Raw genomic sequence first — 57,671 nt, forward strand, 5'->3', positions numbered from 1 at the left:
ATGGTAGTGCAGGATCGGGAAGCACTCAATCGCGGAGAGTACACGTTAGTACTTGGACCGAATCCTGGATCGAGTGGCGCGGGGAAAACGTTCGGACGATTTATTGATTTAATGGGTGTCTCGTTTAAAAACATGTTCAATGAGATTCATGAGGAAGAGCAACGCCTATCACCAGGTAAACTGCTTGCAGAGATTTCGTATTTACCCAGTGCAGCCAGATCGACGAATGTCGTTCTCACGGAAAATTTTCGCACTTATGAAATCGGAATTGGCACGAATCACACTGTACCAGAGGATCAACAGATTCATGTGTCCGATCTGATGGTTGGGGTGCGAGACGATAAATTTTATTTGAAGTCACGCAAGCACAATTGCGAAGTGATCCCGACAGCTGGGCATATGCTGAACTACCAGGGTGCGCCGAATGTGTACCGATTTCTGGTGGAAGTTAGTCAGGAAGGGTATAGACAATGGTCGACATTAGAATGGGGAGTAATGGATCAATCCCCCTTTACTCCGCGTTTAAGATATGGGAACATCGTGCTAAGTCCAGCGACATGGCGTATACAATTGAGTGGCAAGACATCTGAGAGCGAGGAGAAATTGGAGCTTCTGGTTAGGGAATTCAGTATGCAGTGGAAAGTACCTCGGTATGTGTATATGACTCAATTCGATAATCGTATCTTGTTCGATATGGAGCATCCTCTGCATGTGGAGGAGATCTGCAAAGACTTGAAATCAAAAGGTCAAGTGACGCTGATCGAGCATATAGGGGGATTGGAGGATATGCCGATCCATCGGAGCGATGGGCACCTGACGGCGGAATTTGTCTTCCCGCTCGTTAGACGCACGGAAGAGATGGATCTGGCCCAAGCGGAAGTGGCGGTAAGTAAGGAGACAGAAATCTCTCGCCGGACTGTTGTTGATGCATCGCAGCGTGTGCAGTTGCCGGGTGGATCGTGGTTCTATGCCAAGTTCTATGGGATAGACAGTCGCCAAGATGAGTTCATTGGTCGTCAGTGGGGAGATTTTGTTCAGAAATGCCGTGAGGCAGGTGTAATTGAACAAGCGTATTTCATTCGTTACTCCGATCCAACTCGTCATATTCGAGTACGGTTCAACATGCCAAGCGGTAATGACATATCTTCGTTCATCCCAATCTTCCATGAATGGACGACTATGTTACTTCAAGATGGAATGATAAATAAGGTTGTTGTGGATACGTATGAACCAGAGATCGAACGATATGGTGGACCTGAGCTTATGCGATTAGCGGAACGTATGTTTGCTTGTGATAGCGATGTCACAGCGAATTTGGTTCGGTTGCTTCGATTTAAGCAGATCCAGCTAAGTCAGGAGGTCGTGGCGGTGTGTGGTGTGATACAATACATGACTCAGTTTGGTTACAACGAGCAGAAGGTTTACGAGCTCCTCAATGAGCGCTTCGATGTAAAAGAATATCTGGATGACTTCCGTAATGAACGACGTTTATTCCTGCAGTTGTTAGGGAGGGATTCATCCGAATTAGCACCATTGCATCAAGAAGGTAAGCTGATTCATCAGATTGGTCAGCACAGGGAAGAGGCTGTCAAGCGGTATCAGCAAGTACTTCTTGAGCATGAGCGGCAGGGCACTCTTATGAACAACAAAGACGATATCCTGTTCAGTGTGATTCATATGTACTTAAACCGCTTGATTGGGATTGATCGAGATAAAGAACGTAAGGTAATGATTATGGCTCGTCATGCCCTTAATAGCTTGTTGCAATATTGGAGGAAGAGCTAATGTACTTTATTTGGAAGGGATGTCAGCATGAATTAGCTTCACTCTGGAAGACGGTTCGACATGGGCTGCAACTCTTCCGATTGATTTTCCACATGAATAAGAAGTATATGATTCCAAGTATGATACTACACATCATTCAAGGCGCTGTGCCTGTGATGACATTAATGGTTACACAGAATTTGTTGAATAGTGTTTCCGTGGGATGGAAAGAAGGGGAATACCGGGTACTTTCTCAGTTTGTTTGGTTCATCGTCATCTATGTTTTGAAGAATTTCATCGACGTCGCTCAAAGTTATGTGGATGGTAACCTTCAGGCGGTCATTTCCAATTCGATGAATGTCATGATCTGCGAGAAATCAACCACGTTGGGATTGGCCGATTTTGAGAATGCTTCGATTAATGATCAATTAAAAAGGGTTTCACAAGAATCTACTCATCGCCCCTATCAATTGTATAGCCAGATGGCTGGCATAACTTCTGGAATCATTACACTTATTTCATCTGCTATCTTACTTGTTCTGTGGAAATGGTGGGTGGTGCTCGTGATTTTCATAATATCAACGGTTTCTATCTATTCGATTTTCAAAATCAATCGAGAACAGTTCCAAATCTACTTGGATCGTACTCCGCAGTATCGAGAATCGTGGTACATGACGTATCTCTTAACAAACGATAGCACATTTAAGGAAGTGAAAATATTCCAACTGGGTTCTTACTTGTTAAACCGATACCGCGATTTGTTGCATAGCTTCTTCCTTGTGGATCGTCGCATATTGCTGAAGCGAATTCGAGTTACTTTTCTGTACGATATGTTAGAAATGGTAGCTTTGTTCTGGTTAATTGGGCTTGCAATTCACGAGACATTTATAGGAGCGATGATGATCGGGAGTTTGTATGGGTATATCCAGGCGATTATGCTCACGCAGAACCAGATGAATGGGGTTATTCAGGGGCTTGTCCAGTTCTCACAGAACAATCTTTACATGGAGCAGTTGCTCTTGTTCTTGCAATTGCCTACGTCGGATCCTGTTAATCGACAGAAACAGTTTCCCAATGCAACAGAGCTATCGTGTCACGCAAATGCAAGTGTCCAGATTACACAGATTTCGTTCAATCAGGTATCTTTCGCTTATCCAGGACAAGCTTCGGATACGATTCGAGAAGTGGATGTGACATTCAAGAAGGGGCAGACTGTGGCTATTGTAGGGAAGAATGGTTCGGGTAAGTCCACACTCATGAAGCTGTTAATGCAATTGTACAAGGATTATCGTGGTACCATCCAAGTCAATGGCCGTAATGTTCTCGACTACGATCTGCAAAAAGTCCAAGAACGTATGGGGGTTGTGTTTCAAGATTTTGTTCACTATGAAATGTCGGCTCGCCATAATATTGGCTTCGGCTCATTAGCTGAACTCGAACAAGATGAGCGATTGATGGATGCAGCCAAAGTTGCAGCTATTGACCAAGTGATTGCGAATTTGCCAAACGGTCTCGATACACAACTTGGCAAATGGTTCGATGAAGGACATCAACTTTCGGGGGGACAGTGGCAACGTATTGCAATTGCAAGAGCCATTCTGCGAAGTGCGGATGTATATATTCTAGACGAGCCGAGCTCGTTCTTGGATCCATTGGCTGAACGAGACTTACTGCAATTGTTCATGCATTTAATGAGAGACACGATAGGGATTTTCATTACACATCGTATCTCGTCAGCGCGTCTAGCCGATCAGATTTTAGTCATGGAGGACGGCCGGATCATTGAGCAGGGATCGCATGCTGAATTGATACGTTTAGGTGGGGTATATGCGCAGATGTATCAAGTGCAAGCAAGTTCATTTGCAGAAGAAGTTGCGGTGAATTAGAAGGAGATGATTGAGGATGAAAGCGGCAAGTGCGGTATCGACACAATGGATCCCCTTAAGTGGGGAAGTTAGAAAGCAAGTAGCACAAGTGTTGCATGCGATTGTGCAGCGTTATAAGGATCCTGATCAAGTACGTGCCCAGATGAAACAGGTTCCTGGGCAAGTGATTGAAGGGAAACAGGTAGCACGATGGTCAGACACAAGCTTCTCGGGTGGATTTACGGGTATTTGTGTATTAATGGGACAACTGGATCAGTTATATCCTGATAACGGTTGGGATATGGTAGGGCATAGTTACCTGCAAAAGATTCAACAGGTAATCGAACAGCAAGGTATTCATACTCTATCTCTATACAGTGGGTTAGCGGGTATTTTGCTAGGCGTCCGTGCTTTGTCACGAAAGAATACGCGCTACCAAGGAATGCTAGATACACTGGCTAGTTGGTTCGAGGAAGCCGTGTTAAATTATGTAGAGATATGCAAAAACCAGTGGGAAGAAGGGCAATTGCGTATTAGTCAGTACGATACAATCGAAGGTTTGACAGGAATTGCACGAGTTGTGTTGGCTTTCTCAGATCGACCGCCGATGAAGATTATCTGGCAACGGATTGTTGAAGTATTCCATATCTTCTGTGGGGAAAAAGATTATCAAGGAGATCGGATCCCTGCTTGGCATATCCCGTCTGCGAATCAGTTCCTCGAACATGAAAAGGTGCAGTATCCAAATGGGAATTTTAACCTAGGCCTATCCCATGGTATCTCAGGACCGCTGGCTTTTCTGAGTCTATCGCAATTACAGGGCATGACAACAGAAGCGATGCGTGCAGATCTGCGGCGGCTCACCGAGTGGATATGTCGATGGCGAGTGAGCGGTGAAGCAGGAACGCTCTGGCCGGGGCGAGTCGCTGTTGAAGAGGTACTTCAGGGTGAATTGCATCCGAGAAGTATCCGAGACCCGTGGGACTCCTGGTGCTATGGGGTGCCTGGGATTGCACGATCCATCTGGCTAGCTGGGCAAGCGATGCATAATCAGGGATGGAGCGCAATTGGGTTGCAGGCGTATGTAGACATTGAGAATCGCATCCAGACCATGGGAGGACTCACCGCCTCTACCTTGTGTCACGGTATAGGAGGCCTGCTTCATATGGTTCAACGTATGTATTCGGATACGGGTCATGTGAAGCTTGGTGCGATTCGTGATGAGCTAGTTGTGGCTGTGCTGGATAAGTATGCGGCAGAGTCGAAGTTTGGTTATTATGATGAATATTTTGTAAATGGCAAGTATGAGCAAGTGGATGAAGCGGGCTTTTTGACGGGTGCCGCGGGCGTGGCACTTGTGCTAGCTTCTTTGCTTTGCGAGGAAAGCCCGGATTGGGATCAGGCTTTGTTGATACGATAGGTTAACACCACACCACCGGACACCGCCAGGGCTGATGACAAAAGGGTCCGTGAAAAAATCTTCAGACCCTTTATGCATGTTCACAAACGATATGATTCTTCATTGGTCTGGCTAGAGCTTTCAAGCATTCGTAGAATGTTGAGGGACAACGTCGAGAAAAGGCAGTACTCCTGTACATTACGGACATTCCTCTTATGGGTTTTCACGAGATTATGGGCTGGTATTATGGTCCCGAAAGCTCCTTCGCATTAAATACTGAGAAGGCGCATATGTGTCGCCCAAAAATACCAGTCATCCCAAAGCACTTTCGCTTTCTCAGGCGTTTCCTGCTTCCATAACTTCGAAAATGAGCTCAAGTGATACGCTTTCGCCGTTTTCAGATCTTCTTCCTTGAGAATCTCAGCTTGTTTTAGAAGACAAACCCTAGTTCGATGAGCGAAGAAAAATGTGGTAGTGAATAAGACGTTTAGACTACTAGAGAATAGTGCATATTTTATAGGTGCTGTAGGTACGTTTTCAAATCATAACCACCCGTCAGACGGGTGGTTGCTCTGAGGCTATAAGCCTCTGGTTTTCCTGCTCTTGAATATACTTTCTAATGGTTGCCTCAAACATCTACTTGGTATGCGCCATGCTATCTCTGCTTTGTGCCACAAAAACCACCTTCTCCTTTCGTTATACATAGTAGCTTGAACACTCCTATTATAACGACTGCATCAGGTGTTTTTTTGTTTCGCACGCTTTGCGTACTCAACTGGCTAAAGCCACTAAATAAAAACACGCCACTTTGGTATTATCCCCTTCTAGTAGACAAGAGAGAAAAGACATCTGTTAAGATGGACTTAATCTTGTTGAACGGAGGGGATTTTTCATGGCTAAAAAGGGACAATCATTCCGGCAATACTCCTTAGATGTAAAGATGGAGGCAATCCGGTTGGTGAACGAAGAACATATGAGTATTCGTGAAGTGACGAAACACTTAGACATTCGTAATAAATCCCAAGTACAAAGCTGGGTGATGAAACATCGAGCGGGGGAGAACCTCCAGCCAACGACCACAAGGCAGGGACGACCCAAAACGAAATTTTCCAGTATGGAAGAGGAGATGGCGTATCTACGGGCGGAGATTGAATATTTAAAAAAGCAGTATCCAAATCTACACAAGGAGTGACGAGGAAAGAAGCGAGGTTTGAAATTATTGAGGGAATGCGAACACGATATTCGTTGAAATGGTTACTTGAATTAGCCCATGTTTCTCGGGCAGGATATTATAAATGGAGAAAGAATCAGCAAACAACCCAGCAGCGTAAGCAAGAAGAAGAGCTTCTGGAATCGCATATGTTGTCGATCCACCGGATCCATCCCTATTTTGGTTATCTGCGGATGACCGTTGCTTTACGTAGAGAAGGTATCTTGGTCAATCACAAAAAGGTGTACTGCCTAATGAAGAAATTAGGGATCCGTTCCGTCATTCGAAAGAAGCGGCGCTTTTTTGGCAAACAGGCATCTGTGGTAAATGCCAACCGATTAGATCGACAATTTCAGGCAGATTCTCCTTTATCCAAGCTGGTTACCGATATTACATACATACGAGCTGGAGAGCGGTTTGTATATCTCTCTGTCATTCAAGATCTGTTTAACAATGAAATCGTGGCTTGGCGTCTTTCGGAACGAAATGACCTTGCTCTAGTTAGCGAGACGCTAGACGTTCTAAGTAAGAACGTGAACATGGAGGGTGTCATTCTCCATTCAGACCAGGGTTTTCAGTATACCTCCAAGCCGTTTAACCGCAAACTTAAGCGGCTTGGCATGCTTGGGAGCCACTCAAGGCGTGGAAATTGCCTAGACAATGCCTGTATAGAATCCTTCTTCTCCCATCTTAAAACAGAGAAGATTTATTTAACGAAACCCGGAACCCTAGCGGAGGTAGAACAACACGTACGGGAGTACATTTCTTTTTATAATGAAAATAGATTTCAGAAAAAATTAAACAACCGTTCCCCGATTGAATACCGAGAAACGGTTGCTGCTTAAAGATGTCTTTTTAGTTCTGTCTACTTGACAGGGGTATGACCACTTGGGGGCGTGTTTTAGTTTGAGAATCCGCTAAAATTGACCAAATTCCCTTATAGTTGCATTTCATCTTTAAGGACTTTTATTATAATAGCTAACGCTGTAATATCTTCTTAAAGGAACGCCAGATATTTTTTATTACAAGGGAAATATGGAGGGGAAATCAATGAATTACTTTTTATTAATTACTACACGAACAAACAAGTTCAATACTGATGATATCAAAGGGCACTATGACCATCTGGAAAAGTTAAAGAAAGAGGGAGCTCTTGAAAAGTATGGTCCATTTAGCGATGGAACGGGAGGAGCCTATTTAATAAAAGCAGCGTCACTTGAGGAGGCGACAAAGATTGGGAATTTAGATCCGCTCATTCAAAATGGTTCTTCTACATTGACAATAAAGGAATGGCTGTTGCGTTAAATTTCATCTGCAAAGAGTGATAATCCATCTAAGAAGGTCATGACAAATAACTAATGTGCCTTTTTGGTATTGAATAAAAAATGAGGACTATGATTTTCTGAAAATGAAAAGTATGGTCCTTTTTTTATTTCCCAAGAGATTGCTCTCACAATTTTTGAGAATCTTCTTAGTTGATAATCTCCCGTATCACATTCCTCGCCAAACGTACCTTCTCTGGACTCGTCTTTTGAAGTATATTTACGATTTCTTGTATACCATCTTCATGCTTCGTAACCTTAATATCCTCATTTACATAAGCGAAAAGCTGAATCAAATTAACATCCAGTGCATCAGCGATTTTAGCTATGTTTATTAAAGATACGTTTTTTTCTCCACGTTCAATCTGCCCTATATATGAAAAATGGAATCCGCCTTTTTCCCCAAGCGACTCCTGAGACAATCCTTTTTCTTTTCGCAAAGCACGTATTCTGGCACCCACTAATTTGAGGACTTCTTTGTCTTCCATCGTCTACACCTCACTATTCTAAAAGTGTAGACAAGAAATCTAAATGAAAACATTGAATATTAGATACAATAAATATTTTTGATATCTATAAGTATTATTTTGAGGTGTAATAAGACTATTCTTGAAATTCTCTGGAGGAATAGATATGAAAGAAGCTCCTTCTACCTATATTCCAAGTCCCACTCAACCATCCAGACCCGTGCAACACCTAGATCATTCAATAACCGATTTCCACACCTTAGCCCAATACCATATGAAACTAGCTCAAATACTGTACAAGCATAACCAACTCCAATGCTGTATTATCCTCTGTGACTGGGCGCTAACCTCCATGTTAAAAGCTCTATATATGAAAGAAACTAATAGCATTTTCCCTCCGAAACTCTTGTCGATGGCGGATTTGTTGCACTTATTACATACCGAAACCAACCCGGGATTGGATGTTGTCGTATTTATAGGCACCACTCAATTTCTTTCATCCCAGCTAGAAACCCCGCTCCTTCAGAAGATGAAGCAGAAGGATGTGAGCAGGCTGCTGCGCAGAACAGACGACATTCTTTGCCAGTTGTCATCCCGAGTCATTACCGACCCATCCGAAACATACCAGTCCATTTTCTAAGAGGCTCCTTCACACAAATAAACTTACCGATTCGCCCGGTCGTTATCCGCTTTTCTACATACAATAAGAGTAAGCTTTAACGCAAGGAGGGATTTAGACATGGGTGAAGTAGGTTACGGTGGAGCATGGACATCCACAGGCGCGATTTTGGTATTGTTCATTTTGTTGGTGATTATCACCAAATCTTTTCTGATCTAACGTTAGGTTAGCATCGCTCAAACTTACAAAGCGACCCTCTTTCACGACATCGTGAGGGAGGGCTTTTTTAATGCAGAATGGATGGTGGCTCTAGTATGTTGTCTGGTTCTACAAGCATTGTTATACTTTACATACAGGGATAATTTCCCTCAAATCTATAGCAATACGGATAGCGGAAGACGTGGGAAAACGGAAAATTCGCTGACTATTATCAGGAGGATTGTATGATGAACATGGCAATCAGTCCATTTCAATTTACGACAGACACGGCGACTCTTTGCCTATTTGATACGCAAGCTCTGAAGCATCGTTTGAACGATGAGCCGGATTGGTGGTCTATCGAAGCAGACGAGCTGGGGGAGTTAAATGCGGGAAACGCTGCTTTCTTGAACCTGGGAGCGGATGGGACGTATGAGGTTGTGATAACAGATCATATCGAGCAGCCGACGGTGCGGCTGTTTTTGAAGGTTCCTTCAGGGAACATATTTATTGGTGCAGGAGAGGAAGCCACAGGTGGTGAGTTAGAACCTGATTGTGTATGGGGAGGGTCATTCCTGTCTGTGCAACCCGGACTTTATGAATGCTTGGCAAGCAGAGGAGAAAACAACCGTATTTATCTTTCTTTAAAAAAAGGAAGCGAAGGCAGCAACAGTTTTACCAGTCTGGTTCGATTGTAGGTTGCAGGATCAACCCGTAACGGATCAGACAAACCGCTCGAACACAGGGGAGCCATAATAACCGGGACTGGGAAAAAGGAAAAAGCTATCCCCACGGCTTGCAGATCCGTGAAGACAGCCCTTTATTCGTCTATTGATACTTTACAATAATAGCGTTGCTGATCTGGCGGCCGGGTGTGGTGAGGTAAGAGCCGTTGTAGTACAGTCCGCTGGAAGCACCGCCATCCAGATTCATGGCCTGATAAGCGCCAGCCTGCTTCATCATTTGGGCGAGCTGTGGAATGGTCGCTCCGCTTGTGGTCAGGAGGATCAGCTTATGATCCCTAGTAATTCCAAGTGCGCTGCGGGCGCCGCCGCCTGTTAATATTTTAGGGTCTTTGAAGCCTTCGGCTTTGACATTTAGGGAAACCTGACCGTTCGTAACCAGACGAGGTCCAGCTTGAAGAGCACCTTCGACGCTGCCTTGACTTAACTGTTGTTCAAAGACAGAACCTGACACAAGCTTGGCTAAATGGTTAGCATCGTAGGTAAAGACGGTACGTTGGTCACCGGAGCTTTTTTTCAACAGCTTGCCATGGCTGACCAGATAGCCGTAAGGCGTCTTGTAGGAGCTTTTGGTATAGGCGTCAAAGAATGTGCCATTAATGGCTACAACCGCTTGATTGCGTTTGGCAAGACTGCTTAAGTCCTCCACTTTACCAAGGGTATCGCTTGCCAGTGCCACGTCCAAACTTATCTTGGGATGGAGCATGGAGATGGTGACCACCTTAGCGGAAAAGGTACGAGGTCCAACCTTGAAGCTCTTATGAGCTGTCGTGATCGGGGCAGTATTTCCGGGTAGCTTGCCGGTAAGTACCGGAAGCGTAACAGACTTCGTACTCTGCGTAATTCGCACAGCTGAGGTTTCTTTTTGCCATAAGACTTGCAGATTTAGATATTGGCTGATGAACTGCAAGGGGACATAGGTAGCGCCGTTATCGGTAAAAGGTGCATTTTGCAAACGAATCGTTTGATCATTTACTTTAGCAACAGTTTGTCCCGTAAATAAGGTAAGCCGGGTATTGCCTTGCGCTATTTCTATTTTTTTGTCCGCTGGGTTCAGGTTGAGCGTGATCCCTTCATAGCTGTTCAGGAGGCGAAGCGGGATGAAGGAGTGGTTATTCTGATCCACATAAACCAGCATAGGTGCTGGTGCAGCAGCGTAGATCGGGGTTACAAGTAAGAGCATGGACAGGATGATAAGTGCGGTGATTCTTTTCATGAATAGATCAATCTCCTTATGTAGTCTTAACTATGGACGAGGTGCTTGTACTTATATCGGGTTTTATGAGTTATAAGTGTATGTTACGCGAATTTTGAGTGTTTGGATGATACAGAAACGGGGTGGCTGGAGATGAGCAGGTATGAGACAAGACTTGAGGATTACCGTCGCAGGGAGCGCCCTTCTTATCGTGTTTTTGAAGGAATGCAGGAATTGGTGTGCAGTGTGGGGCAGCTGCATAATAACTGGTTATATGTGAATGTGGATCAATGGGATCAGGACCCTGTTCATACACCGATTTATTATTTGGATGAGCATTGGCTGGAGGAATGTGCAGAGGACGGTACAGTCGCAACCAACGAACAGGACGAGTATATTCCCCTATGGATATCAGATCGTCAGGTTCAAACCTGGTTTGAGCTGGCCACCTTTGAAAGTGTTGTAGAAGTTCTTAAGGCTGCTGGAAAGCCAGTGACACTTCAGATGGTGATTGTGGCGGTCAAATATTACGACAAGCGCGATGCCTATCTGGACTATGACGAGGTAAAGGCAGTGACAGACCTGTGGTTTGTGTTGACGAAGGTGAGGAACCACCTAACAGAATGAATAAAGCCTGTAGAACAAATAAGACATACATACACTGGATGGGGGAAGCAGGATGAGTTGGTTGGATCATGAAATGGCGGCACAGTGGCGACAGGAAGGAAAAAGGTATGCCGCAGACGTGAATGAATTTGTCAGAATCGGTATGGAAAGTCAGTGGCAGCAGGAGCAGCCAGAGCCAAAGCAAGACGAACGCTCCAAACTAGCCGAAGATATTTTTCGTATGATTCAGGAGGCAAATCAGGCCGGGGAAATAGAGCAGTTACGTCAGGAGATTCCGGCTGCATCCTGGCCGCTTACACCAGCGTTTGAGGAGGCTTTGCAAGCCGTTAGGCCGATGGCTTTTATAAATGGAGGCAATGAAGTCATTCTACATGCAGGCAATCCTCGGGAACGCGGACAGATCTATGTGGCGGGAAAAGATGGAATCAGGCAAATCCCCGGAATGCACCGAGTAGGTTGTTCGCCGGACGGGAGTTATTTTGCGTTGGTGGATGGAAATGGGATTCGGATTGTTCGTCAACCGGACCGAAATTTGCAAGGCGAAGAGACAGCGCATTTTCAATGGACGGATATACAAGTCCGCTTAAAAGCATCTATTCCTGACTTGGAATGCTTGGCGGATGAGGAGCATCCTGAGGATATATTAGATGAAGTGATTCCTTTTGGCGATGGACAGCGCCTGTTGCTGGTTTGCGGTTACGGTGTTTATTTGCTGGCTGGTGATCAGGTGGAATTGATTCATCCCACGGCGTCTGAACGAAGGGAATTGGGACTGGAAGACACGATTGTGGATATGGCGCATGGAGCTGTGTCGAAGGATGGACGCTGGCTCGCATATGGCAGCCAGATGAGTGAGCATTTGCTTATGGACTTAACCGATAAGACGGTGCATACATTGGAGCCAGGCTCCAGCTATCCGCATTATGCCCTATTTTCCAAAGATGATATGGATGTCTGGTACAATGCCTGTCATTTCTACAACGGTGCCACCATTCAGGTGCCAATTGCCGAAGTGGAGCAGGGAATTGCTCAGAATAAGGAAGAATGGCCGATAATAAATGAAGAAATGCGAGTATACGCTGCAGTAGCGCTGACACAAGGATCTATTCTAGGTGATGCCTACGGCTATCTCCGTCTTATTGATAGAGAGGGGCGTGAACTTTGGCGCTATTTTGTCGGCAGTACGATATCCGGGCTGGCAGTTACACCTGATGAAGGCATGCTGGCGGTTGGGACGTATGGCGGTATGCTTCATTTGATTGATTTGCAGAGTGGCTCAAAGGATGAATATAGCATTGGCACTGCTCCAATTCACGAGACAGAGCGTTGGTTGCTCTGGCGTAGTTATGAGCCATTGCGCTGGTAATACTAATATTCCGCAAATGGTGAAAAAAGCAAGTTCTGATAAGCTGAACATAAAAAGAGTAGTGGTATATGATTGCAATGCTATTTTCATATAAAGACGCATGAGGCATACACCTATGGTGCAAAATGGGAATAAAAAGGAAAGAGGTGTGAGAACATGGACAAGAAAGCGGATATTCGCACATCCATGAAGGAGTTATTTGCACAGATGAATGAAGCCTTTTTTATGGATGTGGAAGAAAATGTACCGTTCGAAATGCGTGATGGGAACGTCGATGAGGAGGGATGGATCAAGTGGAAACCTATTCCTTCACAGATTACAGAACAGGAAGTTCGGGATATGGAAGAAAAATACCATTTTGAATTGCCGCCTCTGCTGAGGAATTTTATCATGTCCTACCATTATGTATCTTTACAATTCGATAATGAATCTATTCCGGGAGTATACTGGAGCGATTGTACGTTTGTAGAGTTTCCACGTCTGCCGATAGGTCATGGCTTAAAGGCATTTTATGATTTGATCGATCAATGGTCACCTTTGCTGTCAGCAGGCTATATTCCATTTGCAATTGCAGAAGACAATCAGGGTCCTGTGTGTTTAAATGCAGGCAGCAGACATAAGGACGGAGATTATCCTATTGTCTGGTTCTTTCATGAGGATCTAAGGCATTTGGATGAGGATGAGCTACGGATCAGGAGTAATCTGCTTCCTCATGTGCAGGGGCTGTTTCCATCCACTGTCGAACTGTTTAACGTTATGTTTAAGCAGATCAGACACTAGCGATTTCCTGAAATGTAATTTTACTGTGCAGGTTAAGCAAGATATTGACATAAAAAATGAGGAATGTTATAAAAAAGGTAGGCTAGCACTCGAATGGTGGGAGTGCTAACAAAGTTGAATCGTTTGCATAGCTCTTATCCGCTGGCCTTACATAGGTTTATATTTGAAAGGAGATATCCGAATGGAGAAAAAACAGTTTCAGGCTGAATCCAAGCGTCTGCTCGAAATGATGATTAACTCGATTTACACTCAAAAGGAAATTTTCCTAAGAGAGCTGATCTCCAACGCAAGTGATGCGATTGACAAAATTTATTACAAAGCACTGACAGACGATCAATTGGTCTTTGACAAAGAAAATTATTATATTAAAGTAATTGCCGATAAGGATCATAGAACGCTAACGCTACGTGATACCGGGATTGGGATGACCAAGGAAGAACTGGAAAATAATCTGGGCGTCATTGCTAAAAGTGGTTCATTGGCATTCAAAAATGAAAATGAGTCCAAGGATGGTCATGACATCATCGGTCAATTCGGCGTTGGCTTCTATTCAGCTTTCATGGTAGCAGATGTAGTTACAGTAACTACCAAGGCTTTGGGAAGCGATACGGCTTATAAATGGGAATCAACAGGTGCTGACGGTTATACCATTGAGGCGGCTGAGAAGGACGAGGTCGGAACCGAGATTGTACTGAAAATCAAGGAAAACACCGAGGATGAGTCCTACGACGAATATTTGGACGAGTACCGTTTAAAAGCGCTTATTAAAAAATACTCCGACTTTATCCGCTACCCGATTAAAATGGATGTTACAGGCAAGCGTCTGAAAGAAGGAAGCGACAACGAGTTTGAGGATTACAAAGAAGAACAGCGTATTAACAGCATGGTGCCCATCTGGAGAAAAAATAAAAGCGAGCTAACCGACGAGGATTATCAAAACTTCTACGCGGAAAAACGCTATGGCTACGACAAGCCGCTCCAGCATATCCATGTCAGCGCGGACGGCGCGGTAGTGTACCAAGCTATTCTGTTTATTCCTGAGAACATACCGTTTGATTTTTACTCCAAGGAATATGAAAAAGGGCTGGAGTTGTATGCCAACGGTGTACTGATCATGGAAAAATCTCCTGACCTGCTGCCGGATTATTTTAGCTTTGTGAAAGGTATGGTTGACTCCGAAAGTCTGTCACTCAACATTTCGAGAGAAATGCTGCAGCATGACCGTCAGTTGAAGCTGATTGCCAAAAATATCGAAAGTAAAATTAAAGGCCAGCTATTGACACTACTCAAAAATGATCGGGAGAAATATGATCAATTCTACAAATCATTTGGCAGACAATTGAAATTTGGTGTCTACAACGATTACGGCAGACATAAAGAAACCCTTCAAGATCTGCTTATGTTCTACTCTTCTACAGAGAAAAAACAGGTTACTTTGGACGAATATGTATCTCGTATGCCAGAGGATCAAAAGTATATTTATTATGCTTCCGGGGAGTCCAACGAGCGTATTGAAAAGCTGCCGCAGACCGAATTAGTGGCCGATAAAGGCTATGAAATTTTGTACTTCACTGATGATATTGATGAGTTCGCTATTAAAATGCTCTTAAGCTATAAAGAGAAAGAATTCAAATCCGTATCGAGTGGCGATCTGGGGATTGAATCTGACGAAAATGAGAAAGAAACTGAAGCGGAACAAAACGACAACAAGGAGTTGTTCGAGTACATGAAGGGCTTGCTGGAAGGCAAAGTATCCAGTGTAAAAGCCTCCAAACGCTTGAAAACACATCCGGTATGTCTGTCCGCAGACGGCGAAGTGACTATTGAGATGGAGAAAATTTTGAACGCCATGCCGAATAACGCTGATGTCAAAGCGAATAAAGTGCTGGAAATCAACGTGAACCATGCGGTGTTCAACTCTTTGAAAGAAGCCTTTGCCGAGGATAAGGAGAAGGTAAACCTCTATACGGCATTACTGTATAATCAAGCTTTGCTGATCGAGGGCTTGCCGCTGCAAGATCCGGTTGAATTCACGAACGATATTTGCAAAATCATGGTTTAATATGCTTTATTACGATATAGAGCCGTTCCCGTACCGGGGGCGGCTTTATTTATTATGACACTTCTTAAAGCTCCATAATAGGTCGTATAGTGCTTACACTAGAAGTGTAAGGCTACAACACTATGTTGACTATAATCCATACCTAGGAGGGCGATTGTATGAGTCTGGACCGAAACCCATTGAAACTCCAAAAGTTAAACCGAAGTGAGCTTATACAGTTGGTGGACAAAATTATCAGAGGCGAGGGAACGGAGGAGGAACTTGACAGCATGCTGACTGAAGTCATGCAAAATACACCTCATCCGGGGATTAGTAATTTGATTTATTGGGATGACCGTGATTTGAGTGCGGCAGAGATTGTAGATGAAGCATTAGCCTATCAGCCCATTATTTTACCACCCCATGAATCTTCTTCATAGGACGCGGAGGGGTGGTCTTTTGTTCAAAAATAAGATAATATGATTTCTTTAAGACATGAGCATTATATTCAAGAAAACTTCCATTAAAGGTGTGTTGGATTCCTTGTAATGTATGGGGAAATGTTTGCTTTTGGCTCGCTTCACAAAGAATTTATGCATAATTTTGGGATTTGTAAAGTTTTTGTGACATGCTCCTGTGAATTTTGACACAGCAAATTGTCGTTTTTCTTGATTATTTGGTGGGATGTCTTTATAATCATTTTGTTTGCAAGAATGAATAGCGATTAGCGTATGGAATAAGGAGGTTATTTATTTTGGGAAAAGCATTGATTATTGGCGCCGGTGGCGTGGCCAGCGTTGTGGTGCATAAATGTTGCCAAAACCCAGATGTATTTGAAGAAATTTGTATCGCAAGCAGAACTGTTGAGAAATGCGATGCGCTTAAAGAGAAGCTGGGTGGAGGTCGTACGAAGATCCAAACGGCTCAGCTTGATGCTGACAACACCGACATGGTCATTGACTTGATTCGAAGCTTTCAACCGGATGTAGTTATCAATGTGGCTCTCCCTTATCAGGATTTGACGATAATGGATGCTTGCCTTGAGACAGGTGTTCATTACGTTGATACGGCGAACTATGAACCGCCGGATACGCCGAAGTTTGAATACAGCTGGCAATGGGCCTACAAAGAAAGATTCGAAAAAGCAGGAATTACAGCTCTGCTGGGCAGCGGTTTTGATCCAGGTGTGACTGGAGTATTTACGGCATATGCTCAAAAGCACTATTTTGATGAAATTCATACGATTGATATTGTGGATGCAAATGCAGGGGACCACGGATATCCTTTTGCAACTAACTTTAATCCGGAAATCAATATTCGTGAAATTACAGCGAAAGGCCGTTACTTTGAAAACGGAGAATGGATTGAAACTGAGCCACTTTCTGAGAAAAAAGTATACGACCTGCCTGAAATTGGACCGAAAAATATATATCTTTTGTATCATGAGGAACTGGAATCTCTTGCAGTGAATATTAAAGGCGTGAAAAAAATCCGCTTCTGGATGACGTTCTCGGACAATTATCTGAATCATTTGAACGTACTTCAAAACGTAGGCATGACTTCGATCGAGCCTATTGATTATGAAGGACAACAAATCATTCCACTGCAATTCCTGAAAGCTATTTTGCCGGACCCGGCTTCTCTGGGACCAAGAACAAAAGGCAAAACAAACATTGGCTGCATCATCCAAGGCGTGAAAGATGGAAAGCCAAAAACCTATTATGTTTACAACGTTTGTGATCATGAGGAATGTTATGCAGAGGTTGGCTCCCAAGCCATTTCTTATACAACAGGTGTTCCTGCCATGATCGGTGCAATGCTTATCATCAAAGGTCTCTGGAAAAAGCCAGGCGTTTACAACGTTGAGGAATTCGATCCAGATCCGTTCATGGAAGCACTAAATAAACACGGATTGCCATGGCAAGAGAACTTTTCGCCAACGTTGCTTGATTGAGGTCTGCGATGAATATTGATATTACCGGACTCCCATCACCTTGTTATCTTGTTGACGAAAGACTTCTTGTCAAAAACCTTGAGGTTTTGAATTCCGTACAAGAGCGGACAGGTTGCAGTATTCTGCTTGCTCTTAAGGGATTTTCGATGTTTTCGACCTTTCCTCTGGTTGGCAAATACTTAAAAGGCGTAACCTCCAGTTCGTTGTTCGAGGCAAGACTCGGTCGCGAAAAAATGGACAAGGAGGTTCACGTATACGCACCGGCTTATGTTGACAGTGAATTTGATGAGCTATTGGAGTATGTTGACCATATTGTTTTCAACTCCTTTGATCAACTGAACCGCTTCAAAAGCAGAGTGCAAGGCGTAACTTCCAAAAAAATCGATATCGGCATTCGAGTGAATCCGGAATATTCGGAAATTGAAACACCGCTGTATGATCCTTGCTACAACAACTCCAGAATGGGTGTGACTCTGGCTAACTTTAAACCTGAGGATCTGGATGGCGTGGACGGTATTCATTTTCATACGATGTGTGAACAGAATTCAGATACGCTGGAGCGCACTATTAAAGTCGTGGATGAGAAATTCGGGCCATACATTAAGCAAATGAAATGGCTCAATTTTGGCGGCGGTCACCATATTACCAGAGAAGACTATGATCTGGACACACTGGTACGCTGTATCCAATATTTTCAGGATAAATACGGTGTGCAAGTTTATCTTGAGCCAGGCGAAGCTATCGCTCTGAACACCGGATATCTGGTTGCAACCGTATTGGATACGATGAAAAACGGAATGGACATTGCCATTCTGGATACTTCGGCTGAATGTCATATGCCTGATGTGCTGGCTATGCCTTACCGCCCGAATATCATTGGTGCTGGCAAGCCTGGTGAGTATGCACATACTTACAGACTTGGAGGACTTACGTGCTTGGCTGGAGATGTGATTGGTGACTATTCCTTTAAAGAGCCATTGAAGCCGGGAGACAAGCTTGTATTCTGCGACATGGCCCATTACACGATGGTCAAAAACCATATGTTCAACGGAGTCAACCTGCCAGCCATCGCCAGCTACAACGATGAAGAGGGCATCAAGGTAATCCGTCAGTTCTCCTACGAGGACTTTAGCTCGCGTTTGTCGTAAGACCTACACAGGAGCAACAGAACTGAGTGCCTCGAATAGAATGACTGAACTACAAAAGCCTCGCCCCTTTAAAAAAAGGGTGAGGCTTTTTGGTGTAGTTAGGATTTTTTAGTCTTTATATGTGTCTGTTGCATGTATCCAATACGACAACAGGCATTAAAGAACGATACACAACTTGAAAAGTTACATAAATTTAATTAGCCTACCTTACAACTTCAGAAGAGACTTTATAGTCAAACATTTTTCCTCCAGGTTGAAGTCCGTACGCATTGACGGTTAGGTAGTAATCTTTACCTTGTTCAAGAGTTGCATTTAAAAAATATTGACCATTTTTTGAACTTTTGATGCTTTGACCACTACTATCGAAGAGGGTTAGCTCCAACCAAGAATCGGGATATCTGTGTCCCTCAATTGTGAAGTGAACTTCTCTTGAGTTATTTTCTGCCATTATTTTATATACATCGTAGTTTTCCCACATCCCATGCTTCTCTTCACCGAGGGTTCCAATGACCCCATCACCTATAAAATAATAGTTAGCTTGTTCAAAAGTATCATTTGGCTCCTGTTCATCATATTCAAGTAAAGGGGCAATAGTTGATTCCTTTGCAACTGGTACAGAATCTGCTTCTGCAGCTAAGGCGACACTGGCAGTAGTACTCAGCATAAGTGTAAGACCTAATGAAGCTAACAACGTTTTTTTCATGATTAAGAGTCCTTCCTCTTTTGGATTTATATTCATTTACATGAGTATATTGATAATTTATTTTTAGGGTTATTTTTGTATATCATTCACTAGATAAATGATATGCATTAAAGAAATAACATACGTGAGTATAATAGAATTGTTGTTATAAAATGGTGGTCTTCCAAGATGAAGAAGTATAAACGAGCCACAAGTACGGAGAAGGTGTGAGCGTAATTCGGCAGTTCTCCTATGAGGATAGCTACGTTTGTAGGTTAGATAATAATTATTAAAAGATGTAAAAATGTAGTCCTGTAAAAGGATCGCGTTTTTTTGTTAACTTCAATTTATCCTTTTATCTACTTGATCGTAGAAGTAACTTTATAGTCGAATAATTGACCTAACTCAGCACCGGGTGTTTCTACAACCAGGTAGTACCATTTGCCAGCTTCAAGATTTTTACCTAAAGAGTATTCACGATCATTTGCATATCTAATGAAGTGTCCGTTACTGTCAGCCAAACCAAGTCTCAGCCATGTATTAGGATATATGTCCCCTTGAATATTAAATTGATACCAACCAGATTGAAAGGCTTTAAACTTATAATAATCGCTATTGTCATAACCTCCATCAATGTGTTTGCCTATTTCCCCATAGATGTCAACTCCCACCAGTATTTCACTAGCTTCATCGAACCAGTTATTAGGCTCTCTGTCAGTTCCATTTCCAAAGAGCTGAATAGATTCCTTTTGTAATGCGGGTGCTCCTTCTTGAGCTTCTTGAGCAGATGCAACGGCGGTGGATGTACTTAATAGAAGTGCAAGACCTAGTGTGGAAAAAACTGCCTTTTTCATTTAATCATCTCTTCCCTTCTTTTATTTTGGGATTTATACGAATATATATAACCAATCCCATCCATTATTATATATTGAATCCCAATAAATTGGAATAAAAGTGTAACAATAAACAAAAATATATATTTTTTTGTCACAATTATGAGTTTTTACAAATTTATTCATTAAACTTCAATTAAGAGTTAGCCAACTTACTGTATACTATAGAATTCCATCTTAATATGCTTTCGTGAAAAGGGGCATCCTATTTTAGGAGTAACACACGCTATGTTATACTCCATAATTGGAGGTGAGAAAAATGTTCGACCCGACCGTTTTTGATAATTTAAAAGTGGCTATGGAAAATGCGGTTTATGATCTGGATAATCTGGATTCACGTATTAACATTACACAGCGAATCGATAGATTGGAAATGTCGGTAATGTCGCGTGAATTTGGTGTACAGTTCAGTCTGAGAGAACAGTTGGGTGTGACGGCAGAACTTCAACTAAAAATGGATTTAAACAACCTGGCTGCAGAAATTTTGGAAATGGAAGATCAAACTCCGGGATGTAGCTTATTGCTGTATTTTGATATGAAGATTCGAGATATTGAGGCACAATGCAGCCGGATTGAAAAAATACTGGCCGAAATTTGGAAGCCTGAACTTCGACCAGTACAGACGCTAAGTCAGATTTACGGAGAGAAGACATCTACATACCATAATAGGATTGAACTCCAATTTTCCAGGCAAATTAACGAAGATCAGATGGAGGATATTCCAGAGTTGTTGGAACATATGTTGATGACGCTTACGGAATTAAACAAGATCTAAACATCCCTCTTCCTCTTAATAAAGACAGCCTGTCATCTGGGGAATTTAGAGGTAAAGGAGCTAGGGATATATGATAAATGAACACGATTTTTCTGAAATATATGCGATTATGGAGTCTTCTTTTCCAGCATCAGAATGCAGGACGTTTGAGGCTCAAAAGGCTTTGCTAAAACATCCTAGCTATCGCATTATGACTGAAAAGAATGAGCAGGGGAACATAGTGGCTTTCTTGGTAGGTTGGGAATTCGGACATTTTCGATTTGTAGAGCATATTGCGGTAGATTCCCGTATACGAGGCGGCGGATTAGGCAAAAAGCTTATGAGGAAATTTGTCTCACAGTCTGACCAACCGGTAGTGCTGGAGGTTGAGCCGCCAGTGGATGAATGGTCACGGAGAAGAATCGGCTTTTACGAACGATTAGGGTTTCATCTGAACGATTTTGAATATGTACAGCCCCCTTTAAGAGAAGGACAGGCAGATCTGCGGCTTCAGATTATGAGCTATCCAGGTGCGTTGGCTGAATCGGCGTTTGCTCCGTTTAAAGAGATTTTATATACCGAGGTTTATGGGCTTAAATAAGAGACTAGACAGTTAGTAGATAAAATTAAAAGGCTCTGCTTGTGCCGTATGGATACGGGAGCGGAGCCTTTGTTCTAAAAAGTTAAAGGGTGCTTCATTATTATTAATGTTTAGTCCATATCATCACAAATTCCTTCTCCTCAGTTTCGGCATCCACAGATTCCGCTTGAATGGTAAATCCATTTTTAGTATAAAAGTTAAATGCTTTCGTGTTGGACTGATACACCTTTAATTGAATTTCGTCATGCTGCTTTTTAACCCAATCTAATAGTAGCTTGCCATAGCCTTTTCTTTGAGAATCAACACGTATGAACAGAGCAGCCAAGTATCCATCCAACATGGAAACGAAGCCGCCAATCGTATGATCATCCTGTATGATAACGTAGTTTTGAGCGAGGGGAAGGTACTTGTACTCCATCTCGGCAGCTTGAGATTTCCAATACTGTGGAGCAATAAAATGATGGGCTTCTACAGAAGCATCCAGCCAGATGGCTACCAGTTCTTTCAACTCTTCTACTTTCGCAGATCTAATTGACATTGTAACGCCTCTTTTCACATTATGTAATCTTATCTATACTAAGTATGATACTGAAATAAAAAAGACCGTCCGTAGACGGTCTTTCTACCCGTGGCGCTTAATTAAAGCCTTGATCCGTATCCCGCGCCTCCGTCAACTCTGTAAATTAGAGAATAACGGACCGGGTAAGGGATACGCTCAACATATGATTATTGATGTTGACGCACCTCCTTTCCTGATGCGTTCATCTTACCATATCTGGTTGATGATATCCAGTGATTTTATTATATTTGCTAGTATTATTCATAAAAAATATAATATAAAAATGGCTTGCTTTTAAATTCTATGCAAGATATAATCTTAATTACGGTGATTAAAAAAATTGCCATCAATACATAGTATGCGGTCGTGGCGGAATTGGCAGACGCGCACGGTTCAGGTCCGTGTGGGCTAACCCCCCGTGGAGGTTCGAGTCCTCTCGACCGCATTATACCTAACCATTACAGGTTCTTGGATTGGCTGGATGCCACCAAGAGCCTGTTTTTATATGGTTAAGATGCATGTTGTAAATAGCCATTTTATTTATACTGGAATATATATTTAATATAGTCTTTTGCACTCTGGTTAATGTCTTCGTCACTTGCTTGAAACGAGGCTCCGAAGACTGCGAAGTAGGGTAATGTCGTAGCACCGACATGTACTGCACTTGCTTTAAAAGGTGCTATAACTTCATCTACCGTAAAGGTAACGGAACCAGTAGATAAGTAGTTTTCTTTTTTATCACCAATCGACATGGCGATCCCTAGCTTCTTTCCTTTTAACTTATCACCTTTTGAACCATAAGCCCATCCATGTGTAAAAACATCATCAAACCACTTTTTTAACAGAGGAGGGTAACTGTACCAATACAAAGGAAATTGAAATATGATATTGTTGTGTGCTTCAAGTAACTTTTGTTCATTCAAAACATCAATATTCCAGTTTGGATACTCTTTATAAATTTCATGAATTGTAATTTCATTGGTATATTGAAGCAATTCTTGTTTCCATCTTTGATTTACTCTGGAATCTTCAATATTCGGATGTGCTAAAATCACGAGAGTCTTCATCATAAATCACCTTTCTTACATAGCATCATTTGCTTTTTGTGGATACGTCTTATTATTCTGTGCGCTATAAAAAAAGTAAATACACACAATAAAGTAATATAGTTACTTGAAAGTGTGCATGGTACTTAGAGTAAAGATATGTGATTATAGAATTAATTGGATCAACTTAGTTATTTTAGCGTTGAAGAGGTGGTCGTATGAAACAATATAATTTAGGCATAGAAGCAACACTTGAGATCATCGGAGGTAAGTGGAAATCCTTAATCATATGTTTATTAATGGCTGGTAGAAAGAGGACAAGTGAATTACAGCGTAGTATTCCAGGGGTTTCTCAAAAAGTCCTTATACAGCAGCTCCGTGAACTTGAGAAGGATGGCATCGTTGGCAGACATGTGTATAATCAAATGCCTCCAAAAGTGGAATATTATATAACAGAATATGGTATAACAGCAAATGAAATAATTGATTTAATGTGTACCTGGGGAAGATCGAATATCAAAAAAAGACAACAGCAAGGAGAAGATGTGCGGTTGTTAGAAAGTGAGTCAAAATGAATAGTAGAGTGAAAGAGCGCTGTAGACTATGATGTTTACGGCGATTTTCTTTTTTATCATAGAGTCGGTAGATTGGGGATGTCTGTTGTCGTAGTATATGAACAGTTACCTTCAAGACTATGTTATATGTTGAGCCGCAAGCTGATTTGTAATATAGTTATGACTGGACAACCATTCCATCAATATTAAATGAATGCCAAAGTAGGGGGACCCTTGCAATGATTATTAAACCGAAAATTCGTGGTTTTATATGTACGACTGCGCATCCTGCAGGATGTGCGGCTCATGTTAATCGCCAAATCGACTACATCAAAGACAGCACGTCACTACAAGGAGCAAAAAAGGTACTCGTGATTGGAGCATCCACAGGTTATGGACTGGCTTCCCGCATTGCTGCAAGCTTTGGTATGGGAGCTGACACCATTGGAGTATCCTTTGAACGTCCTGCATCAGAGGGGCGCACGGCATCGGCAGGCTGGTACAATACAGTGGCCTTTGAAAGAGCAGCCAGAGCGGCTGGCTATATAGCGGAAAGCATTAATGGAGATGCTTTTTCCTATGAAATTAAGCAAGAGACGTTAAAGCTGGTCAAGGAAAAACTGGGCAAGGTAGACCTGATCGTGTATAGTGTCGCCTCACCACGGCGGACCCATCCAGATACAGGTGAAACCTTCAATTCCGTTCTCAAGCCTATCGGACAGCCTTTTACGAATAAAACGGTGAATACGAATACGGGTGTCGTATCGGAAATTACGCTGGAACCAGCTACGCAGGAGGAGATTGATAATACCATCACGGTCATGGGTGGCGAAGATTGGTCTTTATGGTTAAAAGCGTTAGAAGAAGCCGACCTGCTGGCTGAAGGAGTAACCACACTGGCTTACTCGTATATTGGTCCCGAGATTACGGAGGCTATCTACCGTAAAGGAACCATTGGCCAAGCTAAAAATGATTTGGAAGCCACAGCGCATACTTTAACAAAGCAACTGGAGTCTTATCATGGGAAGGCCTACGTTTCAGTGAATAAAGCTTTGGTTACACAATCCAGTTCGGCTATCCCTGTAGTGCCTCTGTATATTTCCTTACTGTTTAAGGTCATGAAAGAAAAAGGACTGCATGAGGGATGTATTGAGCAGGCGCAACGTCTGTTCGAGATGTTATACAATGGGTCCACAGTGGAAACGGACGAAGAAGGGCGCATTCGTCTGGATAACTGGGAAATGAGAGAGGATGTGCAGCAAGCTGTTAAAGCGGCTTGGTCTGAGATTACTACCGAAAACGTATCCGAACTGGGTGATCTTGAACAATACCGTTTGGATTTCCTTCAATTGTTTGGATTCGGTTTTGATGAAATTGATTATGAATTGGACGTTGATCCAGAAGTTCACACGAATTAAGTAAAATAGTTCTAAGTCAAAAACGGGTACTCTCAAGCTGCGATGGCTTGTGAGACCCGTTTTTTATGTATGCAGTTAAATTTAACTGGGCTGGTTTGCAACAAAATTCATCGAGAATTAGACGTAGAAAGCGACTTCCGGTGCAGCAAGCGAAAAACGGCAATAGTAATGATAATCCCTGCAATGCCAAAAACCGTGACAGAAGTCAGTGCGCGATAAGCTTGCCAGCCGAACAAAAAAGCAATCCCACTGCCAAACGTTGTACCTGCCAGTAACCCGAGTGCGCAGGCAATGTCCGTTCCAAATTTCATCATCATGTTCCTTTCGAATGGTTGAATTGAATAGTAACTTGTACGTTTTTTCTGGACTTGTACCTACACTTGTGCGTACAATTAAATAGTAATCGTTTTCAAACAGAATCTATTTATTAGTATGGATCATTCTTGTACAAATTATTCCTTTTTCAGGAGGCTTATGAAATGAATATGAATGAGCAAATCAAACTGTGGAACGAAGAGGCGCAGGCTAGTAACGCTGATCATCCTCACCGAAAGGTTGAATTGTTTATCGAGGTACGGGATGGAGCACTTGAATCCATTGCTTCTTATTTAATTCAACAGAATTATCGGCATGTCACTCTGGTAGAGGATGAGCATACTTCAGCGGCAGCAGGGAAAAAAGTAGCTGAATTCATCCGTGAAGCAGGTTTGACAGTTGATGTAGTTCGGCTGCCTCCGAATGCGGTAGGGGATGTTATTGCTGATGAAACTTATATCATGAAGGTTCTGCTGGGTGTGGCGGATCAAAGTCAGGCTGTGCTTGCTGTAGGGTCCGGTACAATTCACGATCTGGTTCGCTTTGTGTGCTATAAAATGAATCGTCCGTTCTTGTCAGTCCCAACGGCTGCCTCCGTAGATGGTTTTACCTCCGCCGGTGCCCCATTAATTGTGGATGGAAGCAAGCAGACGTTCCAAGCCGTCCCGCCAGAGGCGATCTTCGCTGACTTGTCCGTACTGGAGAGTGCCCCTCAAACGATGACTGCTGCGGGTTTTGGCGATATGCTCGGTAAGTTTACCTCATTAGCAGACTGGCATGTGTCCAGAGATTTGGGAAACGAGCCGTATTCACCTGTGGCTAACCGAATTACCGAGGAGGCTTTACGTGCCTGTGTAGAGCATGTTGATGAGATTGCGGCAGGCAGCAAGACAGGTGTCGAGGTGTTGATGAATGCGCTGATTGCATCCGGTATTTCGATGTTGATGATTGATCATTCCCGCCCTGCATCAGGTGGAGAGCATCATATTTCTCACCGAATTGAGATGGATTTTATTGCAGAGGGGCGCAAGCAAGTTTTGCATGGTGCCAAAGTGGGCGTTGCCTCTGCTTTACTGTCTGATATGTACAGGGAATTGGCTGCCAATCAGGATGTGGAGGCTTTTAAAGTATATCGGACTTTGCCTACATCGGAACAGATGCGTGCATGGCTAGCTCAGGTTGGAGGTCCGTCTACCATTGCCGATCTTGGGGTTACGCAGGAACAGCTTGATCGTGCTTTGCGCACGGCACATACTTTGCGTGATCGCTATACCGGACTCAAGTATATGAATGAACACCAGTTGCTCCGTTCGTAATGTGTGTTACACCTACACAAGAATCCTTTAGATACTCAGTCTAAGCATGGGAAGGGGGTTGTGAATGGCTTTACGCCTCCGGCAGCTATACAACGATATCCTGCTCCTGTAACATTTGTATGTACAAATGGACGATATGCTATAATCGGAATACGAATAGGTACATGATATGGCAAGTACGGAGGAAATTATGGCACCCAAATATATACAAGTTAAACAGGAAATTTTATCATGGATTCATTCATGCAAACTGGAGCCGCAAAGCCAGCTTCCTTCTGAACATGAAATGTCTGAACAATTTGCAGTTAGTCGGCAAACGGTGCGTCAGGCGCTGGGTGAGCTGGTACAGGAAGGTTGGCTGTTTCGCATACAGGGCAAGGGAACCTTTGTCGCAACACGGGATCATAAGCAACCCGAAGATCCACGGACAATTGGAGTCGTTACAACCTATATATCGGATTATATTTTTCCATCCATTGTACAAGGAATTGAATCCAAGCTAAGCCGGCAGGGATACAAGCTACTGCTATCAAGCACAGGTAATGACCCTGAACAAGAACGTCAGTGCTTGGAAATGCTGCTGAGTCAACCACTGAGCGGAATTATTATTGAGCCGACCAAAAGCGGGGAACGTAATCCCAATTTGAACTATTATTTAACCGTGGAAAATCGCCAAATCCCTTATTTAATGATCAATGCGCGTTATGAGGAGATGGACGCACCTTGTCTGCGTTTGGATGATGAGAAGGGTGGTTTTTTGGCAGCAGAGCATTTGATCAAGCTGGGGCACCGGCGATTGGCTGGTTTTTTCAAAACCGATGATATGCAAGGAATTCTGCGGATGAAGGGATTTGTAGCTGCTCACCGTAAATATGGAGTGACCTTACATCCGAACGCAGTAACGACGTACCGGACTGAAGAAAAAAATGAGCTTCCGTTACAACGCGCATCGCAGCTGCTGGCGATGGAGGCAGGGGAACGTCCGACCGGATGGGTGACCTATAATGATGAACTGGCGGTGCGGCTACTGGATATTGTACGTTCGGCGGACTTGAGCATTCCCCAAGATCTATCGCTGGTTGGGTTTGATGATTCATTTTTGGCGACAGCCACGGAAATCAAACTTACAACCATTCGGCACCCCAAGGAAGAATTGGGGTTACGTGCCGCCGATACCATGCTATCGATGATTAAAGAGAAGGGGTATCGTGAAGAAGATCGTCAGTGGATTATACCTCCAGAGTTGATTGTACGCGAATCCACGGGACCAGCTCAGGCAATGTCTGGAGGATTTTGAAATGGGGCTATCAATCGTTTGGGTTCAACGCTGAATTTTGAATGGCATGCTACTCGCCATACCGAACAGCCTATTTTCTGGATTGCAGAAAATGGGCTGTTTTTTCTATACTATTTGAAAATGTGTACATAAACCTATCAAAAAATACATAAAAAGGCTGGTTAAGTTGTACATACAAGTGTGTGATGAGAGTGGTACCAGAAATGAAAGTAAGAAGAGTGACCTAAATATATTAGGAACATTAAATCAGGACGTTTGGGGAGGCCAGACTGGCAGCCGTGGCTGCAGGAGCTGAAGCTGGAGGGTACGACAATATCGTCGAAGCAGCGCGCCATATGGCACGTGTACGGGACGAGAGCTTCAGACCGATCCCCCGAGAACGCTGCTGTCTATAATAAGCTCTATGAGGAATACAGCCGTCTTCACGACTACTTTGGATGTGGGGGCAACCCAGTTATGAAAAAGCTGAAGGCTATCAAGGCAGAAGCTGGACGTTCAACTGAAGCGGCAAGCACTCATTCCTAAGAAGTATACAAATTATAAGCAAGAAGCATTTAAATTTTGCAATCTAAAAAGCACAGTACACCGAGGAATCGGCAGACTATGCTTTTTTGCTTTTATATTCTGTGAATTACATGATGTGAAAGCCTTATGCATGAAAGATGGTAATGCGTTCCTTTCAAAGACTTTCATGAAAAATTCAATCGTTTTGTTTTAAAGGACATTTTTACTTTTTCAGCATGGCATCAGCAAACAAAATGGATTTTGGAATACGGAAAAACTGTTCCGCCTGATCCTGGAAAGTTTGCGAAGGAACGGTACCCTGATGCAACCATTTCCGAAATGTACCGGGGTGAACGCCAATCCAATGACTGACATCAGTCACCGAAATATCATGTACCATGCACAAACCCGCCAAAATCCGGTTTTTAACTGGAGAACGAGTTACAGTCCGTTTCATAAAACGGGACGGCGATGGTTGACAAATGAGCGGTGAACGCCGGACAACCTCTTCATTAAATAGAATATGGTGCGGATAACCAAGTGTGTTACACGTCTTTTCCAGATTAGTGTTGCCGGGAATACGACCTTCATATACCCACGCGCTGACGCTGCGAGAGGAGATGGAAAGCTCCTCGGCAAGTTGGGACAGTTTAATGTCATTAGCCATCAAAACGGCAAGCAGAACGCGATTGCGTACTTGACAGCGTGTTGGTTTGCGAAAACGTTTGACACGCACGCCTTTTCCCAAATATTTGCGATTGATCAGAGACCACGCCTGAATGGAATGTTTGTCTTGTTGTTTAGGCATATACCCTCCGATTTTTTTTAAACACATACTACTATACCCGAAGGGGGCTTTGCAAGTGACTCCTATCCTGATTTTCTTTTAATCCCATGGGCTTAACCGGTTTATGGAAAATAAGGTCCATTCGACCTATAAAAATGGAAATTTAAGGTGTGGATATATTAAAATGTGACATTTTTTATGGAAATGGAGGTAATATGTTCTTCTCTTACAATTGTGAGGATGTCAGAGAGAAAAGTGGGTTTTTGCGCTATATGATTAAGGTAATGGTATGGAGAATGTAATTGCTTTACAGCAGGTACGAAGGTTAGAACAGATGAAAGAGAGAAGAATATTGAAGACATTCAAGTCAGAGATATGGTTCTTTCAAAAAAATGAGGAGACTGATGAGGTAGAAGTAGCATATAAAGAAGTTACGGTTATGTTCAAATACGAGATAAATGAGATTTATCAAGTCCATGTGGGCGGTCAAGTTATTGAATCTACCTATAGCCATCTCCTTTGGGTATAGGGCAAAGGATGGACGCTTGTTAAAGATTTCAAGGTTGGAGACTTGCTTGTTCAGAGTGCCGGGAATGCACTTTAGAAAGACAATATTGAATTGTTGCACAAGCAGGCAACGGTTTATAACATGACAGTCGATAGTTCCAAACGTACTTCGTAAGCGACCTTAGTATAGGTGCGTGTGAATACACCAGTATTAAGAGTAAAGAAATTAACAGCGTATAATAAACTTTCTAAAAAATATACAAGAAAAAGCGGATGCAGCTTTTAAGCAATTCAAGGAGAATCCGGAGCATCCAAGTCTGAATTTCGAGCACCTAAATGGTTCCCCAAATGGTAGAAAGTATGTGTCTCCCTGATCGAAGGTTCTTATTGGGCTTATGGAATAATTCGAGAAAACGGTGTAATTGAGTGACTTGGAATAAACAACCACGACTACAAGGCCGTCATTAAGGAATTAAAGGCTGCTTTTTGAGTGTAAGGAGGAGTCTTATGGGATGGAAACATATTGTTCTAGAGGCAAGTTGTTTCTATGAAGACAATGAAGAGAATCATGGTTCAAAATGCTGTAAGGGAAATATAGGTGTTCACTGTTTAACTTACAACCAAGATGGTCATCAAATTTGTCCCAATTTGGTTTTCGGTAAAAGTAGGACATCGGTTATTGCAACCGATAAAGATGGTAATGCTATGGATTCTTCTACGTTTTGGACGGACGAAAAATTAAGTCCTGAAGAATGGGTGAGAAGAGAAGAAGAATGGCTAGATGAGAAGAGAAGGCTAATGAATATGGATGGTAAGTAATGGGATTCAATAAAAAGTTTGGATAAGAAAAAGACCTTGAGAGTATACCATTTCAAGGTCTTTACTTTTACCCCCACCCAGTGTCGAATGAATTGGGCGGCTAAGGCCAAACGAATTTAACTCTCATGACTCCCGTAGCCTGTACACTATACCAGATAGTTTCGTGTTATGGTCTTTTTTATTATTACTTCTTGACTGATAATAAATCTATGATCCTGACCAAATATTCCAATGCAATTTCAATATATTGACCCTAGGACAGGTAAAACTACATCGGATCACTATTAATTCAAATGAATAGGATGATGAATTTGGAAATAAATCTTAAACGGCCTTATGGTGTGATTAAGCATAATATGTCAACGGAGAATATTGCTGACTTGATAAGGTTATTCATTGAAAATGATTCAATTGTATTATTTTCCTTTTACGAAAGGAACATGAATTTATTTGATGTGAATACACAGAATTTTATCTCAGAGAGATGTGTTTTTGTGAATTCCGAGTGGGTGTTGCCATGGAAGGAATCTATACCTCATTGGAATGAACCGAACCAGACACCGCCGAAAATAATGTGGTTTTCAGTGATGCAAAAAAAAGATATTATTAAAGCAATTGAAATTGATCATTTATTTAGATGCATTGTCTTAAAAAAGGATTCAGATTTTAAACAACATTTCAATGTTTTATTCCATCAGGAATATTATCCGTCTAGTGATGAGGATGACTATGAATATTTTTTAGGATTTACAAATAAGAATTTGTTTCTTGCTAATTATCTGGATAAAGTTAAAAAGAGGTTTGAGGTATCATTAATAGAATAGGCAACCGGAGAGACCTCGGGGGCGACAATCCTCAGGGTCTTTCTTTATATCTATTAATACCTAGTACCTTGTAAACGGGTTAAATGATACTCCTCTATGACATTCCATAGTTTATTAGATACCTAGAATATTTAGTCAGATACCAGAGTTCTATCCCCAAGTACCTTACCTTCATATTTCTTCAGGTAGTCTCTAGTTCCATCAAGATTTATTCACAACTTTGTAACTTATTTGGTAAGATGGATTGCGAGATTGTTTTCAAATTGTTTTACTATATTTACCTACTATAGTCTGGTAATCTATTAATATGTATAGGGGGCCAAAAGACGTCCGGTTCAGTCGGTTGAGACGTTTATGTTCTTTATGTTGAGTGAATGTCTATATTGCCATGTCTATATCGTCATGTCTGTATAACTTCATAGACAAGCTAGAGATAGCTCCCGCACATTATAAAATACAGCACAGGATGGTGTAATGAATGAAGCTTTTAAAAGTAAAATGGATGGCTGTATGCTTGATGGCAATCTGTTGTTTGGGTTTGCTAGGTATACATACGAATACAGCGAGTGCACAAGCGCAGGCTCCTTTACTTGGGGTCAATGATGTTTTGCTAGATTCGAATACGATTAAGCCTGTAATGGAAAATGATAAGTTGTATGTCCCTATCGTGACATTGGGGCAAAAGATGGGCATTTCTACTTCTGCCAATGGAAATACATTGGTGCTGACTGGACATAATCGCAGCTTTACGCTGGATTTGAACAAAGGGGATGTGTTTGAGCGGGGAGGACGTACGATGGTGCCAATTCGTACTTTGACCGATGCGTTCGGCTTCACTATTACGATTCCTACGAGTAATTTGTATCGAATTCAGAATGCAAACGCTAGTTTGTCTGATGCTCAGTTCTTGAATACATTCGCGGCAGAAATTAAACAGTACGCAGCTGTCAAGCCAGACAAAGCCAGCAATACAGGCGATACGGGAAATGCCAAGCCTTCCAGCCGCACCATTTATTTGAGCTTCGATGATGGTCCTACAGCGCATACGTCGCAGCTGCTGGATATTCTGGACAAATATAATGCCAAGGCTACGTTCTTCATGCTAGGGCCTGAAATTCGCCAACATAGCGCAGTGATGAAGAGAATGGTAGACGCAGGGCATGGCTTGGGCCTCCATGGGATGACGCATCAGGTGAAAAAGATCTATGCATCCCCGGCAGCAGCACTGGCAGAGATGAATCAGGATAATGAGATTTTATTTAAGGCAACAGGGAAACGCACTTCTTTGATTCGTACACCTTATGGTAGCAAACCATATTTGAAGAAAGCATACCGTGATCAACTGACGGGTGCAGGCTATCATATTTGGGACTGGAACATAGATTCGAATGATTGGCGTTATACTAAAAATCCGCAGCATTTTGTACAGACGGTCCTCAGTGATATTAAGAGACTGAAAAAGCAAGGCAGAACACCAGTCGTTCTTATGCATGATAAGCCTTCTACGATCAAGGTGCTTCCACAAATCATGGCGGCCTTGCAGAAAGAAGGATATTCGTTCGAGCCGTTGAATGATAACCTGACTCCGCTTAATTTTTGGAATGATCACCGTTAATAGAATAAACCTGAAAGAAAAGCAGGCTACCCTACTTCAATTTTTTTGAAAGAGGGTAGCCTGTTTTTTTATTTTGCAGCTCGTTTTATATGAATCTATGAATTGATATCTATGCACAGGTCATATGACTTTACGGGTAACCACGTCGCTGCATATATTACAATAACCGCCCCGAGAGGAGGAGCAGGTATGAATATTAATCCGAGTATGTTTAGTATGATTTGTGCCACCGCAGGAGCCATTATTACGTTTGCCTTTGGCGGCTGGAATCAGCTTATGGTGCTATTCACGGTTGCCATGGCTGTTGATTATGTAACTGGAGTCGCCGCCGCCGTAAAGACTGGGCAAGGTTTAAGCAGTAAAGCCGGCTTTTGGGGGTTGGCGAGAAAGGCTTTAATGCTCATGGTGATTTCTTTGGCGCATCATGTGGATCTCCTGATGGGTACGGAAATCATGAAAGGGGCGGCAACGTATTTTTATTTATCCAACGAATTGATCTCAATTACGGAAAACTGTTCACGAATGGGTCTGCCGCTTCCACCGAAGCTTAAGAATTTTTTTGCCCTATTAAAGGACAAGGAGTCTGATGGTAAAAATGGTGGAAAAGATCGCTAAGATCACAAAGTTTCTTTCCGTATGTGGGGCGTTATGATAAAATTTTCAAGAGAACATTTTTAAGATAAGGAGCCTATACGCATGATTAAACATATTGTTTTGTTCAAATTGAAAGATCGCTCCCCTGAAAGCATTGAACATACGGCATCTATTTTGCGCAGCATGAATGGCAAGATCAAAGAGCTGCTGTCACTCGAAGTAGGTACGGATGTGATTCGTTCGGAACGCTCTTATGATATTTCTCTTACCGCTGTGGTTGAAACATTGGAAGACTTGCAAACGTATCAGGTACACCCTGTGCATCAGGAAATTATTGTACACATGAATGAAGTGAAGGATGTATCTATCGCAGTTGATTATGAAATCTAAAGCGGTTACTGGAGGTGCAGAACTTTGTATTATGTCAACCGGGAACAAATTGAGCTTCGACTAGGGGCTGTTCCCGACATTGTCGCCGGACTTCGCCAGACATCCGCCGCCTGGAACGGCGATCTGTTGCAGGGGCTAGTGCAGGAGCGCTGCCTTCATCTGGCCATTGAGACGGTAACGGACGTAGGAAGCTATATCATCGACGGTTTTATTATGCGTGACGCCAGTAGCTATGAGGACATTATCGGTATCATTCATGAGGAAGGTGTATTGGATGATACCGTATTTCATTCACTATTAGAGCTGGTAGCCTTACGTAAACCCTTAGTACAGGAGTATTTCCATTGGGACAGGACAAGCCTTCACCCACTTACACCTAAGCTGCCTGGGTTGCTGGAGCTTTTTGTATCTAACGTGCACGATTATTTAAATAAGGAATTGGGTCCTCAGCCCGAGGGAGTGTAAAGGCAAAAGTGACGGATAAGTATATCGTACCCGAAATGCCCACTAGGCGCATGATCTTGACACTGTTGAAAACCCAGGGACCTGTGGGCGTCGGAAGCTTGGCAGCTCAATTGGGCATTACCGAAATGGGGGTGCGCAGGCATCTCAAATTAATGGAGCAGGATGGCCTGATTGTGGCTACGATCCTGAGACAGGCGATGGGACGCCCAACGTTTTTGTACAGCCTGAGCGATCAGGGAAGCGAGCAATTTCCTCGTAATTATGATCACCTATTACTGGAACTGTTAGAGGAGCTGGATGAAGAGCAGGGAATGGAAGCTGTTCACTCGTTATTTGATGGTAGAAAACGTAAAATGATGAAGCGCTACGCCCCTCACATAGAGAGTGAGTCTACACTAGCTTCACGTGTGGAAAAGCTTTCGGGCATCCAGAACGCTTCAGGCTATATGGCAGAGTGGCGTGAGGAAGAGGATGGCAGTTACTCTATTATGGAATACAATTGTCCGATCTCTCAGATCGCCAATCGTTACCGCAAGGCTTGTGAATGCGAACAGCAAATGTTTGAGGAGCTGCTTGATGCCGAGGTTGTCCGTGAGGATTGTTTGGCGGATGGAGGTCGTTGCTGCTTGTATCGTATCCGCTCCAAAAATAAGTAGAAATTTTCTGGCTTGTTCTCTGTATCATGACAGGCTCTCCATGCTTATAATGCATTAACAGATGGGCATTCGCCCGGGCATAAGGGAGAGATGAATATGAAAGAGAACTGCAAAAGCTTTATCCGTGGCGCGTTGGTAGGCAGCATTGCTGGTTCGGTTGCTGCGTTGTTATTTGCTCCTAAGTCAGGTCGCGAGCTGCGTCAGGATATTACAGACCAGGCACGTCACGTGAGTGATAAGGGACAGGAGCTTGCGGGGAAAATTTCAGATACTTCCATCGAGTATACTGACAAAATTAAGGAGACAGCTTCAGCCGTCATTCATGAATTAGGTCAATGGCGTAAAAAGAGTGATATTGCTTCAAAGGTTGGCATTTCATCCGTGCCTGTTCAAGAGAATACGGAAGAAGATGCTTTGTAACTGTCTGTATATCGTAGGTGAAACAACTGGCTATAGCTTGAGTTTGTGGCTTCTCCCGTTGGGGTGAAGCCTTTTTGTTGATCGCTTCCTCGTTTTAGGGTAATCTTTTGGGGTACCTTTTACGCTAATACGACATAAGTTATGTAGCAGCAGAAAGATTTCCGAGATGAAACAACTCATATTTAAACAAAAAAGGAAGCGGTGTGTACGTGCAGCAAGCGATTGCAATATTGGATTCCGGTGTAGGAGGTTTGACGGTTGTTAAAGAAGTCATGCGTCAGCTTCCGCGGGAAAAAATCATTTATTTTGGAGACACTGCGCGCACCCCGTATGGTCCCCGACCATCGGAAGAGGTTAAAAAATTTACAGAGCAGATGGTTGATTTTCTGATTCAATTTAATCCGAAAGTCATTATTATTGCTTGTAACACAGCAACGGCTGCGGCATTGGAGTATATAAGCCAAAAGGTATCCATTCCGGTGATCGGAGTTATCCACCCTGGGGCTCGTGCTGCGATCAGTGCGACCGCTACCGGGTATGTCGGGGTGATCGGAACTGTCGGTACGATTCGAAGCGGAGCATATACAACTGCGCTCAAGCAGTTGTCTCCCTATGTAGACGTGGTGAGCCACGCTTGTCCTGCACTTGTGCCTTTGGTGGAACAAGGGTTGTTCCGCTCCAAGACAACATCGCAGGTTGTGGAGGAATCATTGAGACCTATTCAAACGTATCCGATTGATTGTCTGATTCTTGGGTGTACGCATTATCCTTTTTTGAGGGAAACGATTCAGGAAGTCATGGGTCCTGCGGTGAAGCTTATTAGCTCGGCAGATGAAACTGCACGAGAGACGAGTACCATTTTGTATAACAAGGGCAAGTTAGAGGCCGGGGACGAAACGCCGGTGCATCAGCTTTTTTGTTCCGGCGATCCAGAGTTGTTCCAGCGCATTGCCGCACAGTGGCTTGGGGAGCAGATTCGGCAAACGCCTGTTGTCTGGCAAGTCACCCATCTGGATTAACGAGACAACCAACTTTTTTGTCATTGGACAAAAGAAGTTGGTTGTTTTGCTTTTCGCTACATCAAGACACGCAGCGTCTGCATAACATGCAGTAAGGCAGATGGAAGGGGCGTAGTAAGATGAGGGAATATATCGTTCAAAAAGGAGATACATTGCACCGGGTCGCCTCGGCTTTTAAACTATCGGCGGATACTTTGATCGCAGATAATCCGTGGGCCGCCACGCAACCCTATCTGATTTGTGGTCAATTGCTATATATTCGTCCGTCTACGGATCGTAAATACGTTATTCAGCCTGGGGAGAATGCAAGACAGATTGCCAAACAGTTCGGTGTAGAGCTTGATGAGCTGCGGCTCGCTAATTCGAGGCTTGCGGAGCATGATTTTGTGGAAGGAAAGATAATTATTATTCCTGATGACCATCAGGATCAGATTGTACGGTTACGTGGAGAGTACAGTTATGAAGATTTAAAGGAAGACCTGAAGGCATTGGCCCACAAATATCCGTTTATTGAAGTTGGCAGCATTGGCACCAGTGTCATGGGGAAAGATATCCCTTATATACGGATTGGGCAGGGAACGAGGAAAATTCATGCCAACGCTTCTGTACATGCCAACGAATGGCTGACGACGCCTTGTTTGCTGCGTTTTATAGAACAATATGCACAAGGGATTAATGGGTCTGGAGAACTTGCTGGGAATTCTCAATGGGTGTATGCGGGCTCTCCGATGAAATTAATGGAACATACATCCTTATGGGTGGTACCGATGGTCAATCCGGATGGAGTAGAACTGGTGCAACAGGGTATACTCCCAACTCATCCGCTGTATCATGAACTCAGAAAGTGGAATGAAGGACGTGCTGATTACCGCGGCTGGAAGGCCAATATTCGCGGTGTCGACCTCAACGATCAGTTTCCGGCGTATTGGGAGGAAGAGGTGCGCAGACGCGGTAAAACAGGTCCGTCTCGACGAGATTACGCAGGACCTGCACCTTTGTCTGAGCCAGAGTCCAAGGCCCTTGCGGATCTAACGGAGCGCGAACAGTTCGACATGGTATTATCCATACACAGCCAAGGACAGGAAATCTATTGGAATTACCGGGATCTGGAGCCTAAGGAGAGCCGAGATTGGGCATTACAGCTGGCTGCTGCAACAGGGTATCGGGCGGTAAAGCTGGGGGGAAGCGATGCCGGGTATAAGGATTGGTTTATACAACGGTTTGGTAAACCGGGATTTACCGTTGAAGTCGGTCTAGGCGTAAATCCGCTGCCTATGCGGGATTATGATGATATTGCAGCAGAAGTAGGCATGTTAATGGCGACGGTGCTGTCATGGTAACAGATCGGACCTGCTGAAACGTATTGATTCATTTGCGCGTATTAGGAGGAGCACGTTTTTTACAAGTGTTCCTCTTTACATGTCCCTTCAATAGGGTATATATACTTAGGAGCATTGGAAATGGAGTGAACAACCTATGAAGTGGAAAAGACTACTATCTCTCCGTCAGTGGTTACATGTATTTCGTCGTATCCCCCGATTGATTACCTCTTCGAGGATTCCATTGGGTGAAAAATTACTTTTTGCGGTGCCTGTATTGCTCTATTGGATACTACCTGATGTCATGCCATTTATGCCCATCGACGATATTGGTGTGACGTTATTGCTTATGAATTGGTTCGTCACCCGTGCTGAACGAAAATATCCCGATATGCTTGAAAAACAGCACGTACGTGTCCGTTAGATGTAAGCTTATGATTTTCGTGATTGCGATTTTTTGCGATTTTCTTTACAATAGGAATATTGCCTTGTGCTATGCTGCACAACTTCTTTTCATCAAGGAGAGGGCTAATTATTGGAATTGTTGATTTTATCCGCTAGGTTGTGTGGTGTGGATATGTATCCATTGAACCACATTTCATTTAATGAATATGAAGGAGATGAAGTTTAATGAACTGCAAAATTACTCGTAATGCAGCTAAAGTATTGAAGCTTGAACTGGATAAGGAAGAGAACCAAGGGAAGAGCCTGCGTGTTGTTATTACTCATGCTCATGGAGATCATGCTCATTACGGGCTCGATTTGGACACGCCTAAGGAAACAGATACTGTTGTATCTACAGATAAAGGCATCGATGTAATTTTGGAAAGCGGTCAGCCGTTGCTGGATGGTGTAAAAATTGATTACTTGTACTTCCCCGAAGAAGGATTTGTTATTACTAACCCTTCCCAAGGTAATCACGGCGACCACTAAGCCGGAGCTCGGAGGGATGACAGATGGCTAATGATATTCGCGTATGTGATGAGTGCAATCATATCCGCTTAAAAACGATCTTGCCTAAGTTGAAAAAGATGGCACCCGATGCGGAGATCAAAATCGGTTGCAAATCGTATTGCGGTCCTTGTGGAAAACGGGCGTTTGTGTATGTGAACGGACGTTATGTGAGTGCGGCCACAGAGGATGAAGTATTAGAGAAGGCTGCACGCTTTATAAAATAGTTCGAGTGCGCATCGTTGGCACCTTTTGAATAGTTCCCCTCCTTCTGATCCATGCTAATGAATGTAGACCATGCCCAGAAGGAGGAGTGACTCATGGCCCAATATGATTCCAATCTCGACAATCACAGTGTCGAAGCTCAAACACAAAACTCGGTGGACAAGCTTCACAATGCCGTGTCTCAGGCATTGTCACATCCGGCTGAACAGCTGATTGAGCAAGCGGAGCAATCTCGCACTCATGCGGAGCATGCTATACAGCAGGCAAAGGATAGCCTTGGTGACGATGCAGTAGAAGTTGCTGAGGAAATGCTTGGTGAAGAGGTACAGCGTCTTGATCAGGCTAAAAAAACGTTGCGTTCCTGAGTATTTGTTAATGGTAACAAGCGCAGTCAAATGACTGTCAACACAAAAATCCCGATCCACAGCCCTAACAAGCAATGGATCGGGATTTTTGTTATATATCAGGTAGTTATGCAATCGATATCCTTGTTACTTCTTTGCTTCAGTCTCCCATTCGCGAATAAGATCGTATGTGATGACCTGATCGGATATCTTTAATCGATTGAGAGCCTCAGTATAGCCTGGTCCGCAGGCATTCACATCTGTAGGTTGACCTGTACTCAGATTGTAACAGGTCCCCTTGGAGAATGTACCGTCCTCAGATGGAATGTAGTACACTCGTCCATCCGTGAAAGCGCCAGTACGCAGCACAACCATACGAGGTTTTCCACTAAACAGATCGTTACCCATAAAATGATATGGTTTTGTAGAAATCCCAAGTAGATGCATTACGGAAGGCGTTAGATCCAGCTGTCCTGCCGGTTCTGTATACGTGCCTGCCTGGCTTCCGTCAGGAAGATGCACAAGTAATGGCACCTGATTCATGATTTTCTGCATGTCCAGATCTGTAAGAGGCTTGCCTAAAAACTTTTCATACAGTGCTTTGTCTTTAATGGAATTGTCGTGATCCCCGTAGAACATCAGGATCGTATTATCCCACAATCCGTCTTTTTTCATCTGATCTACCAATTCACCTAAAGCCTCATCCACATAATGGACGGATTTTAGGTAGTCTCCGAACATCGTACCTTCAAACTCGCCAACATCCAAATCTACAGCGTCAGGTGACAGGTTGTACGGATGATGGCTCGAAATACCGACCATATAGGCGTAGAACGGTTGCTTAACTTCGGTTGTGAGATCGTTGAGCGTTTGTCTAAAAAAGGATTTGTCTCCCAGGGACCAGCCCAGAGGCTCATCTATTTTAAAATCCTTTTTACTGTAGAACTTGTCGTAGTTCATCGCCTTATACATCGTGTAACGGTTCCAGAAGCTGCTGTCGTATACGTGAAACGCATTAGGACTATAACCTGTATCCTTCAAGATGGAAGGCAACGTATCGAATTTATGGTCCGCATAACGGATAAATACAGAACCCGTAGGGAGCGGATGCAGCGAAGCGTGGGTAGAGAAGTCCGCATCCGAAGTACGACCCTGCGCAGTTTGATGGAAATAATTATTAAAATACATGCTTTCCTTCGTCAGTTTGTCAAAGTTAGGCGTAATTGCTTGACCGTTGATCTGTTTGCCGATAAAAAAGTTCATGAACGCTTCAGCTTGGATGACCATCACATTTTTGCCCTTATACTTGCCGTATAGGTCATTTTTTACCTGAAGTAACTTCTGGTGTTGATTGAACCATTCCTTATCCTTATCAGATTCCACCTGAGCCAATGTAGGCTGGGGCCCAAGATGATCCTGACCGTAGCGGTAGATATCATATCCATGAAATCCGATCAATCCGGTTACGTTGTACAAGGCCATTGACCACCAGTTGCCGACAAATATGCCGGTTGCCCAAGTGGAGGTATATATTTTGATCGGTCCAAATGTCAAAACATAGCCAATCAGGAAAGCCAATGCCCCCTTGGAGAAGCGAAGCAAAAATCTTTTAGTGAAAGAGCTTCGTGATGCTTCTAAGTAATGATCATTCGTTGTAAACCGACGCCGTAAGGAAGCTACGAATATGACATACGGAATGAATAAAATCCAGTCTGCAAAAAAGAAAATATCCCACCAGTACATAAGAGATGCGATACTTCCACCCAGAGAATCAACTTGTCCAGCTTGAAGCAAAACGGGAATCGTAATGAAATCCTGGAAATACCGATAATAAACCATGTCGGAATAAATGAGCGCGGTGAGCAATATATCGAGCACCACAAGAGCAATCAAACGTCCGCGACGTGGCAGCCACAAGGTCCAAAAGCTTACAAGCAACAGGGAACCAGTAGCAATGACATAATCCAGCGGATTCATGTCAATATTTTGGGCATGCAGGTTATAGTGAATCAGTACAAGCTTGCCAATCATAAGTACAAAAAACAGAACTAAACCGAAATATTGAGACAGCAGCAGCCTGCTGAACATGTTACCAGTGCGTCTTGCACTGGTCGTGCGAATAACCAACACTTTACCCCCTCCGGCAGAAATGTTCGGCTAGTATAAACTACACATTAACGTAATGTTAAAACCGAAATGCCTTTAATTATTATAGCGCTCATCCTGCGCATTTCAATGATTAAGTAAAGAAAATACAGCACAAATGAGGCCAGGACAACGAACAAAGGGTTCGTTTCCTGGCCTATAGCTCGAACATTTAGGACTGCAACGGTGAAGTATCTTTGCGGCGCGGAGGCAGAGGACCCAGATACTGATAGTATTGGCATTCAATTCGGCCGTTAAACAGCTTACGGCGCTTGTCGGCTTTGCGGCCCCAATAATGCTCAAATTGCTTGGTGGAGCTGATGGCAAAGAAGGACCAAGTCTTCATTTCGGCTGCCGTGCGTGCAAGTGTACGGATCAGCTTTTCTACCTCGGCTTGCTCGCTCAGTCTTTCGCCGTAAGGTGGATTTGTAATCATCACACCATACTGGCCCTCAAGTCTAACCTTGCTGGCAGGCAGCACCTTTAGTGAGATGTCTTTAGCAAAGCCTGCTGCCTTTACAGCTGCTTCAGCAACTTGTATAGCGCTAGGGTCGATATCGCTACCTGCAATCTCAAAAGGAATGTCATCACGAGTCAGATCCATCGCCTCGTCGCGAGCCTGATTCCATAATTCTTTGCCAATGACAGGCCAGTCTTCCGAGTTAAAGGTACGTCTCAGGCCTGGAGCAATGTTCCAGGCTTGCATAGCAGCTTCGACCAATAAAGTACCGGAACCGCAACATGGGTCATAGAATGGTCGATCCGGGCTCCACCGACTAAGCTGAATAAGAGCGGAAGCCATTGTTTCTTTGAGAGGCGCCTCTGTAACAAGCTTGCGGTAGCCTCGTTTGTGCAGTCCTGGACCAGTTGTGTCCAGCGTTATCAGCGCACGGTCATTCAATAGGATGACCTCAATGACGTAACGAGGACCATCTTCAGCAAACCAGTCTGTATGGTAGGTTTCCTTGAGCTTTTCTACAATCGCCTTCTTGACGATTCCTTGACTGGCTGGTACGCTACTAAGCTGTGATTTGTGTGAACGTCCCTCTACGGGAAATTCACCATCTACAGGAATCCAATCCTGCCAAGGCAATGCTTTGGTACCCTCAAACAGCTCGTCGAAGGTAGTTGCAGCAAATTCGCCCATTTTAATAAGAACGCGGTCAGATGTGCGAAGCCACAGGTTGCATCGGCATATATCCTTATAATCTCCGGAAAAAACGACGCGGCCATTCTCGACGGTCAGATCCGTGTACCCCAGTTCTCTGAGTTCTCGGGCCACAACGGCTTCCAGTCCCATCGGCGCAGTTGCAATTAGTTGCAGTTGAGTCATTAAACGTATTCACTCCGTCTCATAATCATGTAAGCTTGGTTCAATCCCTATAGTATAGGTCATTGTACTCGAAGAGACAAATCGTTAAGGCAAATAATTTACGAAGGACACCGCGTCCAACCTGCGTTATGATAAAGCAAGAAGGAGAGATGAAACGTGGAAATCACACCCAATATGACACCTGAACAATATGTAGACCAGCTGGTACAGGAGGATGAAGCGCTGCGCAGCATTAGGGAGGCTATTGTTAAAGAAGGGATGCCGGAGGTATCGGTTGCTCATCCCTATGGAAAGCTGTTGACCTTTCTCGTTGAAGTCTCTGGTGCACAGCAGGTACTGGAGATCGGAGCATTAGGAGGATACAGTGGATTATGCCTGGCCCGTGGGCTGGGAGAGAAAGGTCGCATCGTGTCCCTGGAGCTGAAAGAAGCGTACGCTGCGTTGGCTCATCAACATATGAAAAACAATGGCTACGGTGATCGTGTCGAGTATCGTATTGGACCCGCAGCGGACAGCCTGAAGAAGCTTCAGGAAGAAGGAAAGACTTTTGACTTTTTTTTCATTGATGCGGATAAGGAAAATTACCCAGTGTATCTGGAGTATGCGATTGCACTGGCCAATCCTGGCGCTATAATTGCCGGAGATAACTGTTTTCTTCGGGGACGCACACTGAACACCGACAAGAACGGACCTGCCGTACAGGCCGTGAGACGTTTTAACGAAACGATAGCAACGGATCCACGGCTAGTCAGTACGCTTTTGCCGGCTTATGATGGATTGGCGTTGGCACGAGTGAAGTAACGGGCGTCCCTTGAATGTAGCTATACCAAAAAGAACCTCCTTATCCACAGTGTGGAGCGGAGGTTCTTGTCTGTTAAGGCAGGCTGTCCTACCCGAAGGTTGTCTTACCTGAAATGAGGCGTAGCCTTACGATCAAAAAGCTTCATACGTACCCAGATTATATTGACAATCAGCAACACACCAGACATGATGAACAGTCCCTCGATGCCGATAAATCCGGAAAGCACTCCGCCAATGACCGCACCCAGCATATTCCCGAGCGCCAGTGAACTGGTATTGAATCCGAAAGAGCGGCTTTCCATTCCTTCCGGTGTATAGGTGCGAATCAGCGCATTTACGCTTGGTAGCAGACCGCCCATAAACACACCCATGAAAAAACGGATAATGACAAGCTGCCATACTTCATTGACAAAAGCTTGCGGAATGAGCATAATCGCCGTTCCGAGTAGTGCAATGGTCAAGATCTTGTGTGCTCCTATTTTGTCACTTAATCGTCCAAGGAGCGGTGCGGCTACCATATTGGATACGCCTGTAATAGCGGTAACGAACCCGGCAACCAGTGCAATTCCTTCTGCCGAGCCATATAGCTTTTGCACATACAAAGGTAGCAGAGAAACTGTACTGATCATGGCAAATTGGAGTAAGAACGTCACGGTGAACAAAGCCGGAAGCTGGGGCGTATGGCTTAGCTCCTTTAATCCGGCAAGAACCGAAATTTGTGGAATTCGCGCGGCCTCCGCTTTGCTGAAATTTTCTTTAACCAAAAACATTGCCATTAGAGAGGCTAGGAAAATAAGAGCTCCTGTAATGTAAAAGATCGGTCTGAATCCGACCCAGTCAGCCAAAAATCCGCCTAGCAAAGGGCCGAGAATTGTGCCAGCCATTTGACCGGACTGCATAATTCCCATAGCAAAGCCGGTTCGCTCTTTGGGAGTGGTACCCGACACTAGGGAAATAGAAGCCGGATTGAAACCCGAAATTGTACCGTTTAGCAGGCGAAGCGCTAGCAGCTGCCATGGGTGGGTGACCAAACCCATACATCCGATGACCAGGGCCATGCCGAAGCCTGAGCGAAGCAGCATGACTTTACGTCCATATCGGTCGGCCAGCTTACCCCATAATGGCTGAAATATAAACGAGGTCAAAAAGTTAGCTGCAAAAATAACTCCTGCCCACAGTCCTATATCGTGCTCGCCCTTCACATGGAGGTCTTGAGCCAAATATAGGGCAAGGAACGGAGTAATCATTGTAATTCCCGCATTGACCAGAAACTGACCGAACCAAAGCACAATGAGATTGATTTTCCACGTCTCCCACGTTTTCAATGTGCTTTCACTTCCTTTCTGCCATTCTCATCCTGTTGTAAAGGTACTTATTCATGCATAACTTTCCCGGAGCTTTAAAAAAGCCATTTCTCTAGTATAGCACACTTCATTGAAACTTTATCCAAATGTCATGGGTTTGTCATGGTTTGTTTGAGAGCGGCGGTTGTTACGACTCTTGAAAAAGGGCATAATAAAATATAGTATTTATGATTCGAACTGGAGGCTGAAGTCATGACCTACAATGATACTTTTATCCGCGCTTGCCGCAAGCAAGCTGTGGATCATATTCCCGTATGGTACATGCGGCAGGCCGGAAGGTATGACCCTGAGTATCGCAAAATTAAGGAAAAATACACGCTGCTTGAAATTTGCCGCCAGCCCGAGTTGGCCGCAGAAGTAACGTTGATGCCCGTGCGCAAGCTTGGGGTGGACGCTGCAATTTTATATTCTGATATTATGAATCCGGTAGCCTCGCTAGGGGTTGATTTTGATATTGTCAAAAATATTGGCCCGGTTATTGATAATCCGCTCCGTACAGCTGCAGACGTAGACAACTTGCGTCCGATTGATGTAGAACGCGATTTGGGTCATATTTTGGAAACCATCCGTATTTTAGACCGTGAGTTGAACGTGCCATTGATCACGTTTGCTGGGGCGCCTTTTACTATTGCCAGCTATTTAATAGAAGGAAGACCCTCCAAGGGATATATTCGCACCAAAGCGATGATGTATGGAGAGCCTGAACTATGGCATCGTTTGATGGATAAGCTAGGGGATATGGTTATTACATACGTGCGGGCCCATATCGCTAACGGTGGTAAGGCTTTTCAATTGTTTGATAGCTGGGTAGGTGCACTCTCGCCTTATGATTTTCAAACTTTTGTGTTGCCGACCATTGTACGTATTTTCCATGAGTTATCTGATCTGAATGTGCCTAAAATTTATTTTCCGGGCGTAAGCTCTGGTGAATTGCTTCCGCATTTGAGCGGGGTAAAAGCCGATGTGATTGGACTGGACTGGCGGGTAAGTATACCTGAAGGCCGTCGTCGCTTGGGTAACAGTTTTGGAGTGCAGGGCAATTTGGACCCTTATGTGCTTACTGCGCCGATGAATGTGATTAAGCAGTATGCAAAAAAAATTGTAGATGAAGGCATTCTGGAGCCGGGCTATATTTTCAATCTCGGTCACGGCTTATTTCCTGAAGCCTCGCTAGATAAGCTAAGAGAGCTTACCGATTATGTACATGAGTATTCTCGCTCTGTTTTGTCAAAAAATGAACACAACTAGAAAAGATAAGAGGGATCTGCTAATGAAAACCAAAGTGGGTGTACTGGTCATGTCCTACGGGACGCCGGAGAGTCTGGACCAGGTTGAAGCGTATTATACACATATTCGCCGTGGTCATGCTCCCTCGCCGGAGCAGTTAAAAGAATTAAAAGATCGCTACGAAGCCATTGTGGGTGGCGTGTTTCCGTTGCGTCAGAATACAGATCGACAGGTCCACAACTTGCAGGAAACCTTAAATCAGGAAAATCGCAACCCGGACATAGAATTTGTCTGTTATCAGGGGCTCAAACACGCCAAGCCGTTTATTGAGGACGGTATCGAAGCGATGGTGCAAGATGGCATTCGTACGGCGGTGGGTGTCGTGCTGGCTCCGCATTATTCCGTTATGAGTGTAGGCTCTTATATCAAGCGTGCACAGGCTAAGGCACAGGAACTGGATCTGGCCATATCATTTGTGGAGAGCTATTATCTTCATCCCAAGCTGATCAAGACGCTGACTGAGCGTGTGAACGCAAAACTGGCGCTTTTTGAAGAAGCGGGAGCCAAGCGGGACGAGGTTCGTGTTCTGTTCAGTGCGCATAGCTTGCCTGAGCGGATTTTGGCTATGGGTGATCCATATGTGGAGCAGTTAATGGCTACTTCGCAGGCTGTTGCGGATAAGGCGGGAATTACCAACTGGCAGTTTACGTGGCAAAGTGCCGGCCGTACAGCTGAACCGTGGCTGGGACCAGATATTTTGGATACCATGCACAGTCTTAAGGAAGAGCAAGTGGAGTATGTGCTGGCTGCGCCAGTTGGCTTTGTTTCTGATCACTTAGAGGTGTTATACGACCTGGATATTGAAGCACAGGCTTTGGCGAAAGAATTGGATATGCGTTTTCAGCGTATTGATTCACTCAACAGTGACCCACTGTATATGGAGACGCTTAGTGATGTCATCATAGACCAATGGAAAAAGGGATGAGGACATAATGGAGCAAAAGTTACGTAATATTGTAATTGTAGGTGGAGGCTTGACCGGGCTTAGCACTGCTTTTTATACACGAAAAATGTACAAAGAAGCTGGCTACACACCTCGAATTACGCTGGTGGAGAAAGCTTCCGCGCTAGGCGGAAAAATTGAAACATTGCATAAAGATGGTTTTGTCATAGAAAAGGGGCCAGATTCCTTTCTGGCCCGTAAAACGGCTATGATAGATCTGGCAAAAGAGTTAGAGATGGACCATGAGCTGGTAAGCACGAACCCTGAAGCTAAAAAGACATATATTTTGCATGAAGGTCAGCTTCATCCGATGCCTCCTGGGCTGGTGCTGGGCATTCCAACAGAGCTAAAACCATTTTTACGCAGTGGCTTGATCTCTTTAGGTGGAAAAATGCGGGCTATGATGGATTTTGTCATTCCGCCTCGACGTGAACCGGGAGATGAGGCGCTGGGTGATTTTATTGAACGCCGACTGGGCAAAGAAGTGCTAGAGAATGTAACCGAGCCACTGCTGGCGGGAATCTATGCTGCCAACATGAAGACGCTAAGTTTGCAGGCAACTTTTCCACAGTTTGCAGAGGTGGAGCAGCAATACGGAAGCCTTATTCACGGGATGAGGACAGGTCGAAAACCTGCTGAAACGCACACAGGTACGAAGAAAAGCGCCTTTTTGACCTTCCGCCAAGGCTTGCAAAGTTTGGTGCATGCATTGTTGAATGATTTGTATGACTGTGATTTACGCACCGGAATTGCTGTTACCGAATTCACAAAGACGACGGAAACTGAAGGAAGTCCCTATCGCGTTATGTTGGACAATGGAGAGACACTGGAGGCAGATGATATTTTTGTAACGACTCCCAATTTTGCTGCTGCGCCGCTATTGCGAGATCATGTAAATGTGTCTGCACTGGAAGCTGTTAATTACGTCTCCGTAGCGAACGTGGTCATGGCCTTTGATAAAACAGATATTGAGAACGTCTTTGACGGCTCCGGTTTTCTGGTTCCTCGCAAAGAAGGACGTAGTGTCACAGCTTGTACTTGGACGTCTGCCAAGTGGCTACATACCAGCCCGGATGATAAGGTGCTGTTGCGTTGTTATGTAGGGCGAGCAGGAGCTGAAGAAACAGTAGACTTACCGGATAATGAGCTGATTGCGGTGGTACGTAAGGATTTGAAAGAGATGATGGGAGTTACAGCAACTCCGCTGTTCACGGAAATTACACGTCTTCGTAATTCCATGCCGCAATACCCGGTAGGGCACCCACAAGCTATAGCTAATCTGCGGGAAGAGCTACGCAGTGCGATGCCAGGGGTGTACGTTTTAGGCGCTGGCTATGATGCAATCGGTTTGCCGGACTGCATCCGTCAGGCTAAGGAATGGGCCTCCAAGGCTGTCCACACAGCACAACAGGAAGCCGTCAAGGTCCAGGTATAAATGTTCGATAATGAACCCTTCGCGATCCAGGCGAGGGGTTCTATTTATATAGAAATTTGATATATAATGGAGAAGGTGTAAAAGTCGCCAGCTAATAAGGAATGCATGTATATGGAATAGCATAGAAGGAGTGAAGAATGTACCCTCCCAGGTCACAGAGAAATGAAGGTCGAAAGAGAGCAAGAAAACCAAAAATAGGCAAGGCATGGATCATTACGAATCTGGTCTTGCTGTTCATGATTGTAGGACTTTTCAGTTATTATTACATATTTGAACACGATAGTAGTGGTTCTCTTGCGGAAAACGCCAAGTATTCGCAAACTGAAAAGAACATCCAAACGGGCTCTTCAGGAGCAAAATCATCTTCGGAGAAAGACGGGCAAGCACAGGAGGATTCGCCAAATAAGGGTGTAAACAACGATGATGCACCCACCGAGAAGAGGGGAACGGAGGATGACATCAAATCAACCACGGACGATGCGAATTCTCCAGCAGTTACCCTTCACTTCATAGGGGATGTGCAGTTCTCTGGTAAAGTTGAGCAGCGGTTGGAGCAGAACGGATTTGATTTTCCATACCAATATCTCGGAAGCTTGTTCCATAAAGACGATCTGACGATTGCCAATCTGGAAACACCGGTGACTACTAATGGCGTCGGTGCGTTAAATAAAACGTATGTGTATAAATCTTCGCCCAAGGCGCTAACTGCAATGGCAGTGGCAGGGGTCGATGCTGTAAATTTGGCCAACAATCATATTTTGGATCAGGGGACAAGCGGATTACTGGATACCCTGAAATATTTGGATGAAAAGGGTATAGCCCATGCTGGAGCTGGACGCAATGCTAAAGAAGCGTATGCACCGCATTATTTTGAACGTAACGGGATTAAAATTGCGTTGTTGGGGGCTACACGTGTCATGCCTGAAGCCAACTGGAATGCGAGTGCCAAACAGCCAGGTGTAGCAGGGGCTTATGATTCGACCGCTATCGTAAAGTCTATTCGTGAGGCACGAAATCAGGCTGATTTGGTGATTGTAGTTGCCCATTGGGGCAAGGAGCGGGCAACTACACTTGAACCTCATCAAACGGAGTTATCTCACGCTTTTATTGATGCTGGGGCCGATCTGGTCATTGGCGGGCATCCTCATGTGCTGCAAGGGATGGAGCAATATAAAGGCAAATGGATTGCATACAGCACAGGCAATTTTATTTTTTCTAAATCAACGGTGCCAGCCACTTGGGATACAGCGATATTTCAGGCCACCTGTACCCGAAACGGGGACTGTAAGATGAAGCTGACCCCTTACCGGGCGGAGCTGGGTCAACCGATCCCATTGAAAGATGTGGAGGCCAGCAAAATTTTGCAGAAAGTAACTGCACTGTCACCAAGTAATGTCTCGATAGGTGTAGATGGTACGGTAAGCGCTCAATAGCAGTAAGAAAGAAATTATTAATATGGACATGGACGGAACGATTGTATGAGCGACTCCTTTGTGAATGGAGGTCATAACGGGATGAATCATTTGTGCGTGGCTCACCGCGGTTTCTCGGGAATTGCTCCCGAGAACACGATGGCAGCTTTTAAGCTTGCGCTGGAACAGCCTTTTGCGCACTGGATTGAACTGGATGTACAGCTGTCAAAGGACGGTGTTCCTGTGGTCTTTCATGATTTTACGCTGGAGCGAACGACGAACGGTACGGGACGAGTAAAGGATGCAGACTGGAAACAATTGCAACGACTCGATGCAGGTAGCTGGAAAAATGCACAATATCACGGGGAACCTATTCCTTCCCTCGCCCAAGTGCTTGACTTGTGCCAGGGGCGTGTATCGCTCAATATTGAGCTCAAAACTGCTGGTGATATGTATCCCGGACTAGAGAAAGCCGTCCTACGTGAAATTATAATGAGGGGGATGGAGGCTGAGGTAGTCTTGACCTCTTTTGAGCGTGCGGCATTGCGCCGAGCAAAAGAACTGGCACCCGAAATCCGTACTGGACTGATTATCGATGCCCGTCCAGACGATTTGGCAAAGCAATTAGAAAATCTGCAATGTTCTTTTTTATCTATTGGCTATCCACGGATAGACCGAAAGCTCTTGAAAGATCTGATCGGACGGGGTATTACGGTCATGGCGTGGACGGTGAATGACCGGCGTATCATGCGGAGATTGTCCTCATTACATCCTGAATTGATGATTTGTACTAATTGGCCGGATCGCTGGGAGCAGGTTTTTTTGCTTTCTAAGCCCCGGATGTGGCACTATATACGTAAACTTATTCGTTAATCAATTGGTCTACATACGCGGAAGGGTGACGGATCGTAATGAACGTAGAAATTCGTAATGTTTATTGTGTCGGACGCAATTATAAGTTGCATGCGGAGGAACTGGGGAATGAGGTTCCGACAGAACCAATGATTTTCTTGAAGCCATCTCATGCGGTTGTGCCGCTGGATGGTGCTGCGCTGGAGCTTCCTCAAGGTAAGGGAGATATTCATTTTGAGACTGAACTGGTTGTCGCTGTAGGCCGTAACTACGAACCAGGCATGACCGCAGATGCGTGTCTGAACGCTTTTGCATTTGGCATTGATTTTACCCTGCGTGATGTACAAAGTACGCTCAAGAAAAAAGGCCATCCGTGGACTGCTGCTAAAGGCTTTAAATCGTCTGCACCTGTGACACCGTTCTTGCCTTTGGAGAGCTTGGACATATTGGAGCAGCAGGATTTTTCCTTATTCAAAAATGGACAAGAGGTGCAGCGTGGGCATGTCAAGGACATGATCTTTTCTATCCAGGACATCGTTGAATATATAGCAACTCAATATGGACTAGGTAAGGGAGATATTATCTTTACTGGCACTCCGGCGGGTGTAGGGCCTACAACGAGCGGGGACCACTTTGAGCTTTACTGGGGGAGTGAGCGTCAGGGAAGCTTCACCATCGGCTAAATCTACAGTGGCAATAATAAAGATACTTAAAAAAGTCTTGTGAAGGCCGTGTCCTGTGCGAAAGCATGGAGCACGGCTTTTATATAAGCGTACAGCATTGTACAATGATATCAGAACTACAAGCGAAAAACAGAGATTCATCTCAAATGCGGGGGTATATCATGGACTGGATCATCGGATTGCTTTCCGCTGCTGTGGTAGCGGGGGCTGCATTTTATAAAAAATCTTTAACCTTGTCCGGCTTTGCTGCGGCTGTACTGATGGGAACTGTGTATTATGGGGCGGGCAACCTGTTTTGGTTTGGTACATTGCTCTTATTCTTTATCACGTCCACCCTATTGTCGAGGTTCAAAAAGGAACGCAAGGCTGAGCTCGAAAAATCGTATGCCAAAACAGGCAATCGGGATGCAGGGCAAGTATGGGCTAATGGGGGATTAGGCATGCTGCTATGCCTAGGTTATGCGATATGGCCTCATGTTGCCTGGCAACTGGCATTTGTCGGTGTTATGGCTACGGTCACCTCCGATACGTGGGCAACGGAATTTGGAAGCTTGAGTCGTAAGCCGCCTCGTTCGGTGCTTACCGGGAAGGTACTGGCACCCGGAACCTCAGGAGGAGTATCTGTATTAGGAACGGCTGCGGCCTTGGCTGGTGGCATACTGATCGGTATTGGCGCATGGGGCTTTGGACACGCCGTAGGAATGCCGGAATTGCCGTTATGGCTGTGGGCACTGATTGGGGGAATATCCGGCAGTGCCGGAGCTTTTGCTGATTCTTATCTTGGTGCTACGGTGCAATTGATGCGCTCCTGCCCAGTTTGCAAGCGGGAAGTAGAAGTAGACACACATTGTGGACAAACGACAGTTTATACGCGAGGCTGGCATTGGATGAGCAATGATCGGGTGAATAGTATTAGCTCTATTTTCGGAGGATTGGTCGCGCTTGCAGGTATTTTCTTTATACTCTGAACACGGGGCTGGAGATCGCTCTAGGGAATAACTGCGTGCTTTAATCATGGTTTCAGGAGGTGCAAAGATGGGTGAAATGCACGGAGATAAATATGAAGCTATTTTGAACGCTGCTTACACTGTCTTCGGCATCAAAGGCTTTTATGAAAGCAAAATTTCCGAAATTGCAGAACAAGCAGGTGTTGCTAAAGGCACGGTATACTTGTACTTTAAAAGTAAAGAGCAGCTATTTACAGCAGTCACACGTAGAGATTGCGAACAATACCTAGCCGAAATGCAAGACGCATTAGTCAATCGTACTTTGGGAGAGGGATTGCTGCGAATGGCGAGTTTGCATCTCCACTACTATTACAAACGCAAGCAGCATACTAAATTATTTTTTATGACTCCGAATAGTGATCCCGATCTCATAGAGTTTATGCGGGGATTTATTCAGGACTATACCGATCTGGTCAAAAATAAACTGGCGTCAGAGGGTGTATTGCAGCCCGAATTTCATGCGAAGGCATTCATTGGTATGATGGAACGCCTAAAAATGGATATTTTGTTGAATCAAGATTTCCGTGAATGTGACGTGGATCAGACGGCTGCATTGGCAGCTAATTTATTTATGCATGGCTGTGAAGCCGGAGTACAAAAATCCTGACATGTGGTCTTTGAAAACCGTACTGGCATTGTTCAGCTAACGGTTTTTTTTAATCATTGGCTGTGTCTGTGTTAAAATAGACAAGATGCATCACAAAATTGGGGAAGAGTAGGGAATCTGTAATGAATATTATGACCGTTGAACATATAACAAAAAGCTACGGCGAGAAAATGTTGTTCGAAGATGTTTCCTTTGGTATGGATGAGCGTGACAAAATAGGGGTTGTTGGTGTAAATGGCACTGGCAAATCGACGTTTTTACGTGTGATTTCCGGCTTAGAGCCGCCAGATGAGGGTAATATTGCAGTGAACAATGATGTGCGAATTCAGTATCTGGCACAAAATCCGGAGTTTGATCCTGAAATGAAGGTACTCCAGCATATTTTTCATGGCAATCAGCCTGAAATGAAAGCAGTGCGTGAATATACGGAAGCCATGGAGTTACTGGAGTTGAATCCGGGTAGTGAGGAGCTCCAAAACCGCCTGCTGCGAGCAAGCCAGCAAATGGATACGTTCCAAGCATGGCAGCTGGAGAGCGAGGCGAAAAATATACTTACCCGACTGGGGATCACCCAGTTTGAGTCTCGAATGGGCGTTCTCTCCGGTGGTCAGCGTAAACGGGTTGCTTTGGCTGCGGCTTTGATCCAACCCTGTGAGCTGCTCATTCTGGACGAGCCTACCAACCATATTGATAATGATTCCGTTGCATGGTTGGAGCAATATTTGCAAAAAAGACGCGGTGCGTTATTAATGATCACGCATGATCGCTATTTTCTGGATAGAGTTGCTAATGTCATGTTAGAGCTGGATCATGGTCGCCTTTTCCGTTATGAGGCTAACTATACCCGTTTTCTGGAGCTGAAGGCAGAACGCGAGGAGCGGGAAGCGTCATCGGAACAAAAAAGGAAGAACCTGCTGCGTAATGAGCTGGCCTGGATTCGCCGAGGAGCAAAGGCACGTTCGACCAAGCAGAAAGCTCGTATTGACCGTTATGAGCAGCTCAGGGATCAGCAACCGGAAGCTCGTTCTGGATCTGTAGATATGTCCGTTGCCTCCACACGTCTGGGTAAAAAGATATTGGAGATCGAGGAGCTGTCCAAATCGGTAGATTCTCGTAAGCTGATTCAGGATTTGAGTTACATTGCGGTTCCTGGTGATCGTGTGGGCATCCTGGGACCTAACGGTAGTGGAAAATCCACTCTGCTCCAAATGATTGCCCAGCGTCTAGAACCAGATTCCGGCAGTGTTGTACTGGGACCGACTGTGAAGCTTGGTTATTTTACTCAAGAACATCAGGAAATGGACGAATCCTTGCGTGTCATTGAATATATTAAGGAAGAAGCCGAAGTGATTCGTACGGCAGACGGTTCGACGATTACAGCTGCGCAGATGCTGGAACGGTTTCTGTTTGCACCAAGCGCGCAATGGACGGTTATTTCTCGTTTATCGGGGGGCGAAAAACGTCGCTTGTATCTGCTGCGTGTCCTTATGTCCGCACCGAATGTACTATTGTTGGATGAACCGACAAATGATCTTGATATTCAGACTCTTTCCGTTTTGGAAGACTATCTGGATGAGTTCCCGGGCGTAGTTTTTATCGTTTCTCATGATCGTTATTTCCTGGATCGGACCGTGGACAAAATACTTGCTTTCGAAGGGAATGGGCAAGTACGTGTACATGTAGGCGACTATAGCGAGTATGCAGAATGGATCAGTAAAAATGCTCAATCTTCTGCGAATACGTCTGACTCGACGGGTACAGCTTCCTCGAATCGTTCTTCTACGCCTAAGTCTGCTGGTTCTTCCGATTCAGTCAAGGGGACAAGTAAACCCAAGCTTAAATTTACCTTTAAGGAACAGCGGGAATATGAGCAGATTGATGAGCTGATTGAACAAGCCGAACAGAAATTGGCCGATATTCAGCGACAGATGGAGGAATCTTTCAGCGATTCGGCACGGTTGCAGGAGCTCATGGCTGAGCAAGCGAAGGCCGAACAGCATCTAGAGTACCAAATGGAACGCTGGACCTATTTGAATGAGCTAGCCGAGCAAATTGAACAAAGTAAATCTTAAAAATAAAAGCAAGTCTCCATTTAGATGGAGGCTTGCTTTTTTGTAGAAATAGAAGTATGTGCACCTGTTTTCCATGCAGCATAAAATGGTTAAGCTGTTACGTAAGCCGCGAGCAGACGGGCAGTGTTCACTACGGCCTGCTTATGCGTGCGTTCCATTGCGTGAGAGGCGTGTACGCCAGGTCCGATCAGTGCAGCACGAATGTTATTGCCTGCTTTAAGCGCAGCCGAAGCGTCTGAGCCATAGTGTGGATAAATATCTACCGCATACGGAATATTCAGTTCCTTAGCCAGCTCAATCAGACGGGTTGTCATGTTGTAGTCGTAAGGACCTGAGGAGTCTTTGGCACAGATGGAAACGTCCGTTTCCTTGCAGCTTAGATCTTCACCTATGCAGCCCATGTCGACAGCAATCATCTCACTGATTCCTTCGGGTATGTAAGCCGCTCCATGCCCCACTTCTTCATAGTTGGAAATGAGCAATTTAACAGTATGTCGAGGCTTCCAGCCTCCATGTACAGATGATTCTAATAAACCAAACAGTGCCGCTACGCTGGCTTTATCATCCAAGTGCCGCGACTTGATAAAGCCACTGGGCGTTACGACTGGGCGCGCATCGAACGAAATAAAATCGCCCACCGAAATACCGAGCTGAAGCACGTCTTCTTTCGACTCGACAAGCTCGTCAATCCGTACCTCCATATGGCTCTCCTTACGCTCAAAGCTTCGTGCATCATCATAGACGTGCACGGATGGGTGGCTGGATAGAATAGTGCCCGTATAGGTTTGTCCGCTTCTGGTATGAATAAGGCAGTATTCGTTCTCAATGCTGTTCATCATGAAGCCACCCACAGATGTCAGGCGTAGGGTACCATGCGCTGTAATCGAACGTACCATTGCGCCCAATGTATCCACATGCGCGCTAAGCGCCACTGTACGGTCCGTTGCTTGACCTTCCAGAGTCAGGATAGCACCGCCTTTTGCATTCCATTCGAGGGGTACTCCTAGCTTTTCGGCTTCCTTACGAATCAGCTCCATTACATGATGTGTATATCCACTGGGACTAGGCGTGTTCAAAAGCTGATTTAAAAGGCTCATGATATAGTTTTCATTTAATTGAATTGTCATTTGTTGCTCCTCCTCATTTGGACAACCGATCAGGGTTAGAGGACGATTGCTCTATACCTGGGTCGGATGTAGACACCGTGCTGGAAGAACCAGTCGTGTCACTGGACACATTCGCATATGCTTCGACTGCCGATGTGTGCTCTTCTTGTAGTGTATGAAGCTGATTAGTCAGACGTTTAATCTCTCTCTGAAGCCTATATTGGCGGAAGATACCGAAAGAACCGACAATAAGTCCACCTAAAAGAGTGCAACCGAGAATAAGTAGAATCAAAGGGATGCTAACCCTACTAAACAGAAGGTTCACTTGAACCGAATTGACATTAATAACAGCAAAAACAGCTGTTAACAAAGCTATAACAAGTGCTGCGATCAAAGACCATTGTGTTTTCAAAATGCCACCTCCTTCCGTTACATTATAAAATCCCTTGTCCGCCATGGACAAGGGATTTATCCGTGCATCTTTTTAATGCGGGATTCTAAGTGTGCACGGTTTTACTTTCCTTCAGTTAGTTTTTCCATTTCCGTAATGACTTCCTCAAATACGCTCATTGCTTCGCGAATCGGCTGCGGTGAGGACATGTCAACGCCAGCTTTCTTCAAAATATTGATTGAATAATCACTGCCACCGCTCTTTAGGAAGCCTAAGTAACGGTCAACGGCTGGCTGGCCTTCTTCCAGAATCTGTTTCGAAAAACTGGTTGCTGCCGAGAAGCCGGTAGCATATTTGTAGACATAAAAGCTGTTATAAAAATGAGGGATTCGTGCCCATTCCATTTCTATGTCTTTGTCTACCTTCATGCCAGGTCCGTGATATTTCACATTCAGATCATAGTAAATCTCCGACAAAAGCTGCGGTGTAAGGGATTCTCCCTGTTCAGCACGCTCATGTACAATCTTCTCGAATTCCGCAAACATCGTTTGACGGAATACCGTTGTACGGAATTGGTCCGCATAATAGGTGAGGAGGTACATTTTCTCTTTTGGATCGGTAGATTTGTTCAGCAAATAATCCATCAGCAAGGCTTCATTAG

59 protein-coding genes, 1 tRNA gene and 1 pseudogene (2 of these 61 running past the window's edge) are annotated in these 57,671 nt (G+C 44.3%); 47 read left to right on the forward strand and 14 right to left on the reverse strand.

Going from position 1 to position 57,671, the window contains the following annotated elements:
• From EGM68_RS08810 to EGM68_RS08830, 5 genes are all read left to right on the forward strand, one after another.
• A protein-coding gene (locus EGM68_RS08810; RefSeq protein ID WP_129549025.1) for a lantibiotic dehydratase crosses the window boundary here: on the forward strand, positions 1-1,785 show its 3' portion. It extends 1,395 nt beyond the left edge of the window; only the last 1,785 of its 3,180 coding nucleotides appear in the window; its start codon lies beyond the left edge, outside the window; the stop codon is at positions 1,783-1,785.
• Positions 1,785-3,650 carry an ABC transporter ATP-binding protein gene (locus tag EGM68_RS08815; protein ID WP_129549026.1) on the forward strand — a complete coding sequence of 622 codons (1,866 nt, stop codon included), beginning with the start codon at positions 1,785-1,787 and terminating at the stop codon, positions 3,648-3,650. Before EGM68_RS08810 ends, EGM68_RS08815 begins: the two co-directional genes overlap by 1 nt.
• A 16-nt stretch (positions 3,651-3,666) precedes the next feature.
• Positions 3,667-5,049 carry a lanthionine synthetase C family protein gene (locus tag EGM68_RS08820; RefSeq protein ID WP_129549027.1) on the forward strand — a complete coding sequence of 461 codons (1,383 nt, stop codon included), beginning with the start codon at positions 3,667-3,669 and terminating at the stop codon, positions 5,047-5,049.
• A gap of 871 nt (positions 5,050-5,920) precedes the next feature.
• A protein-coding gene (locus EGM68_RS08825; RefSeq protein ID WP_481855422.1) for an IS3 family transposase occupies positions 5,921-7,083 on the forward strand; the annotation gives its coding sequence in 2 pieces (ribosomal slippage) (positions 5,921-6,185 and positions 6,185-7,083; 1,164 coding nt in all).
• Positions 7,084-7,288: 205 nt separating this feature from the next.
• Positions 7,289-7,543, forward strand: coding sequence for a YciI family protein (locus EGM68_RS08830; protein WP_016819666.1), 255 nt, complete (start codon positions 7,289-7,291; stop codon positions 7,541-7,543).
• 166 nt (positions 7,544-7,709) lie between these two features.
• Here the strand turns inward: EGM68_RS08830 and EGM68_RS08835 are convergent, their stop codons facing one another.
• Positions 7,710-8,048, reverse strand: coding sequence for a helix-turn-helix domain-containing protein (locus tag EGM68_RS08835; RefSeq protein WP_017425886.1), 339 nt, complete (start codon positions 8,046-8,048; stop codon positions 7,710-7,712).
• A gap of 349 nt (positions 8,049-8,397) precedes the next feature.
• Here EGM68_RS08835 and EGM68_RS26030 point away from each other — a divergent pair, with 349 nt between their 5' ends.
• The 3 genes from EGM68_RS26030 to EGM68_RS08845 all read left to right on the forward strand — a co-directional run bounded on the left by EGM68_RS26030 (position 8,398) and on the right by EGM68_RS08845 (position 9,542).
• On the forward strand, positions 8,398-8,667 hold the full coding sequence (locus tag EGM68_RS26030) for a hypothetical protein (protein ID WP_225683746.1): 270 nt from the start codon (positions 8,398-8,400) through the stop codon (positions 8,665-8,667).
• A 99-nt stretch (positions 8,668-8,766) separates the two neighbouring features.
• The gene (locus EGM68_RS26035; protein ID WP_014599622.1) at positions 8,767-8,865 is read left to right on the forward strand and encodes a hypothetical protein; all 99 of its coding nucleotides are present in this window, start codon (positions 8,767-8,769) and stop codon (positions 8,863-8,865) included.
• Between the two features lie 224 nt (positions 8,866-9,089).
• A complete protein-coding gene (locus EGM68_RS08845) occupies positions 9,090-9,542 on the forward strand; it encodes a DUF6386 family protein (RefSeq protein WP_013370423.1) in 453 nt (150 codons plus the stop codon).
• Positions 9,543-9,672: 130 nt separating this feature from the next.
• Here the strand turns inward: EGM68_RS08845 and EGM68_RS08850 are convergent, their stop codons facing one another.
• Positions 9,673-10,803: a phosphodiester glycosidase family protein gene (locus tag EGM68_RS08850; protein ID WP_129549028.1), complete on the reverse strand. Its 1,131-nt coding sequence runs from the start codon at positions 10,801-10,803 to the stop codon at positions 9,673-9,675.
• Between the two features lie 132 nt (positions 10,804-10,935).
• Here EGM68_RS08850 and EGM68_RS08855 point away from each other — a divergent pair, with 132 nt between their 5' ends.
• From EGM68_RS08855 to nspC, 7 genes are all read left to right on the forward strand, one after another.
• A complete protein-coding gene (locus EGM68_RS08855) occupies positions 10,936-11,409 on the forward strand; it encodes a hypothetical protein (RefSeq protein ID WP_129549029.1) in 474 nt (157 codons plus the stop codon).
• Between the two features lie 52 nt (positions 11,410-11,461).
• On the forward strand, positions 11,462-12,775 hold the full coding sequence (locus tag EGM68_RS08860) for a WD40 repeat domain-containing protein (RefSeq protein ID WP_129549030.1): 1,314 nt from the start codon (positions 11,462-11,464) through the stop codon (positions 12,773-12,775).
• Positions 12,776-12,931: 156 nt separating this feature from the next.
• Entirely contained in the window at positions 12,932-13,555 is a 624-nt protein-coding gene (locus EGM68_RS08865; RefSeq protein ID WP_064963206.1) for an SMI1/KNR4 family protein, read from the forward strand.
• A 181-nt stretch (positions 13,556-13,736) separates the two neighbouring features.
• Positions 13,737-15,617: a molecular chaperone HtpG gene (gene htpG / locus EGM68_RS08870; protein WP_013370428.1), complete on the forward strand. Its 1,881-nt coding sequence runs from the start codon at positions 13,737-13,739 to the stop codon at positions 15,615-15,617.
• 158 nt (positions 15,618-15,775) lie between these two features.
• Positions 15,776-16,036 (forward strand): bacteriocin immunity protein, encoded by a 261-nt coding sequence (locus EGM68_RS08875; protein ID WP_013370429.1) that lies wholly within the window; start codon positions 15,776-15,778, stop codon positions 16,034-16,036.
• 314 nt (positions 16,037-16,350) lie between these two features.
• Positions 16,351-17,550: a saccharopine dehydrogenase family protein gene (locus EGM68_RS08880; protein ID WP_013370430.1), complete on the forward strand. Its 1,200-nt coding sequence runs from the start codon at positions 16,351-16,353 to the stop codon at positions 17,548-17,550.
• An 8-nt stretch (positions 17,551-17,558) separates the two neighbouring features.
• Positions 17,559-18,698, forward strand: a complete 1,140-nt coding sequence (nspC, locus tag EGM68_RS08885) for a carboxynorspermidine decarboxylase (protein ID WP_129549031.1) — start codon at positions 17,559-17,561, stop codon at positions 18,696-18,698.
• 202 nt (positions 18,699-18,900) lie between these two features.
• Here nspC and EGM68_RS08890 read toward each other — a convergent pair whose 3' ends face one another.
• Together EGM68_RS08890 and EGM68_RS08895 are read right to left on the reverse strand one after the other, a co-directional pair.
• Positions 18,901-19,401: a hypothetical protein gene (locus tag EGM68_RS08890; protein ID WP_129549032.1), complete on the reverse strand. Its 501-nt coding sequence runs from the start codon at positions 19,399-19,401 to the stop codon at positions 18,901-18,903.
• Between the two features lie 338 nt (positions 19,402-19,739).
• Entirely contained in the window at positions 19,740-20,234 is a 495-nt protein-coding gene (locus EGM68_RS08895) for a hypothetical protein (protein WP_129549033.1), read from the reverse strand.
• A 298-nt stretch (positions 20,235-20,532) separates the two neighbouring features.
• Between EGM68_RS08895 and EGM68_RS08900 the strand changes: the two genes are divergently transcribed.
• A complete protein-coding gene (locus EGM68_RS08900) occupies positions 20,533-21,048 on the forward strand; it encodes a hypothetical protein (protein ID WP_129549034.1) in 516 nt (171 codons plus the stop codon).
• 70 nt (positions 21,049-21,118) lie between these two features.
• On the forward strand, positions 21,119-21,628 hold the full coding sequence (locus tag EGM68_RS08905) for a GNAT family N-acetyltransferase (protein ID WP_129549035.1): 510 nt from the start codon (positions 21,119-21,121) through the stop codon (positions 21,626-21,628).
• A gap of 103 nt (positions 21,629-21,731) precedes the next feature.
• Here the strand turns inward: EGM68_RS08905 and EGM68_RS08910 are convergent, their stop codons facing one another.
• The gene (locus tag EGM68_RS08910) at positions 21,732-22,166 is read right to left on the reverse strand and encodes an N-acetyltransferase (RefSeq protein WP_129549036.1); all 435 of its coding nucleotides are present in this window, start codon (positions 22,164-22,166) and stop codon (positions 21,732-21,734) included.
• A gap of 381 nt (positions 22,167-22,547) precedes the next feature.
• Here EGM68_RS08910 and EGM68_RS08915 point away from each other — a divergent pair.
• Positions 22,548-22,632: transfer RNA gene (locus EGM68_RS08915), tRNA-Leu, on the forward strand.
• A 91-nt stretch (positions 22,633-22,723) separates the two neighbouring features.
• Here the strand turns inward: EGM68_RS08915 and EGM68_RS08920 are convergent.
• Positions 22,724-23,254 carry an NAD(P)H-dependent oxidoreductase gene (locus EGM68_RS08920; protein ID WP_129550311.1) on the reverse strand — a complete coding sequence of 177 codons (531 nt, stop codon included), beginning with the start codon at positions 23,252-23,254 and terminating at the stop codon, positions 22,724-22,726.
• A gap of 197 nt (positions 23,255-23,451) precedes the next feature.
• Between EGM68_RS08920 and EGM68_RS08925 the strand changes: the two genes are divergently transcribed.
• Both EGM68_RS08925 and fabV read left to right on the forward strand, forming a co-directional pair.
• Positions 23,452-23,808 (forward strand): winged helix-turn-helix transcriptional regulator, encoded by a 357-nt coding sequence (locus EGM68_RS08925; protein WP_013370440.1) that lies wholly within the window; start codon positions 23,452-23,454, stop codon positions 23,806-23,808.
• A 218-nt stretch (positions 23,809-24,026) separates the two neighbouring features.
• Positions 24,027-25,205: an enoyl-ACP reductase FabV gene (gene fabV / locus EGM68_RS08930; RefSeq protein ID WP_129549037.1), complete on the forward strand. Its 1,179-nt coding sequence runs from the start codon at positions 24,027-24,029 to the stop codon at positions 25,203-25,205.
• Between the two features lie 107 nt (positions 25,206-25,312).
• On the opposite strand, the gene EGM68_RS08935 is transcribed toward fabV, so the two are convergent.
• Entirely contained in the window at positions 25,313-25,516 is a 204-nt protein-coding gene (locus EGM68_RS08935) for a hypothetical protein (RefSeq protein WP_013370442.1), read from the reverse strand.
• 168 nt (positions 25,517-25,684) lie between these two features.
• Here EGM68_RS08935 and EGM68_RS08940 point away from each other — a divergent pair, with 168 nt between their 5' ends.
• From EGM68_RS08940 to EGM68_RS08950, 3 genes and pseudogenes are all read left to right on the forward strand, one after another.
• Complete coding sequence (locus EGM68_RS08940; RefSeq protein ID WP_129549038.1) at positions 25,685-26,836, forward strand: sn-glycerol-1-phosphate dehydrogenase; 1,152 nt, start codon at positions 25,685-25,687, stop codon at positions 26,834-26,836.
• A gap of 190 nt (positions 26,837-27,026) precedes the next feature.
• Complete coding sequence (locus EGM68_RS08945) at positions 27,027-28,133, forward strand: GntR family transcriptional regulator (RefSeq protein WP_129549039.1); 1,107 nt, start codon at positions 27,027-27,029, stop codon at positions 28,131-28,133.
• Between the two features lie 257 nt (positions 28,134-28,390).
• Positions 28,391-28,658 (forward strand): annotated as a pseudogene (locus EGM68_RS08950) (FGGY-family carbohydrate kinase); the annotation flags it as partial.
• A 202-nt stretch (positions 28,659-28,860) separates the two neighbouring features.
• Here the strand turns inward: EGM68_RS08950 and EGM68_RS08955 are convergent.
• Complete coding sequence (locus EGM68_RS08955) at positions 28,861-29,445, reverse strand: helix-turn-helix domain-containing protein (RefSeq protein ID WP_013370447.1); 585 nt, start codon at positions 29,443-29,445, stop codon at positions 28,861-28,863.
• Between the two features lie 993 nt (positions 29,446-30,438).
• Here EGM68_RS08955 and EGM68_RS08965 point away from each other — a divergent pair.
• From EGM68_RS08965 to EGM68_RS09030, 14 genes are all read left to right on the forward strand, one after another.
• Positions 30,439-30,750 carry a hypothetical protein gene (locus EGM68_RS08965; RefSeq protein WP_129549040.1) on the forward strand — a complete coding sequence of 104 codons (312 nt, stop codon included), beginning with the start codon at positions 30,439-30,441 and terminating at the stop codon, positions 30,748-30,750.
• A gap of 305 nt (positions 30,751-31,055) precedes the next feature.
• Positions 31,056-31,574 (forward strand): hypothetical protein, encoded by a 519-nt coding sequence (locus tag EGM68_RS08970; RefSeq protein WP_129550312.1) that lies wholly within the window; start codon positions 31,056-31,058, stop codon positions 31,572-31,574.
• A 478-nt stretch (positions 31,575-32,052) separates the two neighbouring features.
• Positions 32,053-33,189, forward strand: a complete 1,137-nt coding sequence (locus EGM68_RS08975) for a polysaccharide deacetylase family protein (protein WP_013370453.1) — start codon at positions 32,053-32,055, stop codon at positions 33,187-33,189.
• Between the two features lie 189 nt (positions 33,190-33,378).
• Entirely contained in the window at positions 33,379-33,804 is a 426-nt protein-coding gene (locus tag EGM68_RS08980) for a phage holin family protein (protein WP_013370454.1), read from the forward strand.
• Positions 33,805-33,885: 81 nt separating this feature from the next.
• Positions 33,886-34,173, forward strand: coding sequence for a Dabb family protein (locus tag EGM68_RS08985; RefSeq protein ID WP_013309679.1), 288 nt, complete (start codon positions 33,886-33,888; stop codon positions 34,171-34,173).
• A 24-nt stretch (positions 34,174-34,197) separates the two neighbouring features.
• Entirely contained in the window at positions 34,198-34,638 is a 441-nt protein-coding gene (locus EGM68_RS08990) for a DUF86 domain-containing protein (RefSeq protein ID WP_013370455.1), read from the forward strand.
• Positions 34,639-34,646: 8 nt separating this feature from the next.
• On the forward strand, positions 34,647-35,294 hold the full coding sequence (locus EGM68_RS08995; RefSeq protein WP_016819697.1) for a helix-turn-helix transcriptional regulator: 648 nt from the start codon (positions 34,647-34,649) through the stop codon (positions 35,292-35,294).
• A 96-nt stretch (positions 35,295-35,390) separates the two neighbouring features.
• Entirely contained in the window at positions 35,391-35,714 is a 324-nt protein-coding gene (locus EGM68_RS09000) for a YtxH domain-containing protein (RefSeq protein ID WP_058829383.1), read from the forward strand.
• A gap of 209 nt (positions 35,715-35,923) precedes the next feature.
• Entirely contained in the window at positions 35,924-36,733 is an 810-nt protein-coding gene (gene racE / locus EGM68_RS09005) for a glutamate racemase (RefSeq protein WP_013370458.1), read from the forward strand.
• Between the two features lie 119 nt (positions 36,734-36,852).
• Positions 36,853-38,073, forward strand: a complete 1,221-nt coding sequence (locus tag EGM68_RS09010) for a M14 family metallopeptidase (RefSeq protein ID WP_129549041.1) — start codon at positions 36,853-36,855, stop codon at positions 38,071-38,073.
• A 136-nt stretch (positions 38,074-38,209) separates the two neighbouring features.
• Positions 38,210-38,476, forward strand: coding sequence for a hypothetical protein (locus EGM68_RS09015; protein ID WP_090735823.1), 267 nt, complete (start codon positions 38,210-38,212; stop codon positions 38,474-38,476).
• A gap of 206 nt (positions 38,477-38,682) precedes the next feature.
• On the forward strand, positions 38,683-38,985 hold the full coding sequence (locus EGM68_RS09020) for an iron-sulfur cluster assembly accessory protein (RefSeq protein ID WP_013370462.1): 303 nt from the start codon (positions 38,683-38,685) through the stop codon (positions 38,983-38,985).
• 23 nt (positions 38,986-39,008) lie between these two features.
• Positions 39,009-39,230, forward strand: a complete 222-nt coding sequence (locus tag EGM68_RS09025; protein ID WP_013370463.1) for a YuzB family protein — start codon at positions 39,009-39,011, stop codon at positions 39,228-39,230.
• 93 nt (positions 39,231-39,323) lie between these two features.
• Complete coding sequence (locus EGM68_RS09030) at positions 39,324-39,593, forward strand: hypothetical protein (protein WP_013370464.1); 270 nt, start codon at positions 39,324-39,326, stop codon at positions 39,591-39,593.
• Between the two features lie 126 nt (positions 39,594-39,719).
• Here EGM68_RS09030 and EGM68_RS09035 read toward each other — a convergent pair whose 3' ends face one another.
• Both EGM68_RS09035 and EGM68_RS09040 read right to left on the reverse strand, forming a co-directional pair.
• The gene (locus EGM68_RS09035) at positions 39,720-41,702 is read right to left on the reverse strand and encodes an LTA synthase family protein (RefSeq protein ID WP_129549042.1); all 1,983 of its coding nucleotides are present in this window, start codon (positions 41,700-41,702) and stop codon (positions 39,720-39,722) included.
• 187 nt (positions 41,703-41,889) lie between these two features.
• Positions 41,890-43,050: a THUMP domain-containing class I SAM-dependent RNA methyltransferase gene (locus EGM68_RS09040; RefSeq protein WP_040101671.1), complete on the reverse strand. Its 1,161-nt coding sequence runs from the start codon at positions 43,048-43,050 to the stop codon at positions 41,890-41,892.
• A gap of 156 nt (positions 43,051-43,206) precedes the next feature.
• Between EGM68_RS09040 and EGM68_RS09045 the strand changes: the two genes are divergently transcribed.
• Positions 43,207-43,851, forward strand: a complete 645-nt coding sequence (locus EGM68_RS09045; RefSeq protein ID WP_013370467.1) for an O-methyltransferase — start codon at positions 43,207-43,209, stop codon at positions 43,849-43,851.
• Positions 43,852-43,955: 104 nt separating this feature from the next.
• On the opposite strand, the gene EGM68_RS09050 is transcribed toward EGM68_RS09045, so the two are convergent.
• Positions 43,956-45,176: an MFS transporter gene (locus EGM68_RS09050; RefSeq protein WP_013370468.1), complete on the reverse strand. Its 1,221-nt coding sequence runs from the start codon at positions 45,174-45,176 to the stop codon at positions 43,956-43,958.
• A gap of 231 nt (positions 45,177-45,407) precedes the next feature.
• Here EGM68_RS09050 and hemE point away from each other — a divergent pair, with 231 nt between their 5' ends.
• The 9 genes from hemE (at position 45,408) to EGM68_RS09100 (ending at position 55,513) form a co-directional block, all read left to right on the forward strand.
• Positions 45,408-46,463, forward strand: a complete 1,056-nt coding sequence (gene hemE / locus EGM68_RS09055; RefSeq protein WP_013370469.1) for a uroporphyrinogen decarboxylase — start codon at positions 45,408-45,410, stop codon at positions 46,461-46,463.
• Positions 46,464-46,485: 22 nt separating this feature from the next.
• Positions 46,486-47,427 (forward strand): ferrochelatase, encoded by a 942-nt coding sequence (gene hemH, locus EGM68_RS09060; RefSeq protein WP_025676991.1) that lies wholly within the window; start codon positions 46,486-46,488, stop codon positions 47,425-47,427.
• Between the two features lie 7 nt (positions 47,428-47,434).
• On the forward strand, positions 47,435-48,880 hold the full coding sequence (hemY, locus tag EGM68_RS09065; RefSeq protein ID WP_129549043.1) for a protoporphyrinogen oxidase: 1,446 nt from the start codon (positions 47,435-47,437) through the stop codon (positions 48,878-48,880).
• A 137-nt stretch (positions 48,881-49,017) separates the two neighbouring features.
• Positions 49,018-50,313, forward strand: a complete 1,296-nt coding sequence (locus EGM68_RS09070) for a CapA family protein (protein ID WP_129549044.1) — start codon at positions 49,018-49,020, stop codon at positions 50,311-50,313.
• Positions 50,314-50,394: 81 nt separating this feature from the next.
• The gene (locus tag EGM68_RS09075; RefSeq protein WP_129549045.1) at positions 50,395-51,165 is read left to right on the forward strand and encodes a glycerophosphodiester phosphodiesterase; all 771 of its coding nucleotides are present in this window, start codon (positions 50,395-50,397) and stop codon (positions 51,163-51,165) included.
• A gap of 38 nt (positions 51,166-51,203) precedes the next feature.
• Positions 51,204-51,827, forward strand: coding sequence for a fumarylacetoacetate hydrolase family protein (locus tag EGM68_RS09080; RefSeq protein ID WP_129549046.1), 624 nt, complete (start codon positions 51,204-51,206; stop codon positions 51,825-51,827).
• A gap of 161 nt (positions 51,828-51,988) precedes the next feature.
• Entirely contained in the window at positions 51,989-52,795 is an 807-nt protein-coding gene (locus EGM68_RS09090; RefSeq protein ID WP_129549047.1) for a DUF92 domain-containing protein, read from the forward strand.
• A 67-nt stretch (positions 52,796-52,862) separates the two neighbouring features.
• Entirely contained in the window at positions 52,863-53,441 is a 579-nt protein-coding gene (locus EGM68_RS09095) for a TetR/AcrR family transcriptional regulator (protein WP_129549048.1), read from the forward strand.
• A gap of 122 nt (positions 53,442-53,563) precedes the next feature.
• Positions 53,564-55,513 (forward strand): ABC-F family ATP-binding cassette domain-containing protein, encoded by a 1,950-nt coding sequence (locus EGM68_RS09100; RefSeq protein ID WP_129549049.1) that lies wholly within the window; start codon positions 53,564-53,566, stop codon positions 55,511-55,513.
• Positions 55,514-55,602: 89 nt separating this feature from the next.
• Here EGM68_RS09100 and EGM68_RS09105 read toward each other — a convergent pair whose 3' ends face one another.
• The 3 genes in view from EGM68_RS09105 to pepF are tightly spaced (at most 56 nt apart) and all read right to left on the reverse strand, a layout consistent with a single transcriptional unit that may run on beyond the window.
• Positions 55,603-56,640 carry a M42 family metallopeptidase gene (locus EGM68_RS09105; RefSeq protein WP_013370478.1) on the reverse strand — a complete coding sequence of 346 codons (1,038 nt, stop codon included), beginning with the start codon at positions 56,638-56,640 and terminating at the stop codon, positions 55,603-55,605.
• A gap of 13 nt (positions 56,641-56,653) precedes the next feature.
• Positions 56,654-57,076 (reverse strand): LapA family protein, encoded by a 423-nt coding sequence (locus EGM68_RS09110; protein WP_013370479.1) that lies wholly within the window; start codon positions 57,074-57,076, stop codon positions 56,654-56,656.
• 56 nt (positions 57,077-57,132) lie between these two features.
• Positions 57,133-57,671 carry the 3' end of an oligoendopeptidase F gene (pepF, locus tag EGM68_RS09115; RefSeq protein ID WP_013370480.1) on the reverse strand. 1,258 nt of this gene lie beyond the right edge of the window, so the window shows 539 of its 1,797 coding nt (coding positions 1,259-1,797); its start codon lies beyond the right edge, outside the window; the stop codon is at positions 57,133-57,135.

This window comes from Paenibacillus sp. M-152 (assembly GCF_003856555.1).
GTDB classification, from domain to species: domain Bacteria; phylum Bacillota; class Bacilli; order Paenibacillales; family Paenibacillaceae; genus Paenibacillus; species Paenibacillus polymyxa_C.

Coding starts and splice junctions, on each gene's coding strand:
- htpG (WP_013370428.1), top strand. CDS start 13,737: ATGGAGAAAAAACAGTTTCAGGCTGAATCCAAGCGTCTGCTCGAAATG.
- EGM68_RS08875 (WP_013370429.1), top strand. CDS start 15,776: ATGAGTCTGGACCGAAACCCATTGAAACTCCAAAAGTTAAACCGAAGT.
- EGM68_RS08925 (WP_013370440.1), top strand. CDS start 23,452: ATGAAACAATATAATTTAGGCATAGAAGCAACACTTGAGATCATCGGA.
- EGM68_RS09015 (WP_090735823.1), top strand. CDS start 38,210: ATGAAGTGGAAAAGACTACTATCTCTCCGTCAGTGGTTACATGTATTT.
- EGM68_RS08845 (WP_013370423.1), top strand. CDS start 9,090: ATGATGAACATGGCAATCAGTCCATTTCAATTTACGACAGACACGGCG.
- EGM68_RS08910 (WP_129549036.1), bottom strand. CDS start 22,166: ATGTCAATTAGATCTGCGAAAGTAGAAGAGTTGAAAGAACTGGTAGCC.
- EGM68_RS09000 (WP_058829383.1), top strand. CDS start 35,391: ATGAAAGAGAACTGCAAAAGCTTTATCCGTGGCGCGTTGGTAGGCAGC.
- EGM68_RS08905 (WP_129549035.1), top strand. CDS start 21,119: ATGATAAATGAACACGATTTTTCTGAAATATATGCGATTATGGAGTCT.
- EGM68_RS08830 (WP_016819666.1), top strand. CDS start 7,289: ATGAATTACTTTTTATTAATTACTACACGAACAAACAAGTTCAATACT.
- EGM68_RS09075 (WP_129549045.1), top strand. CDS start 50,395: ATGAATCATTTGTGCGTGGCTCACCGCGGTTTCTCGGGAATTGCTCCC.
- EGM68_RS09110 (WP_013370479.1), bottom strand. CDS start 57,076: ATGGCGGACAAGGGATTTTATAATGTAACGGAAGGAGGTGGCATTTTG.
- EGM68_RS09070 (WP_129549044.1), top strand. CDS start 49,018: ATGTACCCTCCCAGGTCACAGAGAAATGAAGGTCGAAAGAGAGCAAGA.
- EGM68_RS09020 (WP_013370462.1), top strand. CDS start 38,683: ATGAACTGCAAAATTACTCGTAATGCAGCTAAAGTATTGAAGCTTGAA.
- EGM68_RS08815 (WP_129549026.1), top strand. CDS start 1,785: ATGTACTTTATTTGGAAGGGATGTCAGCATGAATTAGCTTCACTCTGG.
- EGM68_RS26035 (WP_014599622.1), top strand. CDS start 8,767: ATGGGTGAAGTAGGTTACGGTGGAGCATGGACATCCACAGGCGCGATT.
- hemE (WP_013370469.1), top strand. CDS start 45,408: ATGACCTACAATGATACTTTTATCCGCGCTTGCCGCAAGCAAGCTGTG.
- nspC (WP_129549031.1), top strand. CDS start 17,559: ATGAATATTGATATTACCGGACTCCCATCACCTTGTTATCTTGTTGAC.
- EGM68_RS08940 (WP_129549038.1), top strand. CDS start 25,685: ATGAATATGAATGAGCAAATCAAACTGTGGAACGAAGAGGCGCAGGCT.
- hemH (WP_025676991.1), top strand. CDS start 46,486: ATGAAAACCAAAGTGGGTGTACTGGTCATGTCCTACGGGACGCCGGAG.
- EGM68_RS08945 (WP_129549039.1), top strand. CDS start 27,027: ATGGCACCCAAATATATACAAGTTAAACAGGAAATTTTATCATGGATT.
- EGM68_RS09090 (WP_129549047.1), top strand. CDS start 51,989: ATGGACTGGATCATCGGATTGCTTTCCGCTGCTGTGGTAGCGGGGGCT.
- EGM68_RS08920 (WP_129550311.1), bottom strand. CDS start 23,254: ATGAAGACTCTCGTGATTTTAGCACATCCGAATATTGAAGATTCCAGA.
- EGM68_RS08935 (WP_013370442.1), bottom strand. CDS start 25,516: ATGAAATTTGGAACGGACATTGCCTGCGCACTCGGGTTACTGGCAGGT.
- EGM68_RS09010 (WP_129549041.1), top strand. CDS start 36,853: ATGAGGGAATATATCGTTCAAAAAGGAGATACATTGCACCGGGTCGCC.
- EGM68_RS08895 (WP_129549033.1), bottom strand. CDS start 20,234: ATGAAAAAGGCAGTTTTTTCCACACTAGGTCTTGCACTTCTATTAAGT.
- EGM68_RS09100 (WP_129549049.1), top strand. CDS start 53,564: ATGAATATTATGACCGTTGAACATATAACAAAAAGCTACGGCGAGAAA.
- EGM68_RS09030 (WP_013370464.1), top strand. CDS start 39,324: ATGGCCCAATATGATTCCAATCTCGACAATCACAGTGTCGAAGCTCAA.
- EGM68_RS08850 (WP_129549028.1), bottom strand. CDS start 10,803: ATGAAAAGAATCACCGCACTTATCATCCTGTCCATGCTCTTACTTGTA.
- EGM68_RS08955 (WP_013370447.1), bottom strand. CDS start 29,445: ATGCCTAAACAACAAGACAAACATTCCATTCAGGCGTGGTCTCTGATC.
- hemY (WP_129549043.1), top strand. CDS start 47,435: ATGGAGCAAAAGTTACGTAATATTGTAATTGTAGGTGGAGGCTTGACC.
- EGM68_RS08975 (WP_013370453.1), top strand. CDS start 32,053: ATGAAGCTTTTAAAAGTAAAATGGATGGCTGTATGCTTGATGGCAATC.
- EGM68_RS09040 (WP_040101671.1), bottom strand. CDS start 43,050: ATGACTCAACTGCAACTAATTGCAACTGCGCCGATGGGACTGGAAGCC.
- EGM68_RS09095 (WP_129549048.1), top strand. CDS start 52,863: ATGGGTGAAATGCACGGAGATAAATATGAAGCTATTTTGAACGCTGCT.
- EGM68_RS09105 (WP_013370478.1), bottom strand. CDS start 56,640: ATGACAATTCAATTAAATGAAAACTATATCATGAGCCTTTTAAATCAG.
- fabV (WP_129549037.1), top strand. CDS start 24,027: ATGATTATTAAACCGAAAATTCGTGGTTTTATATGTACGACTGCGCAT.
- EGM68_RS08890 (WP_129549032.1), bottom strand. CDS start 19,401: ATGAAAAAAACGTTGTTAGCTTCATTAGGTCTTACACTTATGCTGAGT.
- EGM68_RS08900 (WP_129549034.1), top strand. CDS start 20,533: ATGTTCGACCCGACCGTTTTTGATAATTTAAAAGTGGCTATGGAAAAT.
- EGM68_RS09080 (WP_129549046.1), top strand. CDS start 51,204: ATGAACGTAGAAATTCGTAATGTTTATTGTGTCGGACGCAATTATAAG.
- EGM68_RS08820 (WP_129549027.1), top strand. CDS start 3,667: ATGAAAGCGGCAAGTGCGGTATCGACACAATGGATCCCCTTAAGTGGG.
- EGM68_RS08980 (WP_013370454.1), top strand. CDS start 33,379: ATGAATATTAATCCGAGTATGTTTAGTATGATTTGTGCCACCGCAGGA.
- EGM68_RS08965 (WP_129549040.1), top strand. CDS start 30,439: ATGGGATGGAAACATATTGTTCTAGAGGCAAGTTGTTTCTATGAAGAC.
- EGM68_RS26030 (WP_225683746.1), top strand. CDS start 8,398: ATGAAAGAAACTAATAGCATTTTCCCTCCGAAACTCTTGTCGATGGCG.
- EGM68_RS08865 (WP_064963206.1), top strand. CDS start 12,932: ATGGACAAGAAAGCGGATATTCGCACATCCATGAAGGAGTTATTTGCA.
- EGM68_RS08985 (WP_013309679.1), top strand. CDS start 33,886: ATGATTAAACATATTGTTTTGTTCAAATTGAAAGATCGCTCCCCTGAA.
- EGM68_RS08860 (WP_129549030.1), top strand. CDS start 11,462: ATGAGTTGGTTGGATCATGAAATGGCGGCACAGTGGCGACAGGAAGGA.
- EGM68_RS08835 (WP_017425886.1), bottom strand. CDS start 8,048: ATGGAAGACAAAGAAGTCCTCAAATTAGTGGGTGCCAGAATACGTGCT.
- EGM68_RS09025 (WP_013370463.1), top strand. CDS start 39,009: ATGGCTAATGATATTCGCGTATGTGATGAGTGCAATCATATCCGCTTA.
- EGM68_RS08855 (WP_129549029.1), top strand. CDS start 10,936: ATGAGCAGGTATGAGACAAGACTTGAGGATTACCGTCGCAGGGAGCGC.
- EGM68_RS08970 (WP_129550312.1), top strand. CDS start 31,056: ATGAATTTGGAAATAAATCTTAAACGGCCTTATGGTGTGATTAAGCAT.